We start from the raw sequence: 54,087 nt of genomic DNA, 5'->3' as shown, positions 1-54,087 counted from the left end.
CAGCGCCCGCGGCGAAGCGTGCACCTGCTCGGCTCGCACGAGGGTGACGCCGGGAACCTTCTCGAGGGTGGTCGACACCAGGCCCGCGTAGGTGACCGCCATGGCGGGGCAGCTCTCGCAGGCCCCCCAGAAGGTGACCTCCACCACGCCCTGCTCGTCGTCGACCTGCACGTCCATGTCGCCGGCGTGCCCGCGCAGGCGTGGCCGGATGAACTCGAGCGCCTGCTCGAGAGCGGCGCGGTCGACGGTCATGACCGCTCGCCTCCGCGGTACTGCTCGGGGATCTCGTAGCCGAGGGCGTTCGCGAAGTTCAGGCCGAAGATCTTCTCCTTGATCTCGCGCGTGAGTTCGGGGTAGCCGTACTTGTCCTGGAGCTCGTCGGGCATCTCGAGGTTCGCCCACATCGTGATGTAGGCCTGCACGTCGGGCCAGATGAAGCCCTCCGATCCGTAGGCGAGCCGGTCGGGGCCGACCATCAGCAGGGCCTGGCCGATCCGGTGCAGCATCGGGTACGGCTGCAGGAAGTACTGGTTGAACCACAGCGGCAGCATCAGGTGGATGTTGGGGAAGCGCCCGGCGATCGAGATCGTCTCGTCGACGTACGGGTCGCCCATGTGGTGGATGCCGAAGTTCAGGTCGGGGAAGTCGTAGGCGGCCATCTGCAGGTCGTTCGGCTTGAACGCCTCGACGGGGTGCATGCCGAGCGGGTAGCCCTTGTGGAACTGCACCATCTTGATGCCGAGCTCGAGCGCCTTCTCGTAGAGCGGATAGGCGAGCTCGGGGTCGTCCGCCCGCCAGTGGTGGTCGCGATCCTGGTAGCCGTAGAACTTGAAGCTCCTGGCGCCCCACTCGACGACCTGGCGCTCCATCTCGTCGAGCGCGAACTCGAGGCCCTGCCAGCTCGGGTCGACGCCGCCGCAGAAGATCAGCCGCTCCGGATCGCGCTGGGTGAGGTCGTAGCAGAGCTGGGCGGGACCGAGCGAGTCCTTCCACGGGCCGAACAGCGGCACGGTCTGCACCATGGCGATGTCGGTGTCCGAGCGCTCGAACAGCTGTGCCCTTGCCCAGTCGGGGTCGACCGGGTCGTAGAAGTCGGGCTTGTCGGCCGGCCCGCCCTTGCTGGCCATCAGCTTGTTGAACTCCTGCTGATTGGTGCGGTGGGCGACGACGTTCTTGCCGTCGGTTCCGGGCGCGATCTGGCGGTCGGTGAAGTCCTGCGTGTGCACGACGCAGTCGAAGATGAACATCCCGTCTTTCATGGGGAAGGATCCTTTCGGGAGGCAGCTGGTGGGCGGTGGCTGATCGGTGTGCGGCGGGGCGTCTAGTCGACGAAATCGCCGTTGGGCTGACCGTTCCAGGCCGTGACCCCACCGTCAATGGGCAGGATGACGCCCGTGATGAAGGAGGCGGCCGGCGAGGCGAGGAAGACGACGGCGCCGGCCACCTCATCCGGTTCGGCGATCCGCCCGAGGGGGATGAAGCGGTGGAAGGCCTGTTCGAGCCCGGGCAGGGCGTCGAGGTTGCCCTGCAGCAACGGGGTGCGCACCGGCCCCGGAGCGATCGCGTTCACGCGCACGCCCTTCTTGCCGTAGTCGACGGCGAGGCTGCGGGTGAGGTTCACGATCGCCCCTTTCGCGGCGTTGTAGGCGGCGTAGTTGAAGTCGGCGCCGGTGCCCGACACCGAGGCGGTGTTGACGATCGATCCACCGTTCGCGATCAACAGGGGCAGTGCCGCCCGCGCGAGGTAGAACGCGCCGTCGAGGTCGACCGACATCACCCGCCGCCAGGTGGCGTCGCTGGTGTCGGTCGCGGAGCCCACCGGGGCGACGCCCGCGTTGTTGACCAGCAGGTCGAGCCGCCCTTCGGTCGCGGCGATGCCGTCGGCGAAGGCCCCGGCCGACTCCGGGTCGGCCACGTCGAGGGCGACGGCCCGGAACCGCGAGCGGACGCCTTCGGGCAGCCTCTCGGCGAACCTCCGGCCGGCCGCCTCGTCGATGTCGCCGCCCACCACTACGGCTCCGCAGTCGAGGAACGCCTGCGCGATGGCCGCACCGATCCCGGATGCGGCGCCGCTGACCGCGACGACCCGGCCCTCGAACAGGGCAGGGTCCCAGACCCGCGCGCTCATGCGCGCCGCCGGAATCGTGCGCGCAGCTGGCCGATCAGCTTGCCGTCGCTCAGCACGGCGAGGATGATCACGGCGCCGATCACCACGGGCTGCAGGTAGGGCGAGACGTTCAGGAGCGTGAGGCCGTTGTTCAGCACACCGATGATCAGCAGGCCGATGAAGGTGCCGCGCATCGAGCCGACACCGCCGGCGAGGCTAGCCCCGCCGATCACGACGGCCGCGATCACACTCAGCAGATCGCTCGAGTTGCCCGCCGAGGGCTGGGCGGCGTTCAGCCGCGCACCCACGACCAGACCCGCCACGGCCGCCAGCAGGCCGGCGATCGCATAGACCCGCAACTGCATGGCCTTCACCCGGATGCCCGAGAGCCTGGCCACCTCGTCGTTGCTGCCGATCGCGTAGAGCGAGCGGCCGGCCGGCCGGTACTTCAGCCACAGTCCGCCGATCACGAACACGCCGATCATCAGGAAGACCTGCAGCGAGATGCCCGCCAGCCTCACGTGCGAGAGCCCCTGGAACCAGTCGGGAAGGCCGAGGATGGGGGTTCCGTTGGTGAGGTAGAGCGAGAGGCCGGTTGCGGCGAACATCGTCGACAGGGTCGCGATGAACGGCTGCACGTTGCCGAAGGCGATCAGCACCCCGTTGACCAGACCCACCCCCGCACCCACCGCGAGCCCGGCGATGATGCACAGCCAGAACGGCCAGCCGAGGTTCTGGTAGAGCACGGCCACCACCATGAAGCTGAAGCCCAGCACGGCGGCGACCGAGAGGTCGATCCCGCCCAGGATGATCACGAGGGTCGCCCCGGCGGCCATGATCCCGATGTAGGAGACCTGCACCAGGATGTTGACCAGGTTGTTGGGAGTGAAGAACACCGGCGAGAGCAGCGACATCACCACGACCAGCAGCACCAGGCCCACCAGCGGCCCCGAGATCGACCGGAGGGCCTGCCGGAACCGGCCGGCCGATGCCGCCGGCCCGGGCGGAGCGCTCGCCGGGGGTGGCGGCGGTGTCGGCGCCGCCTGGGCTGCCGGTGCGGTGTTCACGGGGCTGGTCACGATGTCTCCTTCGGTCGTGCGGGTGGTGCGGGTCGTCGGGTCGGGTTCGGGCGCCGCCGTCATGACGGCACCGAGAGCTGCATGATGCGCTCAGGCGTCGCCTGCTCGCGGTCGAGCAGATCGCGCGGCCGCCCGCCGGCCACCACCATCACCCGGTGCGAGAGCAGCAGCACCTCCTCGAGCTCCGAGGAGACGACGATCACGGCGACTCCCTGACGCGAGAGCCCGCGGATGATCTCGTAGATCGCCTCCTTGGCGCCCACGTCGACGCCGCGGGTGGGCTCGTCGAGGATGAGCACGGTCGGCTTCTGCACGAGCCATTTGCCGAGCAGCACCTTCTGCTGGTTGCCGCCGGAGAGCAGGCCGACGGGCTTGTCGAGGTCGCCGCGGATGTCGAGCTCCTCGGCCATCCGCTTCTTCAGCTTGGTGAGGAACCGCCGGGTGACGAAGCCCTTCGCCAGACGCGACTCCCACGGCGTGGCGATGTTCTCGGCGCTGGAGCGGTTGAGGTTGAGGCCCTGGGTCTTGCGGTCTTCGGGCACCATGACGATGCCGGCGGCGATCGCGTCGCTCATCGAGCGGATGCGCACCCGCCGCCCGCGCACCTCCACCTCGCCGGAGCGGAACGGATCGGCGCCCGCGAGGGCGCGCACGATCTCGGTGCGGCCGGCTCCCACGAGCCCGGAGAGCCCCAGGATCTCGCCCTCGTGCAGGTCGAACGAGACGTGCTCGAAGCGGTCGGAGCACAGATCGGTGACCCGCGCCACCACCTCGCTCCCGTGCGGTTCGGGCTCGATCGCGCGACGCTCGATGGAGCGCCCGACCATGGCCCGGATCATCCCGTCGCGATCGATCTCGGCGGCCGGCCGATCGCCCACCTTGGCTCCGTCGCGCAGGCACACCACGCGGTCGGAGATGGCGGAGACCTCGTCGAGGCGGTGGCTGATGTAGACCACGCCGGTGCCGCGGTCGCGCAGCAGACCGATCTGTTCGAGCACCCGCTCGGTCTCCTCCTGGCCGAGCGAGGCGGAGGGTTCGTCGAAGATCACGAACGAGGGCTCGCGCAGGATGGCGCGGGCGATCTCGATCTCCTGCTGGGTCGCCGTTGAGAGGCCGCCGACGAGCATCCGCGGGTCCAGGTGCACCCCGAGCTGAGCCAGCACGCCGGATGCGCTCTCGTACATGCCCGCGTAGTCGACGCGGCCCCGGCGGGTGGGCACCCGGCCGAGGAACATGTTCTCGGCCACCGACAGCTCGGGGATCATCTTGATCTCCTGGTGGATGATGGCGACGCCCGAGGTGAGGGCCTCGAGCGGACCCGACGGCGCGTAGGGCCGGCCGTCGATGGTCATCGATCCGCCATCCGGCTGCTTGATGCCCGCGATGATCGAGCTGAGCGTCGACTTGCCGGCGCCGTTCTCGCCGATCAGGCCCACCACCGTGCCGGATTCCAGGGTGAAGTCGACCCCGCGCAGCACGGTCGCCTCGCCGTAGCGCTTGATCAGGCCGGTGGCCACCAGGGTGGTGGCGATCTCGTCGGTCATCTGTCTGCTCCTCGGCGGCCGGCTCCGCGAGGGGAGCCGGCCGCGATCGTGGGGATGGGGGTGGGTCAGCCCTGGCTGCCGTAGTACTTGGCGGCACGGGCCTCGTCGAGGTTGTCCTTCGTGACGAGCACGGAATCCTGGATCTGCGTCTTCGGGATGTCGGCGGCATCGCCGTTCATCGCCTGGATGGCGTTCTTCACCGCGAGGCGGCCCATGTTGTAGGGCTGCTGGCTCATCGTCGAGGTCATCGTGCCGTCCTCGATCGCGGTGTAGGCGGCCGGGAATCCGTCGATGCTGACCACCGGGATCTGCGGTGCGCCCGCGGTCTGGATGGCGCTCGCGACACCCAGCGCCATGTCGTCGTTCTGGGCGAAGACGCCCTGCAGGCCCGGGTTCGCCGTGAGCACGTTGGTGAACACGCTCACCGCCTTGTTCTGATCCCAGTCGGCGCTGGTGGTCGACACGACGTCCAGCCCCGGGTTCGCGGTGAGCACGTCGCCGCAACCCTCGGTGCGCTGCATCTGGGTGGAGGAGGCGGGGATGCCCTCGACAATGGCGATCTGGCCCTTCCCGCCGAGCAGCTCGTTCAGGTAGTCGCAGGTCTGCTTGGCCATCTCGACGCTGTCGCTGCCGATGTAGGTGACGTAGTCGTCGCTGACCGGCACCTGGTCGACCCCGATGACCGGGATGCCGGCCGCGCTCGCCTGGTCCAGCGACGCACCGCCGGAGGAGGCGTCGAGCTGGATGAAGATGATCGAGCCGACGCCCTGACTCACCAGGTTCTGCACTTGGTTCACCTGGGTGGAGCTGTTGCCCTGGGCGTTCAGAACGGTGAGCTTGTAGCCCTGCTCCTCGGCCTCGTCCTCCATGCCCTCCTGGGCGGCGGAGTAGAACTGGTTCACGAACGACATCGAGACACCGATGGTCTTCGAATCGCTGCCGCCGGTGCTGCCGCCGCTCGGGGCGTCGGCGTTGTCCACGGAACAGCCGGAGAGCACGAGGGCGGCGGCGCCCACGACGGCCGCCACGGCCAGGGTGCGAGTGCGGGTTCGGGTGCTGTTGACGATTTTCATGTGACTCATTACCTCCTTTGGTAAGGGTCCCGCCGTGATGGCGGGCAAGGGCGTCTCCTCGGGTACGGGAGACGGGGATCAGAGCAGGGTGAAGCCTCCGTCGACGACGAGGTTCACCCCGGTGCAGTACGACGAGGCCTCCGAGAGCAGGAAGATCGCAGGCCCCACGAGCTCGGCGGGCTCGGCGAAGCGGCCGAGCGGGATCTCGTGCGACACGCTCTCGCGGATCGAGGCCACCTCGTCGCGCAGGTTCATGGGAGTGAGGGTGAAGCCGGGCGAGAGCGCGTTCACGCGGATGCCGTCGGCGGCCCACTCGGTCGCCAGCGAACGGGTGAGGTGCGCGACCGCCGCCTTCGAGCTGTTGTAGTGCGCCTGCAGCATCTGCCGATGCGACACGATGCCGCTGATGGAGGCGAGGTTGACGATCGACCCGCCGCCGCGAGCGGCCATCGCCCGCGCCTCGGCCTGGCAGCTGCGGAACACGCCGGTGACGTTGATGCGGTACATCGCCTCGAACTCCTCGACCGTCATGTCCCGCGCCGGCACGGCCCGGGCGATCCCGGCGGAGTTGACGGCGACCTCGAGCGGGCCGAGGGTGCGCTGGGCCTCGTCGACGGCATCCGAGATCTGATCGGTCGAGACGTCGGCGGCGACGGCCAGCGCGCGCCCGCCCTCCTGCTCGATGGCCGCGACGGTGCCGGCGACGCGCTCGGCGGTGAGGTCGACCGCGGCGACGGCCGCTCCCGCCCTCGCCAGTCCGATCGCGATCGCCCGGCCGATTCCGGACCCGGCCCCCGTCACCAGGGCCACGCTGCCGTCGAGGCGGAACTGGTTCTTCATGCGCGCTCCTTTGCGGCTTCGGATTCGAGGTGACGACGCACGTTCGGGCATCTGATCGCTTCGTGATGATGACTACAGAGGAGATTCAACTCCTCTCAAGCGGGTTTGTCTAGTTAAAACTGGACACTCTGTTCGAAAAGTTGGATTCAGCGTAAGGAGGACGCGAAAATCCCTTCCGGCCTGTAGTTCGATTCTGGGTAGAGTCGTGTCCAGAAAGCAGGAGGAACTGTGTCTTCAACTGAGGCCGTCGGCGACGCCACGGGGATGAGCGCCGTCAGCAAGGCGATGCGGGTTCTCACCGCCCTCGCCGAGACCGGAGAACTCACGGCCGCCGAGCTGGCCGGCACCCTCGACGAGCCGATCACGACCGTGTACCGGATGCTCGGCAACCTCGAGGCGATCGGCTGGATCGAACGCGAGTCCAAGCGCGGCGGATCGGTGCGGCTCGGGATCGACCTGGTGGCGGTGGGTCAGGCGGTCGAGGAATCGCTCGACTCGCGGCAGAGCGCCCTCGCGGCGCTCACGCGCATCAACGACGCCACCCACGAGACGAGCTATCTCTGCGTGCGCGACGGCAATCGCGCCGCCTGCATCGAACGCATCGACGGCCGCTACACCCGCACCGAGGAGCTGCCGATCGGCGGCTCGCTCCCCCTGCACCAGGGCGCCGGGCCGCGCGCGATCCTGGCGTTCGAGTCGCCGGCCTTCCAGGAGCGCTACCTCGGGGCGCTCGCCTCGGCGCAGCTCAATCCCATGAACCACGCCGATCTGGCCCGCCTGACCGCCGAGCTGCGACGCACCAGGGAGACCGGCATCGCGGTGTCCGACGGCGATGTCACCCCCGGCATCTACAGCGTGGCCGCACCCGTGTTCAGCCACCGCGACGAGGTGATCGGCTCGATCACCCTCAGCAGCCTGCGCGCCGGCAACGACGACCGGTTCGGCGAATACGACGACCTCGTGCGACTCGAGGCGAGAACCGTCTCGACCCAGCTCGGACACCGGGAGTGATGATGGCCGCCAGTGAGGGAACCAGCCGGGTGCTCGGGCACTGCCGCAACGCCGTCGAGACGCTCGCCGCCCGGGGGCCGATGACGCCCGCCGAGGTCGCCAAGTCGATCGGCGTGCCGCGCCCCAGCGCCTACCGGCTCGCGAGCGCGCTCGTGCACGCCGGGCTCGCCGTGCAGGATGCGGACGGCTCGGTCTCGCTCAGCACGACATGGCTCGCCCTCGGCGACAGCGCCCTCGCGAGCGCCGCCTCCTGGTTCACGCGCGACGACGTGCTGCGCGACCTGCGCGACGACACCCGGCTCACCGTGTTCCTGTGCGTGCCGCGGCCCGACCGCACGGTCTGCGTGCGCCGGCTGCACGGCCGCAGCGTGCAGGTGCTCATCCTGAAGCCGGGTGGCAGCCTTCCGCTCAACATCGGTGGTGTGGGCCGCATCACCCTCGCCTACGGGCCGCAGTCGCTCGAGGACTACCTCGCCCGGTCGGCTCCGGAGGCCGTCACGTCGTACAGCATCACCCGACCCGACGAGCTGCGGGCCGACGTGGCCCTGAGCCGTGAGCGCGGCTACTGCTTGTCCGACAACGACTCGACGGTCGGTGTGGCGGCCATCGCCGTGCCGGTGTTCGCGCCGTCGGGCGAGTTCCTCGCCGCCCTCTCAGTCGCGGGCCGGCGCGAAGAGGTGCTCGACGACGAGACACTGCTCGCCCAGAGACTGCACGCCGCCGCGACCACGATCGCCGCGGACGGCGGCTGATACCGGCGGGCGGTCAGAGCGCCGCGGGCACGCCTTCGAGCTGCCGGGTCACCTCGGGGATCACCGCGTCGGCGATGTACTGCACCCTGGCTGAGCCCGACTCGACGGTCTCGCCCGGGAACTGGGCCCAGAAGTGGAAGTCGCGCACCTGCGGGTAGCGCGTGGCCAGTCCGACCAGCTCGTCGACCGCCTTCGGGCCGTCCCAGAGCTGATAGATGCCGAAGTCGAGCAGGTCGTCGGGCGCCTCGAAGTGGTCGGGCACGCCCGATCCCTCGAACGATCCCCACTCGATGTACTTGTTCACCTGGTAGAGCACCTTCTCGCCGATGCGGCTCCACTCGCGCTCGGGATCCTCGGCCACCACCACCCACTGGCTGGCGTAGATGTCGCCGTCCTCGACCGGCTTGCCGTTCGCCACCAGGGCGTCGAGGTAGGTGTCGAAGGACGCGTTGGAGAGCGTGATGACGCCGTCTCCGAGACGGGCGGCCCGCTCGATGCCCTTCGGCGCGACCGCACCGATCGGCATCCGGGGCACCTTCTCGGCCATCGGGGTGACCCGTACCGGCGGCATCGACAGGCGGGTGCCCTGGTAGCCGGCGTCGCTGCCGCTCCAGGCGGTGCGGATGATGGCGATCGCGTCTTCGAGCAGGCTCGGGCGCTGCTTGCGCACCCGCCCGAAGGCCTCGAACTCGCGCTCGTTGTAGCCCAGGCCCACGCCGAGGTCGAAGCGTCCGTCGGTCAGCAGCGACAGGGCGTTGGAGTCCTCGGCGAGCCGGATCGGGTTGTGCAGGGCCGCGACCACGATGTTCGTCGCGATGCGCATCGTGGTGGTGCGGGCGCCGACCGCGGCGGCCACGATCAGCGGCGAGCTGGCGTAGTCGTCCGGGGCGAAGTGGTGCTCGCTGAGCCACACCGAGCCGTAGCCGAGCTGCTCGGCCCAGACGATCTGGTCGAGCGTGTCACGGTAGAGCGCGCCGGCCGGCTGGGCCCACTGCGGGGGGTTGCGGAAGTCGTACCAGAGGCCGAAAGAGGGTGCAGACATCGTCGTCCTTCACTCGAGTGGGTGCCCGCTCGACACGTCGAGCGGGCACCGGGGGTTATCTGCGGGTGAACCCCTCGAAGGGGCGCATGTAGGTCGAACCGAAACCGTCGAGGATCTCCTTCGCCTCGGCGTCGGGGCTGCCGAACACCACGAACCCCGTGACGTCGACTCCCTCCAGGAAGCCCTCGGCGAACTGCGAGAACACCGTCGTCACGTGGCTGACCACAGCCCGGGAGTCGCGGTAGCTCTCGAAGATGTGCACGAGGGTCTCGTCCTCGTTCACGCTGTAGTCGTAGGCGATCGAGCCTTCCTCCGCCTTGGTCGCCGCCACCAGCGGCTCGACCACCTTGGTGAAGTCCTCGAACTTGCCCGGCTTGACCGCGCAGGTCACCAGCCAGTAGATCTCGTCGCGTTGGGTCATGATGGTCCTCCTGCAATCGTGTCCGTCGTGGTGGCCGCCGAGGCCTTCTCGGCGATCTCGGCGAGGGTGACCCCGTTCGAGAGCCAGTGCTCCGGCGGGATCTCGCGAACGAGCACACGCACCTGCAGCTGCGGCTCGCCGAGCGAGCGCAGCACCGCCTCGTGCACGTCGGCGAGGAGTGTCCTCACCTGCTGCGGGTCACGGCCCGCCGCAAGGGAGATCTCGATGATCGGCATTGTTCCTCCTGCTGGGTGGACCGTCAGGGGTGGACGATGATCTTGACGTTCTCGTCCTTGTTCTCGATCAGCTGCCGGATGCCGAGCTCGCCGACATCCTCGGCCGCGATGCGCCCGGTGATGAACTGCTCGACCGTGAGCTTGCCCGACTGCAGCAGCTCGATCACGTCGGCGTGGTCGTCCTTGTAGGCACTGGTGCCCTTCAGGGTGATCTCGCGCATCACGAGGCCGAACATGTCGATCTCGGCCTTCTTGCTCCAGATCGACACGTTGACGACGGTGCCGCCGCTGCGGGTTGCGTCGATCGCCGCCTGCAGGGCGGGTGACGCGCCCACCGCTTCGAACGCGACGTTGACGCCGTAGCCCCCGGTGGCCTCCTGGAGGATCGACACGACGTCGTCGACCGAGGGATCGAGCACGCGCACGACCCCGGCCGCCTTCGCCTTCTCCTTGCGCACCGACGACAGCTCGACGCTGTACACGTCGTCGATGCCGAGGGCCTTGAGGATCGAGATGATGAACAGCCCGATCGGTCCGGCGCCGAACACGGCGACGCTGTCACCGGGCTTCGCGCCGGAACGGCGGATGGCGTGGTGGGCCACCGAGAGCGGTTCCACCAGGGCGCCGACCTCGGTCGAGATCTCGCCGAGGTCGAAGACGCGATTCGCGCCCACCACGACGTACTCCGCGAAGCCGCCGCCCCAGCCGGAGAGGCCGTAGTACCCCATCTTCACGCAGAGGTTGTACGGCCCGTTGACGCAGTACTCGCACTCACCGCAGGTGATGTACGGCTCGACGGCCACGCGGTCGCCGGGTTTGACGTGCGTGACCCCCTCGCCGACCTCCGCCACGACGCCGGCCATCTCGTGGCCGAGCACCACCGGCACCGTCTCGCCGGTCAGCGGGTGCGGATGCCCCGGGGCCGGACAGAAGGTGGGACCGTCTTCGTACTCGTGCAGGTCGGTGCCGCAGATGCCGGTCCACTCGACCTTGATCTTCACCGTGCCGGGGCGAACCTCGGGCTCGGCGATCTCTTCGACCCGGAGGTCGCGCTGTCCGTAGTAGAGAGAAGCCTTCATCAGACCAGCACCATCCCGCCGTCGATCATCACGATTTGTCCTGTCATGTAGTCGGAGTCGCTCGACGCCAGATAGAGCGCCGTGCCGTTCACGTCTTCCGCCCGCCCGGCCCGGCCGGCGAGGATGTCGCCCGAGAACTCGGCGAACGCCTGCCCCGGCTTCTCGGTGTCGCCGAGCTCCATGATGTCGAGGTCGAGCTTCTGCCACAGAGGCGTGTCGACCACGCCGGGCGCGAAGGCGTTGACCGTGATCTTGTGCTCGGCGAGCGCGCGGGCCCCGGCCTGGGTGAGCGCCGTGACGGCGAACTTGCTCGCGCAGTAGGAGGCGAAGTTGGGGTAGCCCTGGCGGCCGGCGATCGAGGAGGTCAGGATCAGCTTGCCGCCGGTGCCCTGGGCGATCATCTGCTTCGCGGCCTCCTGCTGGCAGATCAGAGTTCCCAGGCCGTTCACGTCGAGGGTCAGGCGCCAGTTCTCCTCGGTGGTCTCGAGGAAGTGCATCGGCTTGATCATCCCGGCGATCGCGAACAGCACGTCGAGGCCGCCGTAGGCGTCGACGGATGCGGCGACCGCCGCGGCCACGTCGGCACGCACGGTCACGTTGCCGGCTGAGACGACCGCTTCGCCGCCCTGCGAGACGATCTCGTCGCGCACCACCTCGGCCGCCTCGCCGTTCAGGTCGAACAGGGTCAGCCGGGCGCCTTCGGCGGCCAGGGCGCGGGCGATCGATCTACCCATACCGCTGCCGGCTCCGGTCACCAGGATGCGGGTGCCGCTCACGCGTCCACTCATGGGGATACCTCCTCGTATCGAAATCGTGCGTCCGAACCTCGCGGGGCCGGACCGTCGCTGTCGATGATGTCGCCGCGGTACGGACCCGGAGGATCGCTGTCGAAGAATTGCACGGGAGGCACCTCGATCGGCGCCGGGTGTTCACGAATTGAACACCCGTGACTGCGCGCGCCGGGCGCGGTAGCCTGGTGCCACACGCAAAGACGCGCTCCATCCGACCCGGAGATGACGTGACGGACGACAAGGCCGACTCCAGCAGCTGGGAGAAGTTCGTCGAGTCGCGCTCGATCGACGGGGTGCGACTGCCGATCGCCGCGTCGTGGACCAGGTCGACGTCCGCGCCTACCTCCTCCGCACGACTGGAGGCGAGGCGGGAGTTCGACCCCGACGACATGCTCGCCCGGGCCACCCGTCAGGTGGTGCGCGGCTATCAGGATGCCCTGTCCGGCACCACGACCTGGGTTTCGGTGGCCGACGCCCGCGGCGTGGTGATCTACGAGTGGTCCTCCACGGTCTCGCTCCGTGACCGCTTGACCGCCATGGCGGTCTCCAGCGGTGTGGTGCTCGACGAGAGCACCGTCGGCACGAACGGAGTGGGCCTCGCTCTCGCCACCCGGGCTCCGGCCGTCGTGCGCGGCAGTGAGCATTTCAACTCGAACTGGCACAGCCTGGTGTGCGCGGCCGCCCCGATACCGCATCCGATCACCAACGAACCGCTCGGGGCGGTGAACATCACCTGTCTCGCCGGCGACGAGAACCAGCACCTCAAGATCACCCTCGAGCTCATGGTCGCCGGGATCCGTTCGGTGCTGACAGCGGGACTGCGCAGCCACCGCCGGCGGCCCCTCCCGCACCACGAGGGGGGCTGGTCGAGCGTGTTCGGCGCCGAGCCGAACGCGCCGGGCGGGGGAAGGCGGATGCGCACCGACGTCGGACCTCTCGGGCCGATCGAACAGGCCGAGTACGACGTCATCCGCAGCGTGCTGCGCGACGTCGAGGGCAACAAGTCGGAAGCGGCGGAGAGATTGCGCATCTCCCGCGGCACGCTCTACGAGCGCCTGCGCCGGTACGGCATCACCGACAGCTGACGCGCTCCGGCCCGGCACTCACCGTGCCGGAGTGGCCGCGATCAGCTCTGGAGCCCGTAGCGGCGCAGGCGCTCGTAGAGCGTGCCGCGGGAGATCTGCAGCTGAGCAGCCGCCTCGGACTTGTTGCCGGCCGTCTCGTGCAGAACGGCGACGATCACGTCGAACTCGGCCTGCTCGAGCGGGCTCAGCCGCTCGCGGCGCACCCGGTTTCCGTCGAGGGAACCCAACGGGGGCTGCCCCGCCAGATCGCTGCCCCGGCCACGATCGAACAGGAGGGAGCATCCCTCCGAGAGACGCCCGCGCACGACCGGCACGATCTGCATCCGCTGTCCCGAGGGAAGGGGCAGCTCGGTGGCGAGCGGTCCGACCGACTCGATCAGCGCCCACATCGCCTGCCGGTCCACGAGCCCGCCCAGGTCGTCCTCGACGATCATCGTGAACGCGTCGAGGGTGACGACCGACCCCCGTGAGGCCTGCCGTACCCGCAGGTGCGCGTCGAGCAGGCGCTGATGGCGCGTACGGGACCGGGCCAGCAGTGCCTGCTGGATGCCCATGACCATCGAGTTCAGGGTGATCTTGAGGTGCTGGTTCTGCTCGTCGGCCAGACAGGTGACGTTCACGACGCCCATCAGGGACCGCGTCACCGGGTGCACGATCGGGCTGGCTCCGCACGCGAGCGAGTACCAGCTCTCGTTCGCGTGCTCGTCTCCCCTGACCAGCATCCGGGTGCGGCGGGCGAGCGCGGATCCCACGCCGTTCGGGCCCACGTGCGACTCGGCGAGGTCGGCACCCGCCTCGACATCGGCCCGGGACATGAGGTGCTTGAGGTTCGAGCTGGAGGCCCACTCGTAGGTGATGACACCCGAGGCGTCGGCGAGCGCGAGCCAGCTCGTGGTGTCGGCGAGCGAGTCCTCGGTGGAGCGGAGGATGTCGGTGGCCGAGCGCATCAGTTCCTGGCTGAGCTCGTACGGGCTGGGGGCCGAATCGGCGGACTCGGCCGCCGGCCACGGAGCCGGCGCGGGCTTGGCCAGGCCCGCGTCACTGACGAACGATTCCCAACTGACTGCTGTCTGCATCTCGCACCTCACTTCGCCGCGCCTCATCGCGTGACGATCCAGTGTCGCCCGTCAACCCCCTGAAGGTGCCGAAAGTGTTCAGCACTTGAACACCGGGCCGGATCCGGGGCCGCCGGATGTTCGGTTCATGAACACGGCCGCTCCGGCACCGTCGAAGCGCGTGACGATCAGAGCGTCGAAGAGCCATTCAACGGAGAAAGGAACACCATGAAAATCGGCCTGTTCGGAATGCCTCTCCACCCGCCGACGCGCAATCGCGCGGAGGTCTATGTGGAGGATGCAGAACGGATCATCCTGGCGGATCAGCTCGGATACGAGGAGGTGTTCATCGGAGAGCACATCTCCTGCACCACGGAGCCCATTCCGGCCCCGATGATGTTCCTCGCATCGCTGATCAGCCGCACCAAGAACATCAAGCTCGGCACCGGCGTTCTCGCCCTGCCCAACCACCACCCCGCGATCGTCGCCGCCGAGGCCGCGATGTTCGACCACCTGAGCAACGGGCGCTTCCTGTTCGGAATCGGCCCGGGCGGCCTCGCCAGCGACATGGAGCTGTTCGACGTGCTCGACGGCGAGCTGCGCAACGAGAAGATGGAGGAGTCGATCGACATCATCCTCGACCTCTGGAAGAGCGACCCGCCCTACGCGATCAAGACGAAGCACTACGAGTTCGGCATCGCGGGCACCGTCATCCCCGAGCTCGGCGTGGGCAGCATCGGCAAGCCGCTGCAGCAGCCCCACCCGCCGATCCTCTCGACGGCGATGTCGCCGTTCTCAGGCAGCGTCAAGAAGGCGGTCGAGCGCGGATGGGCGCCGATGACGGCGAACTTCTGTCCGCAGTTCGTGGTGGAGAGCCACTGGAAGAAGTATGTCGAGGGCTGCGAGACGATCGGCCGGGAGCCCACGGGCGACGAGTGGCGGGTGTCGCGCAACATGGTCATCGCGCAGACCGACGCCGAGGCCAAGGATCGGGTGTTCGACCCCGAAGGCGGCAACTACTACTACTTCGCGTACCTCTGGGAGGTGCTGAAGGCGGCCAACTACACCGCCGTCATGAAGCAGGACCCGTCCGTCGCCGACGACGACCTCACCGTCGACGACCTGATCGAGAGCATGGTCATCTACGGCTCGCCCGACACCGTGACGCAGAAGCTGCAGGCGTTCCGCGAGTCGACCGGCCCGTTCGGCACGCTGCTGCTGTCGATGATGGACGGCGGCAAGAACGAGGCGCGTGAGCGCGAGACGCTCACGCTGCTGGCCACCGAGGTCGCGCCCCGGTTCGCGTCGGTGCCCGCACTGGCCTGATCACCGGTCACCGCACCAGGAAGGGCCCGGAGCTTTCGCTCCGGGCCCTCTTTCGTCGGCGGCCGGCCCTTCGGCCGATGCTCAGCGCGGAATGCGCACGAGCTTCTTGTTGGCGAACTCGTACATGCCGTAGCGGGAGAGCTCCCGGCCGACGCCGGAGCGCTTGACCCCGCCGAAGGGCAGGTCGGGCGCACTGCGGCTGATCCCGTTGATCCACACCATGCCGAAGTCGAGATCCTCCGCCGCCGCCCGTAACGTCTCCTCGTCCTGCCCGAAGAGCGAGACCGCGAGGCCGTAGGGCGAGGTGTTGGCGAGCGCGACCGCCTCGTCGAGGTCGGCGACGCGGTAGACGACCGCCACCGGCCCGAACAGCTCCTCGCTGTAGGCGCGCATCCCGGGCGTGACATCGGTGAGCACCGAGGGGCGGAAGTAGCTGCCCTCGCCCTCGACCCGTCCGCCCTCCACCAGCACGGTCGCGCCGGCCCGTACGGCCTCACCGAGCTGCTCTTCGAGTTCATCGACGGCGGCGGCGGTCGACAACGGCCCGAGGTTCGTGCTCTCCGCGGTCGGGTCACCGGGCTGGTAGACGTCGATGGCCTTGACGAACTGCGAGACGAAGTCGTCGTAGACGGCGTCGAGCACGATGAACCGCTTCGAGGCGGTGCAGACCTGGCCGGCGTTGTGCATCCGCCCGATCGCCGCGGCCTGGGCGGCGGCGGCCATGTCGACGGGGTCGACCACGATGAACGGGTCGGAACCGCCGAGCTCCAGCACGTACTTCTTCATGTGCCGCCCGGCGATCTCGCCGACGGCGGAGCCCGCCCGCTCGGAGCCGGTGAGCGAGACGCCCTGGATGCGCGGGTCGGCGAGGATGGTGGCGACCTGCTCGTTGGTGGCGAAGACGTTGGTGTACACGCCCTCGGGCACGCCGGCATCCGTCATCACCTGAGCGATCGCGAGCGCCGAGCGCGGGCAGTTGCGCGCGTGCTTCAGCACGATCGCGTTGCCGAGCACCAGGTTGGGGGCGATGAACCGGGCCGCCTGGTAGTACGGGAAGTTCCACGGCATGATGCCCAGCAGCACGCCGATCGGCTCGGTGCGCACCCAGGCCTCGCCGCCGCCCATGATCTCCAGATCCTCGTCGGCGAGGAACTTCTCGGCGTTGTCGGCGAAGTAGTCGAAGATGGCCGCCCAGATGCCCACCTCGCCCCGGGCCTGCACGATCGGCTTGCCCATCTCGGCGGTGAGCACGGCGGCGAGCTCCTCGGTGCGCTCCCGGCAGATCGCGGCGGCACGGCTCACGATCGCGCTCCGCTCGGCGAGCGGGCGCGCCCGCCACGCACGGTAGGCGGCGTCGGCCGTGGCGAGCACGGGCTCGATCGCCTCGTCGTGCAGGGTCTCGAACTCCTCCTCCACCTGTCCGGTTGCTGGGTTGATGGTCTGGTAGTAACTCACCGATGCCTCCTCGACATTGATTGGACCGAAGCGTGCGGGCGCGATGAAGCGCCCACCCGAATTCTCCGGCGTCGGGCGGATGCCGCCCCGGTCGCACCCGGGGAATGGTCAATAACTGCACACTCGCCCGCCGCCGCTCAGCCGATCGTGTTCACTGGCAACTCAGGTCGCAGGGGCCGGTCGCACAGTCGCGAGAAAGGGTGCAGGCGAAGATGCCGTCAATTCACATCGACGAGGAGTCCGACCGCGTCTTCGCGCGGATCGAACGGCCCGAGACGCGGAACGCGATCGATCAGGAGGTCGTCGCCGAGCTGCACCGGCTCTGCGATTCGCTGGAACGCACGCCGCGCATCCTGATCCTCTCGGGATCCCTGACGGGCTCCAGCGCCGTGTTCGCCTCCGGAGCCGACATCGGCGAGCTGAAGGAGCGTCGCGCGATCGACGCCCTCGCCGGAATCAACTCCGGGCTGTTCGACCGCATCTCCCGCCTCCCGCTGCCCACCATCGCCGCGATCGACGGGTTCGCCCTCGGCGGCGGCGCCGAGCTGGCCATGGCGGCGGACTTCCGCATCGCCACGCCGCGGGCCCGCTTCGGCAATCCCGAGACGGGCCTCGGCATCATGGCCGCGGCCGGCGGCACCTGGCGCCTGCGCAACCTGATCGGCGAGGCCATCGCCACCGAGGTGCTCCTGGCCGGCCGCATCCTCGACGCCCGCGAGGCGCTCGACCTGCACCTGGTCACCGAGCTGCACGAGCCGGAGGACCTGATGGACGCCGCCTCCCGCCTCGCCGACCGCATCGCCACCCAGGATCCCGTCGCGGTGCGGGTGAGCAAGCTCGTCATGCGGATGCCGGAGTCGGCGCATCCGTACGTCGACAACCTCGCCCAGGCGGTGCTGTTCGAATCGGAGGGGAAGAACGTGCGGATGGCCGAGTTCCTGAATCGCAAGCGGGTGGCCCGATGAGCGCCGTGCCCGAGCGCGTGGGCGTGCTGGGCGGGGGCCGGATGGGCGCGGGTATCGCCCACGCGTTCCTCACCTCGGGAGCCGCCGTCGTGGTGGTGGAGCAGAAGCCGGAGTGGGCGGATGCCGCTTACGAGCGCATCGCCGCCAGCGTGCGCACGAGCATCGCGCGTGGCGCCGTCGACGAGAGCGAGAGCGACCTGCTCGGGCGGCTGCGTGTCAGCACCGACAAGAGCGTCTTCGCCGGCGCGGGCCTCGTGGTGGAGGCCGTTCCCGAGGACTTCGCGCTGAAGAGCACCGCCCTGGCCGAAGCCGAGCAGCAGCTCGACGACGGGGCCTGGCTCGCGACGAACACCTCGTCGCTCTCGCTCGCGCGGCTGGCAGGCGAGCTGGCCCGGCCCGAGCGCTTCGGCGGCCTGCATTTCTTCAACCCCGTTCCCGCCTCGGCCCTGGTCGAGATCGTGGTCGCCGAAGCCACCTCCCCCGACTACGCCGTACAGGCCGCCGAATGGGTGCAGGCCCTCGGCAAGACCGCGATCACGGTGCGCGACAGCCCGGGCTTCGCCAGTTCGCGACTCGGTCTCGCCATCGCCCTCGAGGCGATGCGCATGGTGGAGGAGGGCGTCGCCGACGCCGCCGACATCGACGCGGCCATGACGCTCGGCTACCGCCATCCGGTGGGCCCACTGCGCACCTCCGACCTGGTGGGCCTTGACGTGCGCCTGGGCATCGCCCGGTACCTGCACGAGACGATCGGCCCCCGGTTCGAACCGCCGCAGATCCTGATCGATCTGGTGGCCGAGGGAGCGCTCGGCCGCAAGAGCGGCCGCGGCTTCTTCGACTACGACGAGGACGGGGCGGCGCGATGACCCTGAACGAGGCGATCTTCGGCCGCGAGGCCACCGGGGCCCTGGCGGGGCTCGTGGTGGCCGACTTCTCCCGGGTGCTGGCCGGTCCCTACTGCACCATGCTGCTGGCCGACATGGGCGCCACGGTGATCAAGATCGAGTCGCCCGGCGGCGACGAGACCCGGCAGTACAAGCCGCCGGTCAGCGGCGACGAGTCGACCTACTACCTCTCGGTGAACCGCAACAAGCGCTCGATCGCGCTCGATCTCGGCGACGCGGACGACCTGAGCACCGCCCGGGAACTGGCGAGCCGGGCCGACGTGGTGATCGAGAACTTCAAGCCGGGCGGATTCGCGCGGTTCGGTCTCGACTACGCCTCGATCATGCCGGCGAACCCCTCGGTGATCTACGCGTCGATCACCGGATTCGGCACGGCCGGAGGCGCCGCCCTCCCCGGCTACGACCTCCTGGCCCAGGCCCTCTCCGGCATGATGAGCCTCACCGGCGACCCCCATGGAGCACCCTTCCGCTCGGGCGTCGCGGTGTTCGACGTGATGACCGGCCTGCACGCCTGCATCGGCATCCTGGCCGCCCTGCACCACCGCGACCTCACGGGCGAGGGGCAGCAGGTGGAGATGAACCTGATGTCCTCCGCCTTGTCCGGACTGGTGAATCAGACCGCTGCCTACGCCATCGCCGGCCACGTGCCCACGCGGATGGGGAACGAGCATCCGAGTCTGTACCCCTACGCCCCCTTCCCCACCGCCGACGGCGAGATCGTGATCGCCGTCGGCAACGACTCGCTGTTCCGCGCCCTGTGCCGCCACCTCGGCCTCCGCGACCTGAGCGAGGACCCGCGCTTCTCATCGCCACCGGCCCGCAGCGCGCACCGCATCGAGCTGCGCGCCATCCTGGTGGAGAGCCTGCGGCACAAGAGCGCCACCGACTGGGCCGCGCTGCTGCAGGCGGCGGGCGTGCCCGCTGCGCCCATCCTCGACGTGCAGGGCGGCATCGACGCGGCCACGAAGCTCGGCCTCGCGCCCGTGGTCGAGGCCGGATCCGGCGACCGCGTGATCCCCGGCATCCGCAACCCGATCGGCTTCTCGCGCACCGCCCCGAGCTACGACTGGGCGCCGCCCCTGCTCGACGAGGGCCGATCCGACATCCTCGACTGGCTCGTCGGCGCCCGCGCCACCCCTGAGAAAGGCCACCATGACTGACATAGACACCTCCCTGCCGGTGAACTCCGACTACTACGCGGTCGCCGACTACCTCAGCGACGAGGATCTCGCCCTCGTCGCCCGGGTGCGCGCCTTCGTCGACACCGAGGTGACCCCGGTGATCAACGAGTACTGGGAGAAAGCCGACTTCCCCTATCACCTGCTGCCCAAGCTCGCCGAGCTCGGCATCGTGGGCACCGCGGTGCAGGGCTACGGCGCTCCCGGGCTGACCCGCCTGCAGACGGGCCTGGTGGCCATGGAGCTCTCCCGGGGCGACGGCAGCTTCAACACCCTGAACGCGGTGCAGTCGGGGCTGGTGATCGGCACGATCAACCTGCTCGGCAGCGAAGAGCAGAAGCAGCGCTGGCTGCCGCGACTCGTGCAGCTGCAGCTGCTCGGCGCCTTCGCCCTCACCGAGGCCGAGCACGGCTCCGACTCGGTCGCCCTCGCGACCACCGCCGAGCTGGTCGGCGACCACTACGTGCTGAACGGCGAGAAACGCTGGATCGGCCTCGGCCACGTGGCCGACGTCGTGATCGTCTGGGCGCGCGACGTGGGCGACGGCAAAGTGAAGGCCTTCGTGATGGAGAAGGGCGAGGACGGCGCGTATCCCGAGGGGTACGAGGCCGAGGCGATCACCGGGAAGATGGCCAAGCGCGCCATCCAGCAGGCGAAGATCACCCTGACCGGCGTGCGCGTGCCCGCCGGGAACCGCCTGGAGAAGTCGACCTCGTTCCGCGATGTCTCCGCCGTCCTGAACACCACCCGCACGACGGTCGCGTGGGAAGCCCTCGGGCATGCGCTGGCGGCCTACGAGATCGCGGTGCGCTTCGCCCACGACCGGGTGCAGTTCGGCAAGCCGATCGCGAGCTATCAGCTGGTGCAGAACAAGCTCGCGAACATGCTGGCCGACCTCACCGCCATGCAGCTGATGTGCTTCCGCACCGGCGCCCTGCAGAACGAGGGCCGGCTGAGCAACGAGCAGGCCTCGCTGGCGAAGCTGTTCACCGGCCAGAAGTCCCGGGCGCTGTGCCGCGAGGCGCGCGACATGCTCGGCGGCAACGGCATCCTGCTCGAGAACCACGTGGCCCGCCACCTCACCGACATGGAGGTCGTGCACACCTACGAAGGCACCGACTCCATCCAATCCCTCATCGTCGGCCGGGACATCACCGGCATCGCCGCGTTCAACTAGGAAGGAAGAATCATGGTCAAGCTGAAGAGCGCCCCGAAGGCGCAGGAGACCGTGCTCAGTTCAGAGGAGTTCCGGGCGGCGTTCCGGGATCATCCCGCCGGTGTGGCCGTCATCACCGCCGATGCCGGTTCCGGGCCCGTCGCCCTGACGGCGAGCTCGGTCGCCTCGGTCAGCGCCGAGCCGCCCCTGATCATGTTCTCGGTCTCGGAGATGTCTTCGAGCACGCCGACCATCCGCCAGGCCAAGACCGTGGTCGTGCACCTGCTGGGAGCCGACCAGGTGCACATCGCCAAGCTCGGCGCGACCAGCGGCATCGACCGCTTCGCCGACCGCTCGGTCTGGGACGTGCTGCCCACGGGGGAGACCTACTTCCCCGGCGCCCGCACCTGGATCCGGGCGCGCGTGATCGATCTCATGCTCGCGGGCGGCTCGGCCGTGCTGCTGGTCGAGGCCCTCGAGGCGAAGCCGGCCGACGAGGCGTCGTCCGAACCGCTGGTGTACCACAACCGCACCTGGCACCGCCTCGGCGACCACAGCCGGATCGACTGACGTGACCGCGAGTTTCGTCTACGACGCGGTCCGCACCCCGTTCGGGCGCTTCGGCAAGTCCCTCGCCGGGGTGCGCCCCGACGATCTGCTCGCCGTCACCGTGCGTGGCATCCTCGACCGGCATCCGGATGTCGACCCCGGCACCATCGACGACGTCGTGGCCGGAGCGGCGAACCAGGCCGGCGAGGACAACCGCGACGTCGCCCGGATGGCGGTGTTGCTCGCGGGGCTGCCGACCTCGGTGCCCGGTGTCACCGTGAACCGCCTCTGCGGCTCGAGCCTGCAGGCGGTGATGGATGCCAGCCGGGCGGTCGAAGCGGGTGATTCCCGGCTGGTGCTGGCCGGCGGTGTGGAGTCGATGAGCCGGGCGCCGTGGGTGCTGCCCAAACCCGAGCGCACCTACCCGGCGGGCAACGAGACGCTGCACTCGACCACGCTGGGATGGCGGCTGATCAACCCCGCGATGCCGAAGGAGTGGACGATCTCGCTGGGCGAGTCGAACGAGATCCTGGCCGAGCGCTACGGCATCACGCGCGAGGAGCAGGACTCCTTCGCAGCAGCCAGTCATGTCAAGGCGGCCGCGGCCTGGGATGCCGGCGTCTACGACGGCGAGATCGTGCGGGTGCCCGGTGTCGATCTGACGCGCGACGAAGGCATCCGGCCGGATGCGACGGTGGAGTCGCTGGCCGGGCTGAGACCGGCCTTCCGGCCGGACGGTTCCATCACCGCCGGCAACGCCTCGCCGCTGAACGACGGGGCCTCGATGGTGATCGTGGGCGGTGAGCACGCGCCGATCGAGGCCGAGCCGCTGGCCAGGATCATCGGGCGCGGGGCGGCCGCCGTCGACCCCGACGTGTTCGGCATCGGGCCGGTCGAGGCCGTGAACCGGGCGCTCGCGAACGCGGGCAAGACCTGGGCCGACGTCGACTTCGTCGAGCTCAACGAGGCCTTCGCGGCGCAGTCGCTGGCGTGCCTTCGGCTGTGGCCCGAGCTCGACCCGGATCGGGTCAACGTCCACGGCGGCGCGATCGCGATCGGGCATCCGCTCGGGGCCTCGGGAGGCCGCATCGTCGGCCACGCCGCCCACGAGCTCGCGCGCCGCGGACGCGGGGTCGCGGTCGCGGCCATCTGCATCGGCGTCGGCCAAGGCCTCGCCGTCGTGCTCGAACGCTGACGACGGCGTCCGTGCCGGCATGCCGAGCGCCTGAATTCTGAACACCCGAGCCCGGCCGAGCCCGGCATCCGCGGGCTTTGTGTAAATCCTGCACACGCCCCCGAGGGCCGAGGACACCGCGTGGAGGATTGCCAGCGCGGCCGGTGCCGCAGGTTTTCGGCACCGAGACGGCCGCCCCGCACCACCAGAGCAATCACACACTATGCAAAGGAGCACAGTAGGAATGGGAACTCGAAAATTCAGCAGATGGCAGAAGGCGGTCGGCCTCGTCGCCGCAGCCGGCCTCGTCGTGAGCCTCGCAGCCTGCAGCTCCGGCTCGAGCACCTCGACCTCCGGTGGCGACTCGGGAAGCTCGGCATCGGGCACCGGATCGCTCGAGGGCGGCGGCAAGCTCATCAAGATCTTCATGCCCTCGACCTCGAACGTGTACCTCGCCGCCGCGGCGAAGGCCGCCGAGGCCGAGGCGGAGGCACTGGGCTTCACCAGCAGCGTGGTGGAGAACAACTTCGACCAGACCGAGCAGGACCAGCAGGTGCAGGAGTGGCTGGCCACCGGCGAAGAGGCCGCCGCTGTCCTGATCTGGCCCGCATCGGCCGCGAACGCGACCGCGTCCATCCGCGCCCTGTCGAAGGTCGCCCCGGTTCTGCAGTGGAACCAGCTGATCGACCCGGCCGCGGAGGAGTTCATCAAGATCGGCTACGCCGGCGTCTCCGACCTCGGCATCGGCGACCAGGCGGGCAAGGACATGCTCACCAAGATCGATTCGCTGACCGCGGAGGGCTACACGTTCCACGGACCCGGTGGTCTGCCGAACGTGCTGGAGATCACCCTCGGTTCGGGCGACTACTCGGCCGGTGAAGACCGCCACAACGCCTTCATGGAGGTCGTCGACGGCAAGATCAACTACCTCGGACGGGAGGGCGCCGCAGAATTCGACGCCCAGGGCGGCTTCACCGCGGCCAGCACCGCCATTCCGAAGTACCTGTCGCAGGGCATCGACTTCATCTACGTGCAGACCAACGACATGGGCAACGGCGTGGTGCAGGCCGCCGAGCAGAACGGCCTGAAGCCCGGCGAGAACGTGTTCCTGAACACGGGAACCTCCTCGGGTTCGACGGCCAACCTGCGCGACGGCAAGATCACCAGCGCCGTGCTCCAGTCGCCCGTCATCGAGGGAACGCTGATCGTGGACAACGCCGCGCAGTACCTCGCGACCGGCGAGGTCGTCGACGACACCGTGACGATCGCCTCCGACGAGGCCAAGCCCGAGCTGGAGGTCACCGCACCCACCCGCACGACGTTCATGATGAACCCGACGGTGACGGCCGACAACATCGAGTCCTTCAAGATCTGGGGCTTCGACTTCTCGGCCCTGATGGGTGACGCCGCCTCCTGAGGCACGCCCCCCTGATCGGGCGGGTTCCGGATGCTGGACGACCAGCACCGGGACCCGCCCCACACCCCTCCTGGTCCCGCTGCACTGATGGGGCCCGACCCGACCCGAAGGAAGACGCATGGACGCGACGACCCCCTACCGCCTCGAGGCGACGGGCATCTCGAAGTCGTACGGGGCGATCAGTGCCCTGACCGACGTGGAGATCGCCCTCAAGCCGGGCGAGGTGATGGCCCTGCTGGGCGAGAACGGCGCCGGCAAGAGCACGATCGTGAAGATCATCTCCGGCCTGATCGTGCCCGACCAGGGCACCATCAAGATCGACGGCGAAGAGGTGCAGCTGCACACGGTGAACGCCTCGCAGGCGGCCGGCATCGCGGTCGTGCAGCAGGAGTTCAGCACCGTCGGCACCCTCAGCGTCGCCGAGAACCTGGCCCTCGGCCAGCGCGGCGCACCCTGGTGGTGGGGCCCCCGCAAGCTCAACCAGGCCGCCACGGGCATCCTGGCCCGGGTGGGCCTGGACGACCTCGACCCGAACACGCTGGTCGAGAACCTCTCGGTGGCCGAGATGCAGCTGCTCGAGATCGCTCGGGTGCTGGCCAGGGACGCCAAGATCGTGATCTTCGACGAGCCGACGGCGGCGCTGTCGGATCGCGAGATCGAACGCGTGCTCTCGGTGGTCAAGCGGCTCGCCGCCGAAGGCCGCAGCATCATCTACGTCACCCATCGGCTCGGCGAGGTGTTCGAGATCGCCGACCAAGTGGTCATCTTCCGCAACGGCCGCAGCCACCCGCCCCAGCCCGTCGGAGAACTCACGGTCGACAAGGTCGTGACCATGATGATCGGCCGCGAGCTCGGCGACCTCTACCCCGACCGCTCGGCCGGGATGGGCGACGTCGTCCTGGAGGCCAAGGGTCTCAAGGTGGCGGGTCTGCGCGGTGAGGTCGATCTGCAGCTGCGTCGCGGCGAGATCCTCGGGCTCACCGGCCAGCTCGGATCCGGGACCACCGACATCCTCAAGGCCATCGCCGGCACCGGCGACGTGGCCGCCGGCACCATCGAGCTCGACGGCACCCCGATCGAGGTCGGAGGACGCCGCCACGGCATCGCGATGGGGATCGCGTACTGCTCCCCCGATCGCAAGAAGGACGGCATCTTCGGCGGCATCTCGATCCGGCGCAACCTCTCCTCGCCCTGGCTGAAACGGGTGTCGAACCTCGGCTTCGTCAATGCGAAGAAGGAGGCCGACGAGGCCGCGAGCAGCGCGGCGCAGTTCGCGATCGACCGCTCGCGCATGCAGGCGCTGGTGGGCAACCTCTCCGGAGGCAACCAGCAGAAGGTCGCCGTGGGCAAGTGGCTGGGTATCCGTCCCCGCGTGCTGCTCGTCGAGGAGCCGACCCGCGGCGTCGACGTGGGGGCGCGCGCCGAGATCTATGCGCAGCTGCGACAGCTCTCCGATTCCGGCGTCGGCGTGATCGTGAGCTCCTCCGACACCAACGAGGTGCTCGGCCTGTCCGACACCGTCGCCACCTATTACCGCGGCGCCCAGACGGCGAAGAAGCCGGCCAATCAGTGGACCGAGCCCGAGCTCGTCCGCGAAGTCATGCACCGTGAGGAGTAGATCGACGTGACCACGACAACCACACCGACCCCCCAGGGGTCGCCGACCGTGTTCCAGGAACGCGCCGGCCTCCGCCGGACGGTCGACACCATCCGCACCTCCGCGCTGCCCATCCTGATCGTGCTGGTGTTCATCATCGCCAGCATCACGGTGCCGCAGTTCTTCACCGTCGAGACGATCCGCGCGATCCTGCTGGCCACCTCGGTGACCGGCATCATCGCGGCGGGAATGACGGCGGTCACCCTCTCCGGCAACCTGTTCTCGCTCGGTGTCACGGCATCCGTCGTGCTCTCCGGAGTCGTGTACCTGTGGACGGGGTCGATGACCGGCAACATCTTCTTCGCCGCCTTCGCCGCCATCGTGACCGCCGTTCTGGTGGGGCTCGTGCAGGGCTACATCGTCGGCCTCGGGCTCAACCCGGTGGTCGTCACCCTCGGAGCGGGAGCCATCATCTACGGGGCGACGGCGATCGTGACCGGAGGCGAGGTGGTGGCGGCGTCGAGCAACTCGCTCGGCGTCTTCGCGACCTTCTCGGTGTTCGGTGTGCCGCTCCCGGTGATCGTGCTGGTCGTCTTCACCGCGGTGGCCTGGTACCTCACCGAGCACACCACGATCGGCCGGAACCTGCACCTGCTCGGCTCGAACAAGAACACCGCCCGCAACAGCGGCATCTCGCCGATGGGCGTGACGATCTGGGCCTTCCTGGCCTTCTCGGTCGGGATCGGCGTCGCCGCCGTGCTGCAGGTGTCGCAGACGCTCCAGGTGCAGGCCGACAACTTCGGCGAACTCACCATGAACGTCGTCGCCGCGGTGCTGGTCGGCGGCACCGCCGTGACCGGCGGCGACGGCTCCCCCGTCAAGTCCGTCATCGGTGCACTGTTCATCGCCACCATCACCCAGATCATGGTGCTGGTCAGCATCCCCCAAGGCGTGCGCTACTTCGTGCTGGGCGTCGTCGTGGTCGGCCTGGTCGTCATCCTCCACCTCCTGAGAAAGGCGAGCTCGCGATGAGATCCGTCACCGCCTGGTTCAAGCGCTACGCGCTGCAGCTGATCGTTCTGCTCATCGTCGTCGTGGCGATGTACGCGCTCTACCCGAACTTCCGCCCCGAGGCCGCGATCGAGCGGCTCATCCCGCTCGGTGTGATCGCCGCGGGCCTGGCCGTCACCATGATCGCGGGCGAGTTCGATCTCTCGATCGCCTCGATGGCGGCCCTCGCCGGCGCCATCACCGTCGCTCTGTCGGGCCTCGGGCTGGTGGTCTCGCTGCTGATCGCGATCGTGGTCTGCACCCTGCTCGGCATCGTGCAGGGCTGGGCGATCGCGAAGCTCGGGATCAACTCCCTGGTCTTCACCGTCGGCACGCTCGTGCTGCTGCGCGGGCTGACCTGGCTGGTCTGCGGCGGTCTGTCGATCAGCGTCGAGGACATCGCGGCCTCGGACATCTTCTCCGGCAAGTTCCTGTTCCTCTCGCCGTTGTCGACGATCGCCATCCTCATCCTGATCGCGCTCGGCGTCTTCCTCGCCCGCACCCGCTGGGGTCGCGAACTCTACGCACTCGGCAGCTCGCGCCACGAGGCCATCGCCGCCGGCGTGCGGTACAAGCGCGGCATGGTCATCGCCTTCGGTATCTCGGCCGGCTGCGGAGCGGTCGGCGGAGCGCTCACCAGCGCCGTCTCCGGCTCGGCCGCCCCCACGGCGCTCGAGCCGATGCTGGTGCTCGGCATCGCCGCCGCGCTGGTGGGCGGGATCAGCATCGCCGGTGGGCGCGGCACCATGGTCAACGTGTTCCTCGGCTTCGCCATCATCTCGGTGCTGGCCTCGGGGCTGGCCGCGATGGGGTCGAAGGCCTTCGTGGCCCAGCTGTTCACCGGCATCTTCCTGCTGCTGATCGTGCTCGCGGAGTACGTCATCCAGCGGGTCTCCGAGCGGCACCGCCGCACGCGCACCAAACGCGTGCTCGAGGAGCAGCAGGAGCTGGCGGCGGTCTGAGGCGTCAGGCGTCACCGAGCGCGGCGCGCACCTGCGGCAGCACCTCTGTGGCCAGCAGCTCGATCGAGCGCAGGGTCTCGGCCTGGCCGAGGCCGCCGAGGCCCACCTGCGCGAGGAAGCGGGAGTGACCGAGAAGCTCGTGCTCCCAGAGGATCTTGTCGACGATCTCGGCCGGGCTGCCGGCGAAGAGGGCACCCCGCGGGCCCGACCACTGCTCGAACGCCTCGCGGTCGAGCCGCCCGGTGCGCGGCATGTTCTGCCCGATGTACTGCGCGTAGTGCGGGTAGAACGTGTTCTTGGCACCCTGCGAGGTCGGCTCCACGTGGAAGTGGGAGGTGACGCCGATGCGCTCGGGAGCGCGGCCCGCCTCCGCCGCCGAGGCGCGGTAGAGCTCGGCCAGCGGGGCGAAGCGCTCGGGGGCGCCGAGGATGGCCAGGTACAGCGGGAGGCCGAGCGTTCCGGCACGCACCACCGAGGCCGGGGTGCCCCCGACCGCGATCCACACCGGCAGCTCGTCCTGAACGGGCCGCGGCCAGACGCCCGCGTTCTCCAGGGGTGCGCGGGTGGCGCCGGACCAGGTGACGGGATTGCCCGAACGGATGCGCAGCAAGAGCTCGAGGCGCTCGTCGAAGTACTGGTCGTAGTGGTCGAGCGACTGGCCGAACAGCGGGAACGACTCGAGGTAGGCACCGCGGCCCGCGGTGAGTTCGGCCCGCCCTCCGCTCAGCAGGTCGAGCGTGGCGAACTCCTCGAACACGCGCACGGGGTCGGCACTGGAGAGCACGGTGACGGTGCTGGTCAAACGGATGCGGGTCGTCTGCGCGGCAACGGCGGCGAGCACCGTCTGCGGCGACGACACGGCGAAGTCCTCGCGGTGGTGCTCACCCACACCGAACACGTCGAGACCGGCCTGGTCGGCCGTACGAGCCCACTCCAGCACGTCGAGCAGGCGCCGGGCGGCGGGGATCGGCGATCCGTCGGCTCCGCGGGTGAGCTCGCCGAAGGTGAAGACGCCGATCTCGAACGCGGGCGCCCCACTCATCGAGGGCTCGGCGCGCTCGCACCCGTGTACGGCGCGATGAACTCGCGCACATCCGCCAGCTCCTGCGCATGGATGCCGTGCGCCAGTCCCGGGTAGACACGCTCGACGAGCGCCGTGTGCGCGGGCAGGAACTCGCGGGTGCGGGCGATCGCGGGAGCACCGATCACGCGGTCCTCGGAGCCACGGCCCCAGAACAGCGCCGGACGGGTCTCGGCGAGCACCGCTGCGCCGAGCGCTGCACGAAGCCGCCGAGCACCACGGGGGCCCCGACCCGCTCGGGACGCGTTCGCAGCAGCTGGCTGGCCATCAGGCCGCCCTGCGAGAAGCCGATCGGCAGCACGCGGCTCGACTCGCCGCGGGTCGCGTCGATCCAGGCCCAGATGGCGTCGGTCGCCTCGGCCAGCGGCTCGGGGTCGGGGTCGCCTGGGGTGGTGATCGCGAACCAGGCCGCGCCGCCGTTGCCGAGCTCGATCGGCGCCCGGAGCGAGGCCCACGGCACGCCCAGACCGAGCGCCGGCACGATCCCGGTGAGATCGTGCTCGTTCGAGCCGTAGCCGTGCAGGAGCAGAACGGTGATGTCGGTGGCATCGCCCTCGGCCATGGCGCGGGGGTCGGAGTGGACGGCGTGCAGAAGAGCGGTCATCGGGCCAGTAGTTCCTCAGAAGACAGGTCGGGAAGGGAGACGCTGACGTGCGTGCCCCAGGGATCCTCGAGCGAGACGGTACGGCCGTCGCTCGCGAAGGGGAGGGACCGCGCGCGCAGGCGCTCGGTCAGCGCGGCGAGGTCGCTCGCCTCGGGCACCGTGATCGAGACGTCGCCGAGGCCCAGCGCGGCGGCCCGGGGGCCGGCGCCGCGGCTGTTCCAGACGTTCATCGCGACATGGTGGTGGTAGCCGCCGGCCGAGGCGAACAACGCGCCGCTGTAGCCGGTCTGCGTGGTCTCGAACCCGAGCGCATCCATGTAGAACGAGCGCGCCGTGGCGAGGTCGCCCACCTGGAGGTGCACGTGACCCACCGTTCCGGCGCGATCGGGTCCGGCAGCCACGACCGTCTCGTCGAGGTGTCGCTGGAGGTACAGGTTCGGGTCGAGGAAATCGGTGGAGATGCGGATCTCGTCGCCGTCGTGGATCCATTCGGAGCGGTCGCGATCGGTGTAGAGCTCGACGCCGTTGCCCTCGGGGTCGGTGAAGTAGAACGCCTCGCTCACGCTGTGATCGCTCGAGCCCACGAAACGGCTGCGCGGTTCCTGAGCAGCGCGGTAGACCGTGGCCGCCAGCTCGGCCGGTGTTCCGAACAGGAACGCCGTGTGGAACAGACCCGCCTGGCGGGGGTCGACCGACGGCAGATCCGGCGTGTGGATGAGGCGCACGAGCGGGGTCGCACCGCGGCCGAGCACCCGGTGCGCCTCGCGCCGGTCGGCGCGCTCGTGCAGCGGCTCCATCGCGAAGGCGCGCGCGTAGTAGTCGGACATCGCCTCGAGGTCACCGACCCGCAGGGTCACCGCCCCCATCGAGGTGCCGGAATCCAGGATGTCGTCAGGCGTCTGGGCCATGGGTTTCTCCCTCGTGCGGTGGGGCCGGTCTCCCGGCCCCACCTCGGATGATCAGAGGTCGATCAGCGGACGACGGCGAAGCCGGCGTTCCAGCCGATCTTCTCGCCCACGGCGAGGGTGAGCTGCAGGAAGCCGATGGCCTCGAGCTCACGGGCGCGGCTGAGGGCGCCGGCATCGATGGCCGCGACGCCGCCGGCGATGATCGCCTCGACGAGAGCGGTCTTGGCGTCGGTGTCGTCACCGGCGACCAGGACGGTGGTCTGCACGCCACCGAGCTGCTTGGAGGCCAGGGTGGCCGCGAAGGTGGTGTTGAACGCCTTCACGACGTGGCTCTCGGGGAGCTTGGCCTGGATCTCGGCCGCAGCCGATCCGTCGGCCGGAACGACCAGGGAGTCGAAGGTGGCGAAGTCGAGCGGGTTGGTGATGTCGACCACGGTCTTGCCGGCCAGCTGTGCGCCGTAGGCGGCGATGATGCCGTCGACCGCGGGGTAGGGGACGGCCAGCACGACGATGTCGCCTGCGACCTGTGCACCGGCGTCGCCGCGGGTGATGTAGTCGACGTCGCTGCCGCCGGCGGCGAGCACTCCACCGATGGCGTCTCCCATGGAGCCCTTGCCGAAGATTGTGATGCGTGCCATGACGTGTCCTTCTTTTCTGCTTGTCGCCGAAGCGCTTACTTGTAGCAACAACTATACACACAAATTAGTTGTTGCTACAAGTATTTGCAGATCAGGCCGAGATCGCCTCCACCACGTCTGCGGTGACAGCCACGGTGGCGATGTTGGTGAGGGCGTAGTCGAGCGCTCCGCGCTGCCAGTCCTCGCTCAGGCTCGACGTGGCATCCGAGACGATCGTCACCTCGTAGCCGTGGTCGGCCGCGTCACGGACGGTGTGCTCGACGGCCATGTTGGTCCAGGCGCCGACCACGATCAGCGTGCGCACCCCGAGATTGCGCAGCAGGGCGTCGATCTCGGTGCCGTTGAACACGCTCATCCGGGTGCGGTCGAGCACGATCTCCTCCGCCGCGGGGGTCAGTTCGTCGACGATCTGCGCACCCCAGCTGCCCACCTTGAAGGTGTCGGGCGCCAGCATCCGGAACACCGGGGCGTTCGAGCCGCCCACACCGGCGAGCGGATGCACGAGGATGCGGCTGTGGAAGACGGGGACACCCGCGGTGCGCGCCGCCTCGAGGACGGCGCCGATGTGCGCCACCACGTGCTGGCTCTCGGCGTGCGCGGCGGCCCCGAAGGAGGCGTAGGCGCCCTCGGCGCCCACGGTGTCGTTCTGCATGTCGATCACGAGAACGGCGGCGGGGGTGGTGATGTCCAGGGTGGTCATGTGACTTCTCTCATCTCGCGCGAACCTGCGGCACGACGCGGTCGGTCGCCTGCGGGTCGCTCATTTCTATTCCTAGTAATACATTCCGGGTGATCCGGGTATTCCCGGTAGGGTGCTGGGGTGCGCGACGACGGATCCGAGAGCTCAGCCCGCGAGTCCCTCGTGGAGAGCGAGGCGTTCCGCGTGGGCGACATTTTCTCCTTCACCGAGGACTACGTCGATCTCACCGTGCAGAAGGCACCCGCGATCGACCGGTCGGCCATGCACGCCATCCTTCTGCTCACCCGCGTGTCGAAGATGGTCTCGCACGACATCGAGTCGCGCGCCCAGCGTCCCGGCGGGCTGAGCTCCCCCGCGTTCTATCTCGCCGCCATCCTGTGGCTGACCGGACCGCTGGAGAGCTCCGTCGCCGCGGCGATCAGCGGGATGACCCGCTCGGCGGTGTCCTCGCTCACGAAGACCCTGGTGCGCGACGGATGGGTGCTGCGCACGCACTCCGAGACCGACGCCCGCGCCGTGCTGCTGTCTCTGACCGAAAGCGGCAGCGCCCGCATCGGCGCCGTGGTGCAGAACGTCAATGACCGGGAGAAGCACTGGGTCTCCAACCTGACCGCCGACGAGACCGGCCAGCTGATCGCCCTGTTGGCGAAGCTCGTCTCCCCGGCCCCGGACGGCACTCAGGACGACGGCTCCTGATCCAGCACGGCACCCGCCAGCTGAACGGCGGATGACCGCGGCAGCTGCCGGCCGTGGGTGCGCAGCATCGAGATGTCACGGAAGTAGCGCTGCATGCGCGATCCGTCACTCACGGTGAGCGTTCCGGCGTGCAGGAAGAGCTCGTCCACCGCCTCCGCCACGAGCCGGCCGGCCGTGCGCGAGACGTTCGCCAGGCGCACCTCATCGGCGACCGACAGCGCCTCCGCGTGCGCCGCCGCTCTGTGGCCTGCCCGCACGTAGGCGCCGGCCGCGGCGAGCGCGAGCGCCTCCGCGGCATCGACCGCCGCCAGGGCGGTTCCGTAGACCTCCCGGTAGACGGGGTCGTCGATCTTGCGCAGCCCCGGGGCGTTCTTGCTGGCCGAGCCGGCGATGATCCGCTCGAACTCGTCCAGGGCCGCCCGCCCCGTCCCCACCGCCACGGCGGCGAGCCCGGCGGGGTGGTACGCGGTGGTGCGGCCGAAGTACCCGGGCTCGTCGTGCAGGAGCGACCCCGGGGTGCGGAGGGCGTGCGGGTCGTCGAATCCGTCGACGACCGCCCGCGCGTCGGGCACGATCAGCGCCGGGACGCGCACGCCGTTGGAGCCGCTCGCCTTCATCCCGAACGCCCCCGACCAGTCGTCGAGCACCTCGTACTCGGCGCGCTCGAGCACCACCGTGAGCGGGCGCATCCGGTCGCCGTCGCGCGCGGTGATGGTGAGCAGGAAGTGGGTCGAGTAGGGGGCGCCGGATCCGAACGGGAAGGTGCCGTCGATCAGCCAGCCGCCGGCCACCCGCTCGGCACTCCCGCCCCAGGCGAAGTTGTGCGGGGCGAGGAACTCACCGTGCTCGCCGAACGCCGCGGCCTGTACCGGCTCGGGCCAGTAGGAGGCCATCGTGATCTGGTGGCCGGCCGCCAGGGCGTAGCACCAGCCGCTCCCCGGGTCGCCCTGGGCCACCTCGATGATCGTCTTCGTGAGCACGGGCAGCGGAAGCTGCAGACCGCCATAGGCGCGCGGTGCGGTGATGCGGTAGAGGCCGGCCTCGCGCATCCGCTCGTGCACGGCGACCGAGTACGTTCCGCGTCGCTCCGACTCCGCCTGCTCGTCACGCAGCTGCCCGCGAAGCGCGCGCGCACCCCGGATGACCTCCAGGGCGATCGGGCGGTCGTCCGCATGCTCCAGCTCGAGCCCACCGAGCAGCTCGATGGCGTCGCGCTCCGTCCGATCACCCATGAGGCCTCCAATTCAAGTCGAGATAATCAAACATTGTACTATCTCGAGATGACGCGGATCGCGCCGGAGGAGTGCGGTCAGAAGACGATGACCGGCTTCACGGTCGCGCCGCTCTTGGAGTCGGCGAATCCCTCGTTGATCTGCGCGAGCTCGTAGTTCTGCACGAGCTTCTCGAACGGGAACCGGCCCTCCTGCCAGAGCTGGATGAGCTGCGGGATGAACACCTGCGGCACCGAACTGCCCTGCACGACGGTCTTGAAGGTCCAGCCCTTGACCAGCGACGCCCCGATCTCGAAGGCGACCTCGGTTCCGGGCTTCGCGGCCCCGACGAGGGCGATGGTGCCGCGAACGCCGATGGCCTCGGCGGCCTGGCGCAGGAGCTCGGGGCGCGCGGTCGTGTCGACGACGTAGTCGATGCCCGCGTCACCGGTGATCTCGCGCAGCCGGGCCGCGACATCCTCGGTCAGCGAGTTGATGGTGTGGGTGGCGCCCAGCTCGCGGGCGAGCTCGAGGCGCGAGTCGTGGATGTCGATCGCCACGACGACGGCGCAGTCGGCCACCTTGGCCGCCATGACGGCGGCACTCCCGACGGCCCCGGCGCCGAACACGGCCAGCGAGCTGCCGATCTCGGGCTTCAGCTCGTTGAGCACCGTGCCGGCGCCGGTGTTGATGCCGCAGCCGAGGGGGCCCAGGTGCTCCAGGGGCACATCCGGGTTCACCTTCACGACGGATTCCTCGACGACGTTGGCGTAGGTCGCAAACGACGACTGGCCGAAGAAGTGCGACGAGACGGCCTCGCCGTCCTTGCTGAGGGCGGTCGTGCCGTCGAGCCGGCGACCGCCGAAGTCGGCGGCGAACAGGTTCTCGCAGTACGCCATCTCGCCGCGGCGGCAGCGCTTGCAGTGACCGCAGTAGGCGGCGGCGAGCACCACGTGGTCGCCTGGGGCGACGGAGATGACCGAATCGCCGATCGCCTCGACGACGCCGGCGCCCTCGTGGCCGAGCACCGCCGGGAGCGGGGTCGGATACACCGCGTCGCGCACGAGCGCGTCGGTGTGGCAGATGCCGGTCGCGACGAGCCTCACCCGCACTTCGTTGTGACGGAGTTCGTCGAGCTCGAGCTGCTCGATGGTGAAGTCGGCGCCCTGGGATCGCACGACGGCGGCGGTGATCTGCATGTTCTGTTTCCTCGGTTCTGTGTGGCCGGCAGCGGGGTGCTACCGCGTCTGGTGGCGTCGGGAGAGCTTGCCGTAGGCGAGCAGGAGCTTCGGCACGATGAAGTACACGGTGGTGGGCACGACGACGGCGGTGAGAAGCAGCGCCCGCAGCACAGGCGACCATCCGGTGGCGAAGAGCCCCATCACCGACATCCCCACGGCGACCAGCGGAAAGATGGCGAGCCACGTCACGATCACCCGGACGTGCACCGAGGCGACGCCGGGAGCGTGCCGGTGCTGCCCGTCGAGTTCGTCGGCGGCCAGCGCCTTGCCCTCACGCTCCATCGAATCTCCAAACGTTTAGTTGGAAATTGATACTACACTCGATCCATGGCTTGGGATGTCGAGGGAACGAAACGCGCACTGCTCACGGCGGCCGTGGCCGAGTTCAGCGAGAAGGGCTTCGGCGGCGCCCGCATCGATCGCATCTCGGAGCGCGCCGGCGTGAACCGCGAGCGGCTGTACTCCTACTTCGGCAACAAGCGGCAGCTGTTCGAGGCCGTGCTGGCCGATCAGCTCGGCACCATTCTCGACGGGGTGCCGGTGACGGAGACGGGCCCGGCCGCGGCAGCGGGCTTCGCCGGGAGGTACTTCGACGCCTGCCGGAGTCATCCGGAGCTTCCCCGGCTGGTGTTCTGGGAGGGCCTGGAACTCACCTACCCGATCGACACCGACACGCGCACCGCGCGCGCCGCCCTCAAGTCGGCCGAGCTGGGCGCCGCGGTCGGCGAGCTCTCCGGCCGCGATGCGGCGAGCCTGCTGCTCACGATCGTGAGCCTGTGCCATTCCTGGTTCGCGTCGCCGAATCTGGGGCTGATCATCACCGGCGACGACGGCGACCACGAAGGCCGGCGCCGCATCGTCACGGCCACCACCGAGGCCCTGACCCGGGGCCTGCTCGAAGGCCCGGCCGGAGGCTGATCAGCCCAGGCCCGCGATCCACTCCGTCGTGCGCACCAGGCTGCCGAAGGTGAACACGTGCAGCCCCACCTCGCCGTGCGTCGCGGGGTCGGCCCGCGACGCGAGCACGTCGACGAATCGCGACGCCGTGGCCACGGTGTCGGCCGCGCCGAGTCCGTACCGCTTCGCGACGACGTGGTCGGCGCGCGCGCCGAAGCTCTTCGCCAGCCCGAGCAGTTCGCCCGTCAGCACCGGACCCGCCACGCCGACCCGGATCGGCAAGGCGATCCCGCGATCGCGCACCCGGGCGATCCAGGCGAGCACGGCATCCGGATCGAGGGCGACCTGGGTGATGATCTCGCCGGCGCGGCCCTGCTCCTCCAGCACCGCCGCCTTCTCCTGCAGAGCCGCCCAGAGCGCGGGCTCCGGGATCACCGGGTGTCCCTCCGGATAGCCACCGAGGCTCACCGAGGCCGCGCCGTGGTGTTCCAGCACCCGGGAGCGGATGACGTCGAGCGCGTTCGCGTACAGCCCCGCGGGGACGGCCGGGTCACCGCCCACCACGAACACGTGGGAGCCGGCGGCACTCTCCCTCAGCAGGCGCAGGTACTCCGCCAGCTCGCCCTCCGACGCCAGGCGCCGCGCCGAGAGGTGCGCCACCGGCACGAGTCCGGCCCTCACGACGGCGCGCACCGCCGCGAGGCGCGCATCCCGGCCCTCCCCATCGATGAAGCCGACGTTCACGGTGGTTCCGCGCTCGAGAACGCCGCTGGCCTCGGCCACGACCGCGGCATCCCGGGACGCGATGCCGAGCGACACACCGCTCGTCGGCGTCATCCGGGCCGTCATTCCAGCACGACGACGGCTTTGCCGCCGACGGCGTTCGCCTCCAGGTCGCGATGCGCCTGCACGATGTCGTCGAGCCCGTAGCGACGCCCGATCGGCACGACCGCCGAGCCGGCGGCGACCGCGTCGAGGTAGTCCTGCAGCACCGGGGCCGGCAGGCCTTCGGCCTCACCGGAGTAAGCGGTGAGGCGCACCCCGTTGGGCAGCCAGTCCATGGGATAGAACTCGGGGATGGTCCACTCGTCCGACAGCATCCCGGTGAAGCACACCGTTCCGCCCGTGCGGGTGGCCCTCAGGGTGTCGCGCATCACGTTCACGCCCACGAGCTCGATCGCGCCGTCCACGCCGCCCGGCACGAGCGCCCGCACGGCGCCCGCCACCTCGCCGTCGTCGACGAGCGGATGATCCACCCCCACCTGTTCGAGCAGGCCGAATCTCGAGGCACTCCGCGTGGTGGAGATCACCGTCATCCCGCGGCGCTTGGCCAGCACGGCGGCGGCGAGACCGACCGACGAGGTGCCGCCGCGGATGAGCACGCTCTGGCCGTCGACCGCCTCGAGCCCGACGGCGAGCGAGCCGTAGGCGGTCTGCAGCATCTCGGGCACGGCACCGAGCGTCGACCAGGGCAGGTCGCTGGCGAACGGGATGACCTGCGCGGCCGGCACGAGCACGTACTCGGCGTAGCCGCCGTCGATACTGCGGCCCATGCCGCCCATCATCGTCATCACCTGCGTGCCCGGCGCGAACTCCCCACCCGGCGCATCCGCCACCTCACCCGTGGCCTCGATGCCCGGGATGCGCGGAAAGCTCCCGCTGGAGGCCTGACCGCGGCGGAAATGAAGTTCGCTGCGGTTCAGCCCGAAGGCCCGCACCCGGATGAGCACCTGGCCGGGGCGCGCTTCGGGGATGGGCACGTCTTTCAGCTGCAGGACCTCGGGGCCTCCCGGCGCATCGACGACCACGGCCCGCATGGTGGCGCTCACGCGAGCACCCCCGCGGTCAGACCCTCGCGAACGGATCGCAGGGCCGTCGCCAGCGATCGCGCCCGATCGGGATCGAGATGGGCGCCCAGGAGCCGCACCAGGCTCGACTCGGCCGCCACGGAGGCCTCGGCGAGTGCCTCCTCCCCCGCGGTGGTGAGCTGGATCACCATCGACCGGCGGTCACGCGGATGAGCGGAGCGGCCGGCGAGGCCGTCCCTCTCCAGCCGGTCGATCAGCTTGCTGGCCGCCCCCACCGTGATCTGCAGCGTCTCGGACACATCCTGCACCCGGGCCGACCCGGCCAGGCGGTCGATGGCGGTCAGCGCCTGCAGCTGGGCGGCGCTGACGCCGGTCGCGGTCGTCAGCATCCGGTCGAGCTGGTTCCACAGGGCGATCTCGGTCGAGACGAGTTCGGTGAACACATCGCCGTAGGCGGTCATGCGGGCTCCTTTCGTTCCACGTCGTTCTGAAGTCAACTTCCATTGGTGGGAAGTATATTCCCGAGAATTTATATGTCGCCCTCTTGGCGTGTCGAGCAGGAGTGGGCTATCCATTAACCATCGAACATATGTTCGAATGACGAGGAGGGCATGATGAGTCTGGCGCACGCCACCGACACCGCGACGATCTGGTTGGCGAACGGGATACCGGCCCGGATGGTGTGGCGCGGCGAGCGCTGGCGGGTCACCGACACCCCCACCGAACCGGAGGGCTTCTACTGGTCGACCCACCTGCCGCCGGCCGTCTCGTGGCGCTTCCAGGGCACCAACGCCGCGGGCGACACGCACGTCTTCGATGTGGTGCAGGGCCCCGAGGGCTGGAGCGTCGCCCGCGTCTACGACTGAGCCGGCCAGCAGGGCCTGACTTAGGTCACAGGCGGTAGAAGTCGCCGACGAGGGCGAGGGTGCACAGCAGGGGCGCGAGCACGAAGAGGGTGAGGCCGATCCGGAGCAGCCAGGTGATACGGATGCACGCACGACGAGCATCCCGCCCGCCGGGGGCGGCCGCGACGGCGAACACGGCCACCATGACGAGACTCGTCACGAATCCCGCCCAGAACAGGCGCTCCCAGGAGTCGACGAGTACTCCCGCGAACCACCCCGAGACGATCGCGGCACCGCACACGACCGCCATCGTGAGCACGGCGCCCACGAAGAGCGTGGCGGCGTGCCGCTCGAGCTCGGCCCGGCGCCGCCCGGCCGACACCTCGGCAGCGGAGGCGGGCTCGGCTGCGCGGTCGCCGGCGGGCTCGGCGGCGCTCATGCCGCCGATCACCCGCCGAGCGTGCCGGAGTCGTCCGACGACCGCGGAACCGGAGTCTCCGAGTCGCTCGGAATCGGGGTGGGGGTCGCCGTGTCGGTCGAGGTCTGCTCCGGATACGGCGTCTGGGCGCCCGCGTCGCATCCGGCGAGCCCGACCGCCGCCCCGAAGGCCAACGCCGTTGCGGCTCCGAGCGTCAGCACGCGCCGGGCGATCGTGTTCGTGTGAGGTGTCATGGTCAACCAAACCGCAGGCAGGCGTTTCCCGCGCACCCTTGACAGGATGCGACGGAACGGCCGAGCGGCGGGTGTCCCGATCTCGGTAACGTGAGCCCATGACAACCCCGCCGCGCGTGCGATCCCGCGAGTCAGCCCAGGCCTTCACCGGTATCAGCCCCGAGAACCAGCTCAATCCGATCTTCGCGCGCGAGGGCGAGGCCACCGATTTCCCGTTGAACCGGCTGCCCGATGGGGAATCGCTGCCCGAGACCGCCTACCAGGTGGTGCACGACGAGGCCATGCTCGACGGCAACTCGCGGCTGAACCTCGCGACCTTCGTGGGCACCTGGATGGACTCCCACGCCAACAAGCTCTACTCCGAGACGGCCGACAAGAACATGGTCGACAAGGACGAGTACCCCCAGACGGCCGCCATCGAGACCCGCTGCTGGAAGATGCTCGCCACGCTCTGGAACGCCCCGGATGCCGAGAAGGCGATCGGCACCTCCACCATCGGCTCGTCCGAGGCCTGCATGCTGGGCGGTCTCGCCCTGAAACGCCGCTGGCAGAAGTCCCGCCGCGCGGCCGGCCTCTCCACCGAGAAGCCGAACCTCATCCTCTCCAGCGCCGTGCAGGTGTGCTGGGAGAAGTTCTGCAACTACTGGGACGTCGAACCCCGCTACGTGCCCATCTCGCTCGAGCACAAGGTGCTCGACGGCACCGACCTCGAGAAGTACGTCGACGAGAACACCATCGGCGTCGTCGCCATCATGGGCGTGACCTACACCGGCATGTACGAACCCGTCGCCGAGATCGCCGCCGCCCTCGACCGCATCCAGGCCGCGACCGGGCTCGACATCCCGATCCACGTCGACGGAGCATCCGGCGGCATGATCGCCCCTTTCCTGCAGCCCGACCTCGTCTGGGACTTCCGCCTTGAGCGCGTCGCCTCGATCAGCACCTCCGCCCACAAGTACGGACTCGTCTACCCCGGCCTCGGCTGGGTGATCTGGCGCACCGTGGACGACCTGCCGGCCGACCTCGTGTTCGACGTCACCTACCTCGGCGGCCACATGCCGAGTTTCGCGCTCAACTTCTCCCGGCCCGGCGCGCAGGTGCTGTTGCAGTACTACCTGTTCCTCCGGCTCGGCTTCGACGGCTACTACAAGGTGCAGAAGGCGTCGCAGGATGTCGCGGTCTACCTGGCCACGGAGATCGGCGCGATGCCCGCCTTCGACCTGTGGAACGACGGCACCGACATCCCCGTGTTCGCCTGGCAGCTGACCCCCGGTCACACGCAGAACTGGAAGCTGTACCACCTGTCGGAGCGGCTGCGCCTGAAGGGCTGGCTCATCCCGGCCTATCCGATGCCGGATGACCTGCCCGACGTGGTCGTGCAGCGCATCGTCGTGCGCAACGGGCTCAGCCGCAACCTGGCCGAGAGCCTCATGCTCGACATCCGCGAGGCCGTCGCCCACCTCGACGCCCTCGAGTCGCCGATGCCCGTCGAGGGGCAGGTGACCAGCTTCACGCACTGAGCCGTGCGGCGAGCGCTACTCGCGGGACGAGAGCAGGATGCCGGCGGCCGCCAGGTGCTCGTGCAGCGCATCGGCCGCGGCACGGTAACCCTTGTCGAGGGCGGCCATCTGCACGGCGTTGCGCGTCATGCCGCTGCGGCCGAAGGGGTTCCGGTGCAGGTCGACCACGAGGCCATCGGCGCCCGGCGCGAACTTCACCGTGAGCACGATCGGCTCGTGGGCGTTGGTGGTCAGGCGCTCCAGGAACGACGGGCGCTCGCCCTGCGTCACCGTCCACTGATCGGCCGACTGCTGCTCGATCGTGAACCCCTGCTGCTCGAAGCCGCTCCGCACCGCACTCCGCGCCGCCGCGTCGTCTCCGGAGAGCACGTACTCCCAGCTGAACATCCCCGTCATCCGCCGCTCCCCCAGGTCGCTCGTGCGCCGCCGACGAGCGCCGGGACGAGCAGAATCCTATTCGGTTTCGCCCCCAGGTGGCGGCCTCAGGCGTCGCGGGCGGGCAGCGGCACGATCTGCATCGAGGCGGCCGAGCGCCCGGCGGCCACGACGACCATCATCTCGTCGCTCAGCCGCTTGCGCGACAGCGAGACCGCGCCCCGGAAGACGCCCGGCTCGTTGGGCGAGGGGCGCAGAATGTGCCCGTCGGCCCACACCCGTGTGGCGGGCGGCATCGGATCCTCGGCGCTGCCGACCCGCACCTCCACCTGCCAGGATCGCCCGACGGGCTGCACCCAGGCGACAACCGGCGGCACGGCACCCGCACCGGCATCCGTCGCCGCATCCGGAGCGCGAGGGGCGTCAGGCACGTCGATCTGATTGCTCGGCAGGGTGGGTGTCAAGAACGCCGGCTGCCGCCTCTGCGTCGCCCGCTCGTACGCGGAGGCGTGATCGAGCAGCCGGTCGTCGCTGTAGGCGGCACCCGCGAAGGTGAGGCCCACGGGCATCTGGATGTCGCCCATGAAGCCCATCGGAACCGTGACCGTGGGGATGCCGAGGTGCCGGATGACGCGGTTGCCGTTGGAATACACCACACCGTTGCGCGATGCGGCCTCCAGGCTCTCGGGCCGCTCGAACAGGTCGACCCGTCCCACGTCGCCGGCCGCGGGGAACACGACGAGGTCGAGCCCCTCGGCGGTCATCCACTCCTCGAAGTCTTCCCGGCGGGCCTGTTCGAGACCGGTCAGCAGCTGGGCGAGGCCGGGCACCTCGTCGTAGGTCGCGGGCAGCCCCTGCTTCACGAGTTCGGCGAGGCGCTGCCAGTCGAAGCCGCCGCGGGCGCGGGTGATCCACACCGGAACGGGAGCCGTGTCGACGGGGAAGACGGTGTCGCCGTCCACATCCGCCCAGCTGCTCAGGTTCGGATCGCCGTTGTCGCGCAGGAAGGCATCGAGCGCCATCGCCGTGATCGGCCCGCCCTCGAGCGCGCGCCAATTCGCCGGCACCAGGCGGCGGGCGGCGAGCCCCACGGCCTCGGGCCGGTCTTCTTCGTAGTTCGACACCACCGGGAAGTCGACCTTGACCACCTCGGCGCCGAGTGCCCGCAGGTCGGCGGCCGCGCGGTCCCAGAGTGCTCGCACGCTGGGGCGGATGGCCGGTGGGTCCAGCGGCGCGTCGTCTTCGCCGAGGTAGAGGCGCGGAACGCCGATCCGCAGCCCGTCGAGGCGGTCGGGGCGCGGCCGGGAGACCGGATGCGGCAGCACGTCTTCGGGGGCCGGCAGCGCGACGGCGCTCTGCTGCCGCCAGAAATCGCCCGAGCGATCGGGGTCGTCGACGGCGAGCACGTCGAGAAGCCGCAGCAGGTCGGCGACGGTGCGGGTGTGCGGCACCACCACGTCGCAGCTCGGCCGCAGCGGCCAGTTGCCGCGGATCGACAGCACGCCTCGCGACGGCGTGTACGCCACCAGGCTGTTGTTCGAGGCCGGCGCACGCCCCGACGACACGGTCTCCTCGGCCATCCCGAAGGCGGCGAAGCTCGCGGCCGTGGCGGTGCCGGAACCGTTCGACGACCCCGAGCCCCACGCCGCCGTCAAGTACTGCGGGTGGTAGGGGCTCCGCGCGTAGTCGTAGACGCCCGGCTGCATCCCGCCCGCGGCCATCGGCGGCATGTTCGTCTTGCCGATCAGCACAGCACCCGCAGCGCGCAACTGGGCGACGGATGCCGCGTCGTCGCCCGCCACCAACTCGGCGAGCGCGGGGCTCCCCGACGCGACGGTGAGGCCCCTGACCTTGTAGCTGTCCTTGACGGTGAACGGGACCCCCTCGAGCGGGCCGGCCGTTCCGGCGCGCCGCCGGGCATCCGAGGCCGCCGCCTGCTCGAGGCAGCTCGGGTCGAGCACCGCGATGGCGTGCAGGCAGAGCCCGGTGCGGTCGTAGTACGCGATGCGGTTGAGGTAGGCCGTCACGAGCTCGACGCTCGTCACCCTCCCGGCGGCGAGCGCCTCGAGCATCTCCCCGATCCCCAGCTCGACGACGTCGATCCGCTCCATGCGCCCGCCTTCCCTCGCCCCCATCCTGTCAGTTCGAGGCGCCCCTCAGTTCGAGGCGCCGGGTCAGTTCGAGCTTCCGGGCGGTTCGGAGGTGAGGCGCAGATCGCCCCGGGAGGCGATCGCGGTGAGTTCCTTCAGCCACTCCTGATTGATCGGCACCGAGGCCTTGCCGTCGTACTGGAACTGGAGAGGGATCGACGGGTGGATCCAGACCGTGGCACGACCGGTGTCCTCCGCCGCCGCCCAGCTGAAGGTGAAGCTCTCGGAGCGCCGCAGCTTGCCGATGATCACGAGCTGGGCATGCGCCAGGGACCGGTCGTCGATCTGGATCTCACGCTCCTGAGACCCGTAGAGGAGTCGTCCCATGGGTACCGCCCTTCGTCGTGCGCGTCATTCGTGGATCTCGGCGGCCGGGGCCGCATCGGGTTCCGCCCGCAGCGTGCCGGTCTTCACCACGGTCAGCTGCAGCATCTGCTCGATCAGCGCGATCGCCTCGGGCTCCGCGACCTCGGACACACTCGGCCGGGACAGCATCGGGATGCCCGGGCCGACCAGGATCGAGATCGACCCCTCGCTGCCGTCGTCCTCGATCGTGGGCACGGTCAGCAGCTGGCCGTGGTCCATGCCGCGAAGAGTGGCGGCGTAGGCCATCAGCGCATCCGCGACCTCATCCGACGTGATGAACGTCTCGGTTCCGTATTTGACACTCTTCATGTTCCCACCATGCACCCGTAGACGGCATCGGGCCCGAACCGGGCGCAGCTCACGAGTTCGGCACCGCCGCGAGCAGGCGGGCGGCCTCCGCCTCGCGGGCCTTGTCGCCGAGGCGCGCGGTCTCGGCCGAGGGGCGGCCGATCGCCGGCAGCCAGAACAGCAGTGTGCGATGGTGGCCGCTGAGCTCCTGGTACTCGGCCACGAGGCTGAGGCGGGGGAAGGTGTTCACGAGCACCGAGTCGGGAACGAGGGCGTCCACCATCCGCCCCCACCACGGCATCGGGAGCACCGCATTCGCGTCGCCGGCCCGCCGCGCGAGCAGGTAGGTGTTCTTCTGCGCGGTGCGGCGGTAGGTGAGCAGCGTGAGCACGACCGAGAAGATCGTCACGACGATGAGCAGGAGCAGCACCGGCAGGCCGATCACGACCGGGATTTCGGCCAGAGCGTGCACGTTCACCGCGTCGAAGACGTACAGCAGCACCAGCGAGAGCAGACCCCAGATGATGGCGTACTTCAGGCAGATGCGCCCCTGCACGTTGAGGAACTCCTTGCTGTAGTCCCAGTAGACGGCGTGGAAGATCTTCTCCATCAGCAGGCTCGTGAGGTACTCCAGCGCGGTGCCGACCACGAGTCCCACTCCGAAGACCGCGAACGGATTGTCGACCACCGGCAGCAGCGCCAGGGTGATGAACACCCCGCCGGCACCGTAGAGCAGGTTGAACGGCACGTAGAGCAGCCCGAGCCGCGACTCGATCACGCCGCGGTACTCGATGGTCCAGCAGTAGACCATCTCGATGATCACGCCGACCAGCCCGTAGATGAAGAACAGCCACAGGGCGATGTAGACGCCGGTCGCGATGACCGCCAGCGTCTCGATCATGACCGGTGCTCCCGGCCGGACGGGGTCGACTGCGCGTTCATGGCACGACCCTAGCGCGCGCCGAGGTGCCGGATGAAGGCCGCCGCCCCCGCACCGGAGAAATCGCCGGGCTCGACGGGCCGCCCCGAGGTCGCCAGCAGCAGAGCCAGTGCGGTCCCCCGCACCTCAGGACCCGTACCCGACGAGAAGTCCGCATCCGAAGCCTCCAGCCGGAAGCCGGCCGCGCGCGACGGATGTCCTCCCCGTGCACCACCGCCTCCACCAGGCGTGTCGCGGACGCAGCGGGCGGCGTGTCCCTGGCGTCGATGGTCCGGTCGAACCCGGCCAAGGTGGCCGACGGATGCTCGCGCCGCTCGTCCTGCACCCCGGCCCCCACTCCCGAGATGACATGGAGCAACCTAATCACAGGGGCGGGCCGGGAGTATCCTCGCTCGCATGTGCAGGAACATCCGTGTGCTCCACAACTTCGACCCGCCCACCACCGACGACGAGGTGCGCGAGGCCGCGCTGCAGTTCGTACGCAAGGTCAGCGGCTCCACGCATCCCTCGCGGGCGAACGCCGAGGCGTTCGACCAGGCCATCGAGGAGATCGCCGTAGCGACCCGGCGCCTGCTCGACGGCCTGGTGACGAACGCCCCGCCCAAGAGCCGCGAAGCCGAGACGGTCAAGGGCCGGCAGCGGCACGAGAAGCGGATGGAGCGCGAGGTGCGCATCCGCACCGCCTCCGCGTGAACCGCCGACCGGCGCAGCCCTCCCTCAGCGGGGAGACATCACTCCGCTGAGCATCATGCCGCCGAGGGTGCGGCGACGCCGAGGATCCAGGTCACGCCGAACCGGTCGGTGAGCATGCCGAAGCCTGCACTCCAGGCCGAGGCCGCGAGCGGCTCGACGATCGTCGCCTCGGCGGCCAGCGCGTCCCAGTAGCCCTGCACCTCGTCGAGGCTGTCGCCGTCGACCGCGACGAAGAAGGGCTGTTCGGTGATCGTGACGCCGTTCTCGCGACGCGTCGATCCGGGGTCGACGGATGACCCGCCCGACTGCCCGGGGATGTCGTACGCCAGCACGCGGAAGCCGTCGTCGGTCGCCACCTGGCCGAAGACGACCTTGTCGGCGCCCGGAGCATCCGCCGGCATGCCGAAGTCGCCGTAGGTGGTGACGACGAGGTGGCCGCCGAAGACGGACCGGTAGAACTCCAGGGCCGCTCGGGCGTCGCCGCGGAAGTTGAGGTGGGTGGTGGTCGTGAGGCTCATGACTGCTCCTAGTGGGGAAGGTCGTCGGGGTTCTCCCTGACGAGCTCCACTCTCACAGCCGTCTAGGTCAGTTCCTGTCCTAGACGGAAACTAGGATCGGGTCATGACGACGTCCTCCACCACGCGATTGCTGAACCTGCTCTCGCTGCTGCAGACGCGGCGCGACTGGCCGGGCTCGGTGCTCGCCGACCGGCTCGAGATCAGCCATCGCACGGTGCGCCGAGACGTGGAACGGCTGCGCGAGATGGGGTACAGCATCCTGTCCACGATGGGTCCGGATGGCGGCTACCGCCTCGATGCCGGCAGCGAGCTGCCGCCGCTCCTGTTCGACGACGAGCAGGTCGTCGCGCTGGCCGTGGCCCTGCAGGCCGCCACGCTGACGGGCGTGGGCATCGAGGAGGCCGCCCTGCGCGCGCTCACCACCGTGCGGCAGGTGATGCCGTCGCGGCTGCGGCACCGCGTGAACGCGCTGGAGTTCACGGCGATCCCGGGCCGCGCGGGCGAGGCGATGCCCGATCCGGTGTCGACGGATGTGCTGATCGCCCTGTCGACGGCGGCCCGCGCTCACGAGGTGCTGCGCTTCGACTACGCCGGCCACCGCCCCGAGCAGGGAGCCACCCCGCCTCCCCCTCGACGGGTCGAGCCGCACCACCTCGTGACCTCGCACGGCCGCTGGTACCTCGTGGCCTGGGATCTGGACCGCTCCGACTGGCGCCTCTTCCGCGCCGACCGCATCACGCCCCGCAGCCCCACCGGCCCGCGCTTCACCCCTCGCGAGGTTCCCGGCGGCGACGTCACCGCCTACGTCTCGGCCCGCTTCACGGGCGCCACGAGCGCCACGAGCGCCGGCCGTTGGCCCTGCACCGGTGCGGTGATCCTGCACCGGCCCGCCGCATCCGTTCTCCCCTTCGCCGGCGACGGCACGGTCGAAGACCTCGGTCCCGACCGCTGCCGCCTCGAGACGGGTTCCTGGTCGTGGGTCGCCCTCGCCGCCTCCCTCAACCGCTTCGACACCGAGATCGAGGTGCTCCACCCCGCCGAGCTGAGGGAGGCGTTCGCCGAGCTGGCCGCGCGCAACGCCGCGACCGCCTCCGCCTAGCCCGCCCCGCTCGCCCACAGATGTGGATCTGACCTCAACCTGTTGGCGTTCGCCGCCGAACGGCGGAGGCTTGCTGGTATGCGAGCACTCCACTACATCGACGACGTGCTCATCGTCGACGACGAGGTCTGTCTCGCGGTCTTCGAATACGCGGTGGCATTGGCCCGGTCCGGAAGCGCCGATCTGATCACGATCCCCATCCTGTGGGGCGGGCGCCGCGAGTCGGCGAACCTCGTTCTCGGACCTTCGAGCCAGCTCTTCTGCACCCCGACGGCGGCCGACGGGGCAGACGCCGACCTCCGCGACGCGACTCTCACCGCAGAACTCCGGCAGCGCACGGCGATGCTCGGCCCGACCTCGGCGGTCGCCCTGCCGACAGACGAAGGACTGTCCGGAACGCTGCTCGAGGACTTCTAGAGCGCGCGTCACGGCGTGAGGACGAGGCGACCCGGCTCCGGCCATTCGGCTTCGACCGCCGAAAGCGGAGCGACGCGCACGGGCAGGCCGATCCCGCCGGCGGCGGCGAGGTCGAGGATCTTCGGCAGCTCCTGCAGGAGCAGGCGCGGAGCGATCGATCCGGCACCGCTGCCCATGATCGTGATCCCCGACGAGCGCAGCAGCGCGGCGTCCAGCGCGATCCGGGTGCCGGCGACCGCGCCGATCTGCACGTACGACGTGCCGGCGGAGGTGTGGGAGAGACCCGTGCGGCGCAGCGCCTCCAGCGCGGTCTCGGCGACCGGACCCCAGACGTAGTCGAGCACCACGTCGATCCCCTCGGGGGCCGCCGCACGGATGCCGTCGGCGAGCCCATCGTCGATCGTCACGGTGGTCACCCGGGGGTCGGCGCCGAGTCGGGAGAGCGCTTCGGCGTCCCGCCCCGCCGCGATCACCCGGGCGGCCCCAAGGTGCAGCGCGATTCGCACCGCCAGACCTCCCGACGCGCCGGTCGCCCCGAGCACGAGCACCGTGCCGCCCTCGCGGAGGCCGGCTCGCCCGACGAGGGGCAGCCACGACGACATGGCCGGATTCACGATGCCGGCCGCGACGGCGCTGTCGAGGCCGTCGGGAACCGGCACCGCGAACCCGTCGGGCACGATGGTGCGCTCGGCCAGCGTGCCGAAGGGATCGGGCGAGCCCCCGGTGTACACCCGACGGCCGTCGTCGAGCAGCCCGACCCCGTCGACCCCGGGCACGAACGGCAACTCGTCACCCGCTCCGTAGTGGGCGCCGGACGCGAGCGAGCGGACGATACGATGCACCCCGACGGCGAGCATCCGCACCGGCACGAACCCTTCGCGGGGCTCCGGATCGCGGAAGTCGGCGTAGCGCGGGGGCCGGGCCAGATCGGAGACGACGGCGGCTTTCATGGTGTCCTCCTTGTTTTTGAACAGTGTTCAAATCTCTGCACCGCTAGACTGACTGAACGTTGTTCAAAAGTCAAGGCCACTGGGAGGTGCGATGGCGGGACTCACTCGCGGGGCGATCGTCGAGGCCGCGTTCGAGCTGCTCGCCGAGGGCGGCACGGCCGCCATCACGGCCCGCGCGCTGGCCGGCCGGCTCGGTGTGCGACCGGGTGCGCTGTACTACCACGTGCCCGACATGGCAGCACTCAGCGACGAGATGGCCACCGTCATCATGCGTGAGCTGATGCTCCCCGGGGCGGATGCGGCGCATCCGAACGCCGAGTGGCGCCCCTTCTTGCGCGACTCGGCCCAGCACATCCGGCGAGTGCTGCTGCGCTACCGCGAGGGCGCGAAACTGTTCTCCGGCACCTACCTCACCGACGACGACGCCCTCGGCTCCATGGAGGCGCCGCTGCGGGTGCTCACGGAGGCGGGCTTCGGCCTGGTCGACGCTCTGCGCTCCTTCCAGACCCTCTACGCCTTCGTGATCGGGCACGTCATCGAGGAGCAGCACCGGGCCGCGACCCCGGAACGGTATTCCGCCGCCCTCCGGCACCAGCGCATCGACGCCGAGCGCTTCCCTCTGACGGATGCCGCCAACGAGGCGTTCCTCGGCGACGCCGACGAAGCTTTCGACTGGGGCGTCGACATCATCCTCGCGGGCATCGCCATCCGGAATCCGTAGTCCCCGTCGGGCTGTTCCCGGCCAGGACGAGCGTACGGTGAAGTGATGACCTCTTCACAGACCGCGCCCGTGCATCACGATGTGGTCGTCATCGGAGGTGGCAACGCCGGCCTCTCCGTCGCAGGGCGGCTGCGGCGCTCCGGTGTCGCCGACGTCGCGGTGATCGAGCCCCGCGAGCACCACCTCTACCAGCCGATGTTCTCCCACGTCGCCGGAGGAACGGCGCCCGCCTCACGAGCGACCCGCCCGCAGGCCTCCGTGATGCCCAGGGGCGTGAGCTGGATCAAGGCGCGGGTGCGCGGCATCGACCCGGTCGGGAAGACCGTCGACCTCACCTCGGGCGGGCTCGTGAGCTACGGCCAGCTGATCGTCTGCCCGGGCATCCAGAAGAACTGGGACGCGGTTCCCGGTCTGGTGGAGGCGATGGCGTCGCCATCCGGCATCTCCAACTACGAGTTCGACTACGCGCAGAAGGCGTCGCGGGTGCTGCGGGAGACGCGGAGCGGCACCGTGGTGTTCACCCAGCCCTCCGGCCCGGCGACCTGCGCGGGAGCGGCGCAGAAGCCGATGTACCTCGCATGCGACTTCTGGCGCGCGACCGGGGTGCTCGACGACATCCACGTGGTGCTGGTCGTGCCCACGCCGACCCTGTTCGGCATGCCTCTCATCGACGCCGAGCTCGAGCGCAAGGCCGCCGAGTACGGCATCGACGTGCGCTACAGCCGGGAGCTGACAGCGGTGGACGCCGAGCAGAAGACGGTCACGATCGCCGGCGTCGATTCGGATCCGGATGCCCGCGAGACCCTCCCCTACGACGTGCTGCACGCGGTGCCGCCGCAGTCCGCCCCCAGCTGGCTGGCCGGCACGCCGCTCGGAGTGGAGGGCGCGACCGACGGCTTCGTCGACGTCGACTCGCTGACGCTCCGGCACCGCCGGTATCCGGATGTCTGGGCGCTCGGAGACGCCGCAGCGACCTTCAACTCCAAGTCGGGCGGCGCGCTCCGCCAGCAGACCAAAGTCCTCGCGAAGAACCTCGCCGCCGCGGTGAAGGGCCAGTCGCTCCCTCAGGAGTACAACGGCTACTCGGTCTGCCCGTTCGTGGTGTCGCGCTCGACGGTCGTCTTCGCGGAGTTCGACGACCGGTACCGCCCGAAGCCCACGATCCCGTTCTGGAAGGGCCTCGCCAAGGAGCACCGGTTCACGTTCGTCGCCGACCGCTACGTGCTGCCCTGGGTCTACTGGAACCTCATCCTCAAAGGCCGCGCCTGACACCCGGTTCGGATCCGGGCAAGCAAAAACCCCCAAGATGGCGAGATCTTGGGGGTTTTCGTAGCGGGAGCGGGACTTGAACCCGCGACACCACGATTATGAGCCGTGTGCTCTAACCACCTGAGCTACCCCGCCTTGACTCCAGAGAACGGCCGCAGCCCGCGAGGGCCGGGGCCGGCCGGAAGCCGGAGCCCCCTGTGGGAATCGGACCCACTACCTCTTCCTTACCAAGGAAGTGCTCTACCAATGAGCTAAGGGGGCGCGCACAGCCGCGAGCGGCTTTTGGCACCAGTAGAGAATAGCATCCCGCGGGGCCCGGTTTTGCCGCATCGGCTCCGGATGCTCCGCCGGGCGTCTGCAAACGATTCCACAGCGACCGGGCCTGCGGTTAGAGTTCTCGTCATGACTATCGAGACCTCACCCGATCCCGACGTCCCCGAGGTGCAGACCCTCGGTACCGTGATCGGCACCGGCAGCGAATGGTGGCGCTCCGCCGTCATCTACCAGATCTACCCGCGCTCGTTCGCCGACAGCGACGGCGACGGCATCGGCGATCTGCCCGGCATCACCGCACGCCTGGACTCGCTGTCCGACCTCGGCGTCGACGCGATCTGGCTCTCCCCCTTCATGACGAGCCCCCAGCACGACGCCGGCTACGACGTGGCCGACTACTGCGACGTCGATCCGCTGTTCGGCACCCTGGCCGACTTCGACCGGATGCTCGCCCGCGCCCACGAGCTCGACATCCGGGTCATCGTCGACCTGGTTCCCAATCACACCTCCTGGGACCACAAGTGGTTCCAGGAGGCCCTCGCCGCCCCCGAGGGGAGCCCGGAGCGCGACCGCTACATGTTCCGCGACGGCAAGGGCCCGAACGGCGAAGAGATGCCCAACAACTGGGAGAGCGTGTTCGGCGGCCCGATGTGGGAACGCGTCACCAACCCCGACGGCACCCCGGGCCAGTGGTACCTGCACATCTTCGACAAGTCCCAGCCCGACCTCAACTGGGAGAACCCGTGGGTGCGCGAGCGCTTCCACGACATCCTGCGGTTCTGGCTCGATCGCGGCGTCGACGGCTTCCGAGTGGATGTCGCGCACGGCCTCATCAAAGAAGAAGGCCTGCCCGACTACACGCCGCCCGCCGACGCGGGGAGCATGGGCGGCGGCGCATCCGACTCCCTGGTGGGCCTGGAGCCCGGCATCGACGCCGACGCCACCCTCGACCCGTCCACCCCGCCCTACTGGGCACAGGACGGCGTGCACGAGATCTACCGCGGCTGGCACCGCGTGCTCGACGAGTACGAGGGCGAGCGTGTGCTCTGCGCCGAGGCCTGGGTGGAGCCGCTCACCAAGCTCGCCCGCTGGGTGCGGCCCGACGAGATGCAGCAGGCGTTCAACTTCACCTACCTCTCGGCCGGCTGGTCGGCGCCCGAGCTCCGCAGTGTGATCGACACCTCGATCCACGCCTTCGGCACCGTCGGCGCCCCCTCCACCTGGGTGCTGTCCAACCACGACGTGGTGCGGCACGCCTCGCGGCTGGCCCTCACCGCCGAGAACCTGCAGGGCGCCGGGATCGGGCCGAACTCGCCCGGCCTGCCCGATCCGGTGGTCGGCCTCCGCCGTGCCCGCGCCGCGACCGCCGTCATGCTCGCCCTGCCCGGCAGCGCCTACATCTACCAGGGCGAAGAGCTCGGGCTTCCCGAGGTCATCGACCTGCCGGATTCCGCCCGTCAGGACCCCACCTGGTTCCGCACGAACGGCGAGAAGTACGGGCGCGACGGATGCCGCGTACCGATCCCGTGGGAGGCCGGTGCGCCCTCATACGGCTTCGGTCCGACCGCCGCGAGCTGGCTCCCCCAGCCCGGCGACTGGGACGGCTTCGCGCGCGATCAGCAGAGCGGCGTCGCCGGCTCCACGCTCGAGCTCTACCGCCTCGCACTCTCGCTCCGTGCGCGCTTCGCACTGGGTGTCGGCACCGGATCGGGCACCGGCACGGTCGAGTGGCTGAGCGGGTACGGCCCCGACGTGATCGCCTTCCGCACGAACGGCGTCACCGTCATCTCGAACCTGGGCGCGGCTCCCGTCGAGCTCCCGGTCGAGACCCGCACCGAAGACGTGCTCCTGTGCTCCGAAGCCCTCACAGAGCCGGCCCTCCCCACCGACACCACGGTCTGGCTCGCCTCCGCCTAGCCCCGCCCCCACCCTATCGAGACGTCACAAATGGCCCCTAACGTCGCCGCTTAGGGGCCATTTGCGATGTCTCGAGGGGCTTCGGGTGGGGTGGGGGTGGGTGGGTCAGACCGCGTGGGTCTGGAGCCAGGCGTAGGGGTCGACGGGGGTGGTGCCGTTCAGGCGGATCTCCAGGTGCAGGTGCGCGCCCGTGGAGGTGCCGGTGTTGCCGACCTGGCCGATGGGCTGGGCGACCTTGACGACCTGGCCCTCGGTCACCGTGATCGAGCCGGCGAGCATGTGCCCGTAGACGCTCGACACCTTCTGGCCGTCGATCACGTGGTCGACGATCACGTGCACGCCGAGGCCGCCGTTGTCGGAGGACTGCACGAAGCTGACGACACCATCGGCGATCGAGAAGATGTTCGTGCCCTGGCCGGGTGTGAAGTCGACGCCCTTGTGGTCGGTGCTCCCGATGCCGCCGGGCGACTCACGGGCGCCGAAGTAGTCGCTGATCGGCACGCCCACCGGGAACGGCCACTGGATGGCGCCCGTCGGGTTGTTCGTGAAGGTGTCGGCCACGCGCATGCCGGCTGCCCGCAGCTCGGCGACGGTGTCGCGCACCGCGTAGCCGTCGCGGGCCACCGACGACACCGCGGCCTCGGCACTGGTGGTGAGCTCCTGGCCGGGGGTCGTGACGCTCGACACGAGCACGACCGACGACGAGGACGAGTCGGAGGCCGCGTGCCAGGCCGAAGCCGGCATCGTGGTGGCCACGGCGATACCGGTGGCGAACAGCATCGCCGCGATGCTGAAGGCACCCTTGGCGATGTCGCCGCGGCGAACCCGGCGTCCGGAGGCGCGAGGCGCTCCGGGGGTTCCGGATGCGGGGGTTCCGGATGCGGGGGTTCCGGATGCGGGGGTTCCGGATGCTTCGGCCGGCGCCTCCACGGAGGCGGGCGTGGGCGCAGCCGTCGAGGCCTGTTCTTCGTCGAAGACGGGGGCCGCGGTGCGCAAGGTACGGCGCGAGACCGTGCGGGCTGCAGGGGCGGCGGGTTCCACCGCAGCCGGCTCCGCGGGAACGGACTCCCCAGCGACAGGCTCCCCAGCGACAGACTCCCCAGCGACAGACTCCACGGCGACGGTCTCCACCGTGACCTCGACCTCTCCGGCCGTCACGGCCGTCACGCCCGAGACGACCGCCGAGTCGTCGACGGACGGGGCGGAGGTGGGCGTCACGATGCGGGCGCGGCGACCGCCGGCGGGCTTCTCGATGGTGTCGCTGAACGCATCCGCGGCGCGGCGCCCGGCCTTCGGCGCGTGCGGACGCACCGCCGTGACGTGGTTCGCGGCGATCACGGGCTGTGCGGTGGCGGCATCCGGAGCGTTCGGAGTCTTCTTGCGCGCACGCGTCGACGTCGACTCGGCATCCACGGGCGCCGCCGTGCTCGCCCGGCGGCCC

60 protein-coding genes and 2 tRNA genes (1 of these 62 only partly in view) are annotated in these 54,087 nt (G+C 69.7%); 24 read left to right on the top strand and 38 right to left on the bottom strand.

All coding sequences use genetic code 11. From position 1 onward, the window contains the following. The 7 genes from Q0D75_RS04080 to Q0D75_RS04050 all read right to left on the bottom strand — a co-directional run. Window positions 1–252 carry the 5' portion of a NifU family protein gene (locus tag Q0D75_RS04080; RefSeq protein ID WP_291049699.1) on the bottom strand. 36 nt of this gene lie to the left of the window's left edge, so 252 of the gene's 288 nt are visible here — the first part of the coding sequence; it begins with the start codon at window positions 250–252; the stop codon falls past the left edge of the window. After that, window positions 249–1,259: an amidohydrolase family protein gene (locus Q0D75_RS04075; RefSeq protein ID WP_291049697.1), complete on the bottom strand. Its 1,011-nt coding sequence runs from the start codon at window positions 1,257–1,259 to the stop codon at window positions 249–251. The genes Q0D75_RS04080 and Q0D75_RS04075 overlap by 4 nt, the downstream gene beginning before the upstream one ends. A gap of 62 nt (window positions 1,260–1,321) precedes the next feature. Beyond that, the gene (locus Q0D75_RS04070; protein ID WP_291049695.1) at window positions 1,322–2,128 is read right to left on the bottom strand and encodes an SDR family oxidoreductase; all 807 of its coding nucleotides are present in this window, start codon (window positions 2,126–2,128) and stop codon (window positions 1,322–1,324) included. Beyond that, window positions 2,125–3,186 (bottom strand): ABC transporter permease, encoded by a 1,062-nt coding sequence (locus Q0D75_RS04065; protein ID WP_291049694.1) that lies wholly within the window; start codon window positions 3,184–3,186, stop codon window positions 2,125–2,127. The genes Q0D75_RS04070 and Q0D75_RS04065 overlap by 4 nt, the downstream gene beginning before the upstream one ends. 59 nt (window positions 3,187–3,245) lie before the next feature. Continuing rightward, window positions 3,246–4,730, bottom strand: a complete 1,485-nt coding sequence (locus tag Q0D75_RS04060) for a sugar ABC transporter ATP-binding protein (RefSeq protein ID WP_291049692.1) — start codon at window positions 4,728–4,730, stop codon at window positions 3,246–3,248. A gap of 65 nt (window positions 4,731–4,795) precedes the next feature. Then, window positions 4,796–5,803, bottom strand: coding sequence for a sugar ABC transporter substrate-binding protein (locus Q0D75_RS04055; protein ID WP_291049689.1), 1,008 nt, complete (start codon window positions 5,801–5,803; stop codon window positions 4,796–4,798). Window positions 5,804–5,881: 78 nt separating this feature from the next. Beyond that, window positions 5,882–6,643 carry an SDR family oxidoreductase gene (locus Q0D75_RS04050; RefSeq protein WP_291049687.1) on the bottom strand — a complete coding sequence of 254 codons (762 nt, stop codon included), beginning with the start codon at window positions 6,641–6,643 and terminating at the stop codon, window positions 5,882–5,884. A gap of 228 nt (window positions 6,644–6,871) precedes the next feature. Between Q0D75_RS04050 and Q0D75_RS04045 the strand changes: the two genes are divergently transcribed. Then, complete coding sequence (locus Q0D75_RS04045; RefSeq protein ID WP_291049684.1) at window positions 6,872–7,654, top strand: IclR family transcriptional regulator; 783 nt, start codon at window positions 6,872–6,874, stop codon at window positions 7,652–7,654. A 2-nt stretch (window positions 7,655–7,656) separates the two neighbouring features. After that, window positions 7,657–8,406, top strand: coding sequence for an IclR family transcriptional regulator (locus tag Q0D75_RS04040; RefSeq protein WP_291049682.1), 750 nt, complete (start codon window positions 7,657–7,659; stop codon window positions 8,404–8,406). 13 nt (window positions 8,407–8,419) lie between these two features. Here the strand turns inward: Q0D75_RS04040 and Q0D75_RS04035 are convergent, their stop codons facing one another. The 5 genes from Q0D75_RS04035 to Q0D75_RS04015 are packed head-to-tail and all read right to left on the bottom strand — an operon-like array spanning window position 8,420 to window position 11,972. After that, complete coding sequence (locus Q0D75_RS04035; RefSeq protein WP_291049680.1) at window positions 8,420–9,448, bottom strand: LLM class flavin-dependent oxidoreductase; 1,029 nt, start codon at window positions 9,446–9,448, stop codon at window positions 8,420–8,422. Between the two features lie 55 nt (window positions 9,449–9,503). After that, complete coding sequence (locus tag Q0D75_RS04030) at window positions 9,504–9,869, bottom strand: antibiotic biosynthesis monooxygenase (protein ID WP_291049678.1); 366 nt, start codon at window positions 9,867–9,869, stop codon at window positions 9,504–9,506. After that, window positions 9,866–10,105 (bottom strand): tautomerase family protein, encoded by a 240-nt coding sequence (locus Q0D75_RS04025; protein WP_291049675.1) that lies wholly within the window; start codon window positions 10,103–10,105, stop codon window positions 9,866–9,868. The genes Q0D75_RS04030 and Q0D75_RS04025 overlap by 4 nt, the downstream gene beginning before the upstream one ends. Before the next feature lie 23 nt (window positions 10,106–10,128). Further along, a complete protein-coding gene (locus Q0D75_RS04020; RefSeq protein WP_291049673.1) occupies window positions 10,129–11,184 on the bottom strand; it encodes a 2,3-butanediol dehydrogenase in 1,056 nt (351 codons plus the stop codon). After that, the gene (locus Q0D75_RS04015) at window positions 11,184–11,972 is read right to left on the bottom strand and encodes an SDR family oxidoreductase (RefSeq protein WP_291049671.1); all 789 of its coding nucleotides are present in this window, start codon (window positions 11,970–11,972) and stop codon (window positions 11,184–11,186) included. The genes Q0D75_RS04020 and Q0D75_RS04015 overlap by 1 nt, the downstream gene beginning before the upstream one ends. A 230-nt stretch (window positions 11,973–12,202) precedes the next feature. Here Q0D75_RS04015 and Q0D75_RS04010 point away from each other — a divergent pair, with 230 nt between their 5' ends. Continuing rightward, the gene (locus Q0D75_RS04010) at window positions 12,203–13,060 is read left to right on the top strand and encodes a helix-turn-helix domain-containing protein (RefSeq protein WP_291049669.1); all 858 of its coding nucleotides are present in this window, start codon (window positions 12,203–12,205) and stop codon (window positions 13,058–13,060) included. 41 nt (window positions 13,061–13,101) lie between these two features. Here the strand turns inward: Q0D75_RS04010 and Q0D75_RS04005 are convergent, their stop codons facing one another. Continuing rightward, a complete protein-coding gene (locus tag Q0D75_RS04005) occupies window positions 13,102–14,136 on the bottom strand; it encodes a helix-turn-helix domain-containing protein (protein WP_291049666.1) in 1,035 nt (344 codons plus the stop codon). A 207-nt stretch (window positions 14,137–14,343) separates the two neighbouring features. Between Q0D75_RS04005 and Q0D75_RS04000 the strand changes: the two genes are divergently transcribed. Further along, a complete protein-coding gene (locus Q0D75_RS04000; RefSeq protein WP_291049663.1) occupies window positions 14,344–15,441 on the top strand; it encodes an LLM class flavin-dependent oxidoreductase in 1,098 nt (365 codons plus the stop codon). Between the two features lie 81 nt (window positions 15,442–15,522). On the opposite strand, the gene Q0D75_RS03995 is transcribed toward Q0D75_RS04000, so the two are convergent. Further along, complete coding sequence (locus Q0D75_RS03995) at window positions 15,523–16,896, bottom strand: NAD-dependent succinate-semialdehyde dehydrogenase (protein ID WP_291049660.1); 1,374 nt, start codon at window positions 16,894–16,896, stop codon at window positions 15,523–15,525. A 212-nt stretch (window positions 16,897–17,108) separates the two neighbouring features. Here Q0D75_RS03995 and Q0D75_RS03990 point away from each other — a divergent pair, with 212 nt between their 5' ends. The 10 genes from Q0D75_RS03990 to Q0D75_RS03945 all read left to right on the top strand — a co-directional run bounded on the left by Q0D75_RS03990 (window position 17,109) and on the right by Q0D75_RS03945 (window position 27,849). Then, on the top strand, window positions 17,109–17,861 hold the full coding sequence (locus Q0D75_RS03990; protein ID WP_291049656.1) for an enoyl-CoA hydratase/isomerase family protein: 753 nt from the start codon (window positions 17,109–17,111) through the stop codon (window positions 17,859–17,861). Then, on the top strand, window positions 17,858–18,727 hold the full coding sequence (locus Q0D75_RS03985) for a 3-hydroxyacyl-CoA dehydrogenase family protein (RefSeq protein ID WP_291049653.1): 870 nt from the start codon (window positions 17,858–17,860) through the stop codon (window positions 18,725–18,727). The genes Q0D75_RS03990 and Q0D75_RS03985 overlap by 4 nt, the downstream gene beginning before the upstream one ends. Then, complete coding sequence (locus tag Q0D75_RS03980; RefSeq protein WP_291049649.1) at window positions 18,724–19,926, top strand: CoA transferase; 1,203 nt, start codon at window positions 18,724–18,726, stop codon at window positions 19,924–19,926. Before Q0D75_RS03985 ends, Q0D75_RS03980 begins: the two co-directional genes overlap by 4 nt. Continuing rightward, on the top strand, window positions 19,919–21,121 hold the full coding sequence (locus Q0D75_RS03975; RefSeq protein ID WP_291049646.1) for an acyl-CoA dehydrogenase family protein: 1,203 nt from the start codon (window positions 19,919–19,921) through the stop codon (window positions 21,119–21,121). Before Q0D75_RS03980 ends, Q0D75_RS03975 begins: the two co-directional genes overlap by 8 nt. A gap of 12 nt (window positions 21,122–21,133) precedes the next feature. Continuing rightward, window positions 21,134–21,670, top strand: a complete 537-nt coding sequence (locus tag Q0D75_RS03970) for a flavin reductase family protein (protein ID WP_291049643.1) — start codon at window positions 21,134–21,136, stop codon at window positions 21,668–21,670. A 1-nt stretch (window position 21,671) separates the two neighbouring features. Further along, complete coding sequence (locus Q0D75_RS03965) at window positions 21,672–22,844, top strand: thiolase family protein (protein WP_291049640.1); 1,173 nt, start codon at window positions 21,672–21,674, stop codon at window positions 22,842–22,844. Between the two features lie 223 nt (window positions 22,845–23,067). Further along, window positions 23,068–24,240: a substrate-binding domain-containing protein gene (locus Q0D75_RS03960; protein WP_291049638.1), complete on the top strand. Its 1,173-nt coding sequence runs from the start codon at window positions 23,068–23,070 to the stop codon at window positions 24,238–24,240. Between the two features lie 118 nt (window positions 24,241–24,358). Then, on the top strand, window positions 24,359–25,858 hold the full coding sequence (locus tag Q0D75_RS03955; RefSeq protein WP_291049635.1) for a sugar ABC transporter ATP-binding protein: 1,500 nt from the start codon (window positions 24,359–24,361) through the stop codon (window positions 25,856–25,858). Between the two features lie 6 nt (window positions 25,859–25,864). Continuing rightward, window positions 25,865–26,869: an ABC transporter permease gene (locus Q0D75_RS03950; RefSeq protein WP_291049633.1), complete on the top strand. Its 1,005-nt coding sequence runs from the start codon at window positions 25,865–25,867 to the stop codon at window positions 26,867–26,869. Next, complete coding sequence (locus Q0D75_RS03945) at window positions 26,866–27,849, top strand: ABC transporter permease (protein ID WP_291049631.1); 984 nt, start codon at window positions 26,866–26,868, stop codon at window positions 27,847–27,849. Before Q0D75_RS03950 ends, Q0D75_RS03945 begins: the two co-directional genes overlap by 4 nt. Before the next feature lie 4 nt (window positions 27,850–27,853). Here the strand turns inward: Q0D75_RS03945 and Q0D75_RS03940 are convergent, their stop codons facing one another. The 6 genes from Q0D75_RS03940 to Q0D75_RS03915 all read right to left on the bottom strand — a co-directional run bounded on the left by Q0D75_RS03940 (window position 27,854) and on the right by Q0D75_RS03915 (window position 31,780). Beyond that, on the bottom strand, window positions 27,854–28,891 hold the full coding sequence (locus Q0D75_RS03940; protein ID WP_291049629.1) for an LLM class flavin-dependent oxidoreductase: 1,038 nt from the start codon (window positions 28,889–28,891) through the stop codon (window positions 27,854–27,856). Beyond that, the gene (locus tag Q0D75_RS03935) at window positions 28,888–29,058 is read right to left on the bottom strand and encodes a hypothetical protein (RefSeq protein ID WP_291049627.1); all 171 of its coding nucleotides are present in this window, start codon (window positions 29,056–29,058) and stop codon (window positions 28,888–28,890) included. Before Q0D75_RS03935 ends, Q0D75_RS03940 begins: the two co-directional genes overlap by 4 nt. Continuing rightward, on the bottom strand, window positions 29,055–29,534 hold the full coding sequence (locus tag Q0D75_RS03930) for a hypothetical protein (RefSeq protein WP_291049626.1): 480 nt from the start codon (window positions 29,532–29,534) through the stop codon (window positions 29,055–29,057). The genes Q0D75_RS03935 and Q0D75_RS03930 overlap by 4 nt, the downstream gene beginning before the upstream one ends. Then, complete coding sequence (locus tag Q0D75_RS03925; RefSeq protein WP_291049625.1) at window positions 29,531–30,442, bottom strand: VOC family protein; 912 nt, start codon at window positions 30,440–30,442, stop codon at window positions 29,531–29,533. Before Q0D75_RS03925 ends, Q0D75_RS03930 begins: the two co-directional genes overlap by 4 nt. Before the next feature lie 62 nt (window positions 30,443–30,504). Then, window positions 30,505–31,080: an NADPH-dependent F420 reductase gene (locus Q0D75_RS03920; protein ID WP_291049623.1), complete on the bottom strand. Its 576-nt coding sequence runs from the start codon at window positions 31,078–31,080 to the stop codon at window positions 30,505–30,507. Window positions 31,081–31,171: 91 nt separating this feature from the next. After that, a complete protein-coding gene (locus tag Q0D75_RS03915; RefSeq protein WP_291049622.1) occupies window positions 31,172–31,780 on the bottom strand; it encodes an isochorismatase family cysteine hydrolase in 609 nt (202 codons plus the stop codon). A 120-nt stretch (window positions 31,781–31,900) separates the two neighbouring features. Here Q0D75_RS03915 and Q0D75_RS03910 point away from each other — a divergent pair, with 120 nt between their 5' ends. Continuing rightward, on the top strand, window positions 31,901–32,476 hold the full coding sequence (locus Q0D75_RS03910; RefSeq protein WP_291049621.1) for a MarR family transcriptional regulator: 576 nt from the start codon (window positions 31,901–31,903) through the stop codon (window positions 32,474–32,476). On the opposite strand, the gene Q0D75_RS03905 is transcribed toward Q0D75_RS03910, so the two are convergent. The 3 genes from Q0D75_RS03905 to Q0D75_RS03895 all read right to left on the bottom strand — a co-directional run bounded on the left by Q0D75_RS03905 (window position 32,458) and on the right by Q0D75_RS03895 (window position 35,210). Further along, entirely contained in the window at window positions 32,458–33,708 is a 1,251-nt protein-coding gene (locus Q0D75_RS03905) for an acyl-CoA dehydrogenase family protein (protein ID WP_291049620.1), read from the bottom strand. The two genes, Q0D75_RS03910 and Q0D75_RS03905, sit on opposite strands and share 19 nt — an antisense overlap. A gap of 77 nt (window positions 33,709–33,785) precedes the next feature. Then, window positions 33,786–34,886 (bottom strand): NAD(P)-dependent alcohol dehydrogenase, encoded by a 1,101-nt coding sequence (locus tag Q0D75_RS03900; RefSeq protein ID WP_291049618.1) that lies wholly within the window; start codon window positions 34,884–34,886, stop codon window positions 33,786–33,788. A 39-nt stretch (window positions 34,887–34,925) separates the two neighbouring features. After that, window positions 34,926–35,210, bottom strand: coding sequence for a hypothetical protein (locus Q0D75_RS03895; protein WP_291049616.1), 285 nt, complete (start codon window positions 35,208–35,210; stop codon window positions 34,926–34,928). A 45-nt stretch (window positions 35,211–35,255) separates the two neighbouring features. Here Q0D75_RS03895 and Q0D75_RS03890 point away from each other — a divergent pair, with 45 nt between their 5' ends. Further along, the gene (locus tag Q0D75_RS03890; RefSeq protein ID WP_291049614.1) at window positions 35,256–35,846 is read left to right on the top strand and encodes a TetR/AcrR family transcriptional regulator; all 591 of its coding nucleotides are present in this window, start codon (window positions 35,256–35,258) and stop codon (window positions 35,844–35,846) included. Here the strand turns inward: Q0D75_RS03890 and Q0D75_RS03885 are convergent, their stop codons facing one another. Genes Q0D75_RS03885 through Q0D75_RS03875 form a run of 3 tightly spaced genes read right to left on the bottom strand, consistent with a single transcriptional unit; the run spans window position 35,847 to window position 38,094 of the window. Beyond that, complete coding sequence (locus Q0D75_RS03885; RefSeq protein WP_291049612.1) at window positions 35,847–36,662, bottom strand: methylenetetrahydrofolate reductase; 816 nt, start codon at window positions 36,660–36,662, stop codon at window positions 35,847–35,849. Between the two features lie 8 nt (window positions 36,663–36,670). Then, complete coding sequence (locus tag Q0D75_RS03880; RefSeq protein ID WP_291049610.1) at window positions 36,671–37,654, bottom strand: zinc-binding alcohol dehydrogenase family protein; 984 nt, start codon at window positions 37,652–37,654, stop codon at window positions 36,671–36,673. Further along, a complete protein-coding gene (locus tag Q0D75_RS03875; protein WP_291049608.1) occupies window positions 37,651–38,094 on the bottom strand; it encodes a MarR family transcriptional regulator in 444 nt (147 codons plus the stop codon). Before Q0D75_RS03875 ends, Q0D75_RS03880 begins: the two co-directional genes overlap by 4 nt. A 153-nt stretch (window positions 38,095–38,247) precedes the next feature. On the opposite strand from Q0D75_RS03875, the gene Q0D75_RS03870 reads away from it, so the two are divergent. Next, window positions 38,248–38,499, top strand: coding sequence for a hypothetical protein (locus Q0D75_RS03870; RefSeq protein WP_291049607.1), 252 nt, complete (start codon window positions 38,248–38,250; stop codon window positions 38,497–38,499). 25 nt (window positions 38,500–38,524) lie between these two features. Here the strand turns inward: Q0D75_RS03870 and Q0D75_RS03865 are convergent, their stop codons facing one another. Together Q0D75_RS03865 and Q0D75_RS03860 are read right to left on the bottom strand one after the other, a co-directional pair. Next, the gene (locus Q0D75_RS03865; protein WP_291049605.1) at window positions 38,525–38,917 is read right to left on the bottom strand and encodes a hypothetical protein; all 393 of its coding nucleotides are present in this window, start codon (window positions 38,915–38,917) and stop codon (window positions 38,525–38,527) included. 8 nt (window positions 38,918–38,925) lie between these two features. Continuing rightward, on the bottom strand, window positions 38,926–39,150 hold the full coding sequence (locus Q0D75_RS03860; RefSeq protein ID WP_291049604.1) for a hypothetical protein: 225 nt from the start codon (window positions 39,148–39,150) through the stop codon (window positions 38,926–38,928). Window positions 39,151–39,248: 98 nt separating this feature from the next. Here Q0D75_RS03860 and Q0D75_RS03855 point away from each other — a divergent pair, with 98 nt between their 5' ends. Further along, entirely contained in the window at window positions 39,249–40,670 is a 1,422-nt protein-coding gene (locus Q0D75_RS03855) for a glutamate decarboxylase (RefSeq protein ID WP_291049603.1), read from the top strand. A gap of 15 nt (window positions 40,671–40,685) precedes the next feature. Here Q0D75_RS03855 and Q0D75_RS03850 read toward each other — a convergent pair whose 3' ends face one another. From Q0D75_RS03850 to Q0D75_RS03830, 5 genes are all read right to left on the bottom strand, one after another. Then, a complete protein-coding gene (locus tag Q0D75_RS03850) occupies window positions 40,686–41,066 on the bottom strand; it encodes a hypothetical protein (RefSeq protein WP_291049602.1) in 381 nt (126 codons plus the stop codon). An 86-nt stretch (window positions 41,067–41,152) separates the two neighbouring features. Beyond that, the gene (locus Q0D75_RS03845) at window positions 41,153–43,156 is read right to left on the bottom strand and encodes an amidase (protein ID WP_291049599.1); all 2,004 of its coding nucleotides are present in this window, start codon (window positions 43,154–43,156) and stop codon (window positions 41,153–41,155) included. Window positions 43,157–43,219: 63 nt separating this feature from the next. Continuing rightward, window positions 43,220–43,522, bottom strand: coding sequence for a hypothetical protein (locus Q0D75_RS03840; RefSeq protein WP_291049596.1), 303 nt, complete (start codon window positions 43,520–43,522; stop codon window positions 43,220–43,222). 24 nt (window positions 43,523–43,546) lie between these two features. Further along, complete coding sequence (locus Q0D75_RS03835) at window positions 43,547–43,870, bottom strand: hypothetical protein (protein ID WP_291049593.1); 324 nt, start codon at window positions 43,868–43,870, stop codon at window positions 43,547–43,549. Between the two features lie 49 nt (window positions 43,871–43,919). After that, window positions 43,920–44,750 (bottom strand): putative ABC transporter permease, encoded by an 831-nt coding sequence (locus Q0D75_RS03830; protein WP_291049590.1) that lies wholly within the window; start codon window positions 44,748–44,750, stop codon window positions 43,920–43,922. A 435-nt stretch (window positions 44,751–45,185) separates the two neighbouring features. Between Q0D75_RS03830 and Q0D75_RS03820 the strand changes: the two genes are divergently transcribed. Then, complete coding sequence (locus Q0D75_RS03820; RefSeq protein ID WP_291049587.1) at window positions 45,186–45,482, top strand: DUF2277 domain-containing protein; 297 nt, start codon at window positions 45,186–45,188, stop codon at window positions 45,480–45,482. A 53-nt stretch (window positions 45,483–45,535) separates the two neighbouring features. Here the strand turns inward: Q0D75_RS03820 and Q0D75_RS03815 are convergent, their stop codons facing one another. Continuing rightward, window positions 45,536–46,000, bottom strand: a complete 465-nt coding sequence (locus Q0D75_RS03815; protein ID WP_291049584.1) for a VOC family protein — start codon at window positions 45,998–46,000, stop codon at window positions 45,536–45,538. A 103-nt stretch (window positions 46,001–46,103) separates the two neighbouring features. Here Q0D75_RS03815 and Q0D75_RS03810 point away from each other — a divergent pair, with 103 nt between their 5' ends. Together Q0D75_RS03810 and Q0D75_RS03805 are read left to right on the top strand one after the other, a co-directional pair. Then, entirely contained in the window at window positions 46,104–47,099 is a 996-nt protein-coding gene (locus Q0D75_RS03810; protein WP_291049582.1) for a WYL domain-containing protein, read from the top strand. 78 nt (window positions 47,100–47,177) lie between these two features. Further along, window positions 47,178–47,516 carry a hypothetical protein gene (locus Q0D75_RS03805; RefSeq protein WP_291049579.1) on the top strand — a complete coding sequence of 113 codons (339 nt, stop codon included), beginning with the start codon at window positions 47,178–47,180 and terminating at the stop codon, window positions 47,514–47,516. 8 nt (window positions 47,517–47,524) lie between these two features. Here Q0D75_RS03805 and Q0D75_RS03800 read toward each other — a convergent pair whose 3' ends face one another. Continuing rightward, window positions 47,525–48,466, bottom strand: a complete 942-nt coding sequence (locus tag Q0D75_RS03800) for a zinc-binding alcohol dehydrogenase family protein (RefSeq protein WP_291049577.1) — start codon at window positions 48,464–48,466, stop codon at window positions 47,525–47,527. A gap of 91 nt (window positions 48,467–48,557) precedes the next feature. Here Q0D75_RS03800 and Q0D75_RS03795 point away from each other — a divergent pair, with 91 nt between their 5' ends. Both Q0D75_RS03795 and Q0D75_RS03790 read left to right on the top strand, forming a co-directional pair. Continuing rightward, window positions 48,558–49,187 carry a TetR/AcrR family transcriptional regulator C-terminal domain-containing protein gene (locus Q0D75_RS03795; RefSeq protein WP_291049575.1) on the top strand — a complete coding sequence of 210 codons (630 nt, stop codon included), beginning with the start codon at window positions 48,558–48,560 and terminating at the stop codon, window positions 49,185–49,187. A 45-nt stretch (window positions 49,188–49,232) separates the two neighbouring features. Beyond that, window positions 49,233–50,456 (top strand): FAD-dependent oxidoreductase, encoded by a 1,224-nt coding sequence (locus tag Q0D75_RS03790; protein WP_291049573.1) that lies wholly within the window; start codon window positions 49,233–49,235, stop codon window positions 50,454–50,456. Between the two features lie 61 nt (window positions 50,457–50,517). Here the strand turns inward: Q0D75_RS03790 and Q0D75_RS03785 are convergent. Next, window positions 50,518–50,591: transfer RNA gene (locus Q0D75_RS03785), tRNA-Met, on the bottom strand. Window positions 50,592–50,645: 54 nt separating this feature from the next. Continuing rightward, window positions 50,646–50,717: transfer RNA gene (locus tag Q0D75_RS03780), tRNA-Thr, on the bottom strand. 141 nt (window positions 50,718–50,858) lie between these two features. Here Q0D75_RS03780 and Q0D75_RS03775 point away from each other — a divergent pair. Beyond that, window positions 50,859–52,646 carry a glycoside hydrolase family 13 protein gene (locus Q0D75_RS03775; RefSeq protein ID WP_291049571.1) on the top strand — a complete coding sequence of 596 codons (1,788 nt, stop codon included), beginning with the start codon at window positions 50,859–50,861 and terminating at the stop codon, window positions 52,644–52,646. 105 nt (window positions 52,647–52,751) lie between these two features. On the opposite strand, the gene Q0D75_RS03770 is transcribed toward Q0D75_RS03775, so the two are convergent. After that, the coding region (locus Q0D75_RS03770; protein ID WP_291049569.1) for a peptidoglycan DD-metalloendopeptidase family protein at window positions 52,752–54,087 on the bottom strand (1,336 nt) is incomplete at its 5' end.

Source organism: Herbiconiux sp., assembly GCF_023264855.1.
In the GTDB taxonomy this organism is placed as follows: domain Bacteria; phylum Actinomycetota; class Actinomycetes; order Actinomycetales; family Microbacteriaceae; genus Herbiconiux.
This window is presented reverse-complemented; position numbering and strand designations above follow the sequence as displayed.

Coding starts and splice junctions, on each gene's coding strand:
- Q0D75_RS04075 (WP_291049697.1), bottom strand. CDS start 1,259: ATGAAAGACGGGATGTTCATCTTCGACTGCGTCGTGCACACGCAGGAC.
- Q0D75_RS04070 (WP_291049695.1), bottom strand. CDS start 2,128: ATGAGCGCGCGGGTCTGGGACCCTGCCCTGTTCGAGGGCCGGGTCGTC.
- Q0D75_RS04060 (WP_291049692.1), bottom strand. CDS start 4,730: ATGACCGACGAGATCGCCACCACCCTGGTGGCCACCGGCCTGATCAAG.
- Q0D75_RS04055 (WP_291049689.1), bottom strand. CDS start 5,803: ATGAAAATCGTCAACAGCACCCGAACCCGCACTCGCACCCTGGCCGTG.
- Q0D75_RS04050 (WP_291049687.1), bottom strand. CDS start 6,643: ATGAAGAACCAGTTCCGCCTCGACGGCAGCGTGGCCCTGGTGACGGGG.
- Q0D75_RS04040 (WP_291049682.1), top strand. CDS start 7,657: ATGGCCGCCAGTGAGGGAACCAGCCGGGTGCTCGGGCACTGCCGCAAC.
- Q0D75_RS04035 (WP_291049680.1), bottom strand. CDS start 9,448: ATGTCTGCACCCTCTTTCGGCCTCTGGTACGACTTCCGCAACCCCCCG.
- Q0D75_RS04030 (WP_291049678.1), bottom strand. CDS start 9,869: ATGACCCAACGCGACGAGATCTACTGGCTGGTGACCTGCGCGGTCAAG.
- Q0D75_RS04025 (WP_291049675.1), bottom strand. CDS start 10,105: ATGCCGATCATCGAGATCTCCCTTGCGGCGGGCCGTGACCCGCAGCAG.
- Q0D75_RS04020 (WP_291049673.1), bottom strand. CDS start 11,184: ATGAAGGCTTCTCTCTACTACGGACAGCGCGACCTCCGGGTCGAAGAG.
- Q0D75_RS04015 (WP_291049671.1), bottom strand. CDS start 11,972: ATGAGTGGACGCGTGAGCGGCACCCGCATCCTGGTGACCGGAGCCGGC.
- Q0D75_RS04005 (WP_291049666.1), bottom strand. CDS start 14,136: ATGCAGACAGCAGTCAGTTGGGAATCGTTCGTCAGTGACGCGGGCCTG.
- Q0D75_RS04000 (WP_291049663.1), top strand. CDS start 14,344: ATGAAAATCGGCCTGTTCGGAATGCCTCTCCACCCGCCGACGCGCAAT.
- Q0D75_RS03990 (WP_291049656.1), top strand. CDS start 17,109: ATGCCGTCAATTCACATCGACGAGGAGTCCGACCGCGTCTTCGCGCGG.
- Q0D75_RS03985 (WP_291049653.1), top strand. CDS start 17,858: ATGAGCGCCGTGCCCGAGCGCGTGGGCGTGCTGGGCGGGGGCCGGATG.
- Q0D75_RS03980 (WP_291049649.1), top strand. CDS start 18,724: ATGACCCTGAACGAGGCGATCTTCGGCCGCGAGGCCACCGGGGCCCTG.
- Q0D75_RS03975 (WP_291049646.1), top strand. CDS start 19,919: ATGACTGACATAGACACCTCCCTGCCGGTGAACTCCGACTACTACGCG.
- Q0D75_RS03970 (WP_291049643.1), top strand. CDS start 21,134: ATGGTCAAGCTGAAGAGCGCCCCGAAGGCGCAGGAGACCGTGCTCAGT.
- Q0D75_RS03960 (WP_291049638.1), top strand. CDS start 23,068: ATGGGAACTCGAAAATTCAGCAGATGGCAGAAGGCGGTCGGCCTCGTC.
- Q0D75_RS03955 (WP_291049635.1), top strand. CDS start 24,359: ATGGACGCGACGACCCCCTACCGCCTCGAGGCGACGGGCATCTCGAAG.
- Q0D75_RS03945 (WP_291049631.1), top strand. CDS start 26,866: ATGAGATCCGTCACCGCCTGGTTCAAGCGCTACGCGCTGCAGCTGATC.
- Q0D75_RS03940 (WP_291049629.1), bottom strand. CDS start 28,891: ATGAGTGGGGCGCCCGCGTTCGAGATCGGCGTCTTCACCTTCGGCGAG.
- Q0D75_RS03930 (WP_291049626.1), bottom strand. CDS start 29,534: ATGACCGCTCTTCTGCACGCCGTCCACTCCGACCCCCGCGCCATGGCC.
- Q0D75_RS03925 (WP_291049625.1), bottom strand. CDS start 30,442: ATGGCCCAGACGCCTGACGACATCCTGGATTCCGGCACCTCGATGGGG.
- Q0D75_RS03920 (WP_291049623.1), bottom strand. CDS start 31,080: ATGGCACGCATCACAATCTTCGGCAAGGGCTCCATGGGAGACGCCATC.
- Q0D75_RS03915 (WP_291049622.1), bottom strand. CDS start 31,780: ATGACCACCCTGGACATCACCACCCCCGCCGCCGTTCTCGTGATCGAC.
- Q0D75_RS03905 (WP_291049620.1), bottom strand. CDS start 33,708: ATGGGTGATCGGACGGAGCGCGACGCCATCGAGCTGCTCGGTGGGCTC.
- Q0D75_RS03900 (WP_291049618.1), bottom strand. CDS start 34,886: ATGCAGATCACCGCCGCCGTCGTGCGATCCCAGGGCGCCGACTTCACC.
- Q0D75_RS03895 (WP_291049616.1), bottom strand. CDS start 35,210: ATGGAGCGTGAGGGCAAGGCGCTGGCCGCCGACGAACTCGACGGGCAG.
- Q0D75_RS03890 (WP_291049614.1), top strand. CDS start 35,256: ATGGCTTGGGATGTCGAGGGAACGAAACGCGCACTGCTCACGGCGGCC.
- Q0D75_RS03885 (WP_291049612.1), bottom strand. CDS start 36,662: ATGACGCCGACGAGCGGTGTGTCGCTCGGCATCGCGTCCCGGGATGCC.
- Q0D75_RS03875 (WP_291049608.1), bottom strand. CDS start 38,094: ATGACCGCCTACGGCGATGTGTTCACCGAACTCGTCTCGACCGAGATC.
- Q0D75_RS03870 (WP_291049607.1), top strand. CDS start 38,248: ATGAGTCTGGCGCACGCCACCGACACCGCGACGATCTGGTTGGCGAAC.
- Q0D75_RS03865 (WP_291049605.1), bottom strand. CDS start 38,917: ATGAGCGCCGCCGAGCCCGCCGGCGACCGCGCAGCCGAGCCCGCCTCC.
- Q0D75_RS03860 (WP_291049604.1), bottom strand. CDS start 39,150: ATGACACCTCACACGAACACGATCGCCCGGCGCGTGCTGACGCTCGGA.
- Q0D75_RS03855 (WP_291049603.1), top strand. CDS start 39,249: ATGACAACCCCGCCGCGCGTGCGATCCCGCGAGTCAGCCCAGGCCTTC.
- Q0D75_RS03850 (WP_291049602.1), bottom strand. CDS start 41,066: ATGACGGGGATGTTCAGCTGGGAGTACGTGCTCTCCGGAGACGACGCG.
- Q0D75_RS03845 (WP_291049599.1), bottom strand. CDS start 43,156: ATGGAGCGGATCGACGTCGTCGAGCTGGGGATCGGGGAGATGCTCGAG.
- Q0D75_RS03840 (WP_291049596.1), bottom strand. CDS start 43,522: ATGGGACGACTCCTCTACGGGTCTCAGGAGCGTGAGATCCAGATCGAC.
- Q0D75_RS03835 (WP_291049593.1), bottom strand. CDS start 43,870: ATGAAGAGTGTCAAATACGGAACCGAGACGTTCATCACGTCGGATGAG.
- Q0D75_RS03830 (WP_291049590.1), bottom strand. CDS start 44,750: ATGATCGAGACGCTGGCGGTCATCGCGACCGGCGTCTACATCGCCCTG.
- Q0D75_RS03820 (WP_291049587.1), top strand. CDS start 45,186: ATGTGCAGGAACATCCGTGTGCTCCACAACTTCGACCCGCCCACCACC.
- Q0D75_RS03815 (WP_291049584.1), bottom strand. CDS start 46,000: ATGAGCCTCACGACCACCACCCACCTCAACTTCCGCGGCGACGCCCGA.
- Q0D75_RS03810 (WP_291049582.1), top strand. CDS start 46,104: ATGACGACGTCCTCCACCACGCGATTGCTGAACCTGCTCTCGCTGCTG.
- Q0D75_RS03805 (WP_291049579.1), top strand. CDS start 47,178: ATGCGAGCACTCCACTACATCGACGACGTGCTCATCGTCGACGACGAG.
- Q0D75_RS03800 (WP_291049577.1), bottom strand. CDS start 48,466: ATGAAAGCCGCCGTCGTCTCCGATCTGGCCCGGCCCCCGCGCTACGCC.
- Q0D75_RS03795 (WP_291049575.1), top strand. CDS start 48,558: ATGGCGGGACTCACTCGCGGGGCGATCGTCGAGGCCGCGTTCGAGCTG.
- Q0D75_RS03790 (WP_291049573.1), top strand. CDS start 49,233: ATGACCTCTTCACAGACCGCGCCCGTGCATCACGATGTGGTCGTCATC.
- Q0D75_RS03775 (WP_291049571.1), top strand. CDS start 50,859: ATGACTATCGAGACCTCACCCGATCCCGACGTCCCCGAGGTGCAGACC.